The sequence below is a fragment of the Deefgea sp. CFH1-16 genome (assembly GCF_016881365.1).
GTDB lineage: Bacteria > Pseudomonadota > Gammaproteobacteria > Burkholderiales > Chitinibacteraceae > Deefgea.
On record NZ_WLYT01000001.1, the window covers coordinates 3,360,599 to 3,401,602 of the forward strand.

General features: G+C 46.9%; 47 protein-coding genes and 3 pseudogenes (1 of these 50 running past the window's edge). 26 read left to right on the forward strand and 24 right to left on the reverse strand.

Annotation, left to right across the window (positions count from 1 at the left end; genetic code table 11):
* The 12 genes and pseudogenes from mfd to GKO28_RS18295 all read left to right on the forward strand — a co-directional run.
* Positions 1 to 7, forward strand: a pseudogene (gene mfd, locus GKO28_RS18250) (transcription-repair coupling factor) (it extends 3,400 nt beyond the left edge of the window).
* Between the two features lie 70 nt (positions 8 to 77).
* Positions 78 to 932, forward strand: coding sequence for a hypothetical protein (locus tag GKO28_RS18255; protein ID WP_182077329.1), 855 nt, complete (start codon positions 78 to 80; stop codon positions 930 to 932).
* Between the two features lie 43 nt (positions 933 to 975).
* Positions 976 to 1,962, forward strand: coding sequence for a hypothetical protein (locus tag GKO28_RS20725; protein ID WP_247646651.1), 987 nt, complete (start codon positions 976 to 978; stop codon positions 1,960 to 1,962).
* Between the two features lie 469 nt (positions 1,963 to 2,431).
* Complete coding sequence (locus GKO28_RS20730; protein ID WP_374220777.1) at positions 2,432 to 4,168, forward strand: DEAD/DEAH box helicase; 1,737 nt, start codon at positions 2,432 to 2,434, stop codon at positions 4,166 to 4,168.
* A gap of 2 nt (positions 4,169 to 4,170) precedes the next feature.
* Positions 4,171 to 4,629, forward strand: a complete 459-nt coding sequence (locus GKO28_RS18265; RefSeq protein ID WP_182077330.1) for a GNAT family N-acetyltransferase — start codon at positions 4,171 to 4,173, stop codon at positions 4,627 to 4,629.
* A gap of 16 nt (positions 4,630 to 4,645) precedes the next feature.
* Positions 4,646 to 5,377: a UPF0149 family protein gene (locus GKO28_RS18270; RefSeq protein WP_182077331.1), complete on the forward strand. Its 732-nt coding sequence runs from the start codon at positions 4,646 to 4,648 to the stop codon at positions 5,375 to 5,377.
* A 3-nt stretch (positions 5,378 to 5,380) separates the two neighbouring features.
* Positions 5,381 to 6,403, forward strand: coding sequence for an FUSC family protein (locus GKO28_RS18275; protein WP_182077332.1), 1,023 nt, complete (start codon positions 5,381 to 5,383; stop codon positions 6,401 to 6,403).
* A gap of 4 nt (positions 6,404 to 6,407) precedes the next feature.
* Positions 6,408 to 7,247, forward strand: a complete 840-nt coding sequence (serB, locus tag GKO28_RS18280; RefSeq protein WP_182077333.1) for a phosphoserine phosphatase SerB — start codon at positions 6,408 to 6,410, stop codon at positions 7,245 to 7,247.
* A 292-nt stretch (positions 7,248 to 7,539) separates the two neighbouring features.
* Positions 7,540 to 7,668, forward strand: coding sequence for a hypothetical protein (locus GKO28_RS23075; protein ID WP_374220748.1), 129 nt, complete (start codon positions 7,540 to 7,542; stop codon positions 7,666 to 7,668).
* A complete protein-coding gene (locus GKO28_RS23080; RefSeq protein ID WP_374220749.1) occupies positions 7,640 to 7,789 on the forward strand; it encodes a DUF2282 domain-containing protein in 150 nt (49 codons plus the stop codon). Before GKO28_RS23075 ends, GKO28_RS23080 begins: the two co-directional genes overlap by 29 nt.
* 75 nt (positions 7,790 to 7,864) lie before the next feature.
* The gene (locus GKO28_RS18290) at positions 7,865 to 8,698 is read left to right on the forward strand and encodes a DUF692 domain-containing protein (protein ID WP_182077334.1); all 834 of its coding nucleotides are present in this window, start codon (positions 7,865 to 7,867) and stop codon (positions 8,696 to 8,698) included.
* A complete protein-coding gene (locus GKO28_RS18295; protein WP_182077335.1) occupies positions 8,695 to 9,456 on the forward strand; it encodes a DNA-binding domain-containing protein in 762 nt (253 codons plus the stop codon). Before GKO28_RS18290 ends, GKO28_RS18295 begins: the two co-directional genes overlap by 4 nt.
* Positions 9,457 to 9,465: 9 nt before the next feature.
* Here the strand turns inward: GKO28_RS18295 and GKO28_RS18300 are convergent, their stop codons facing one another.
* From GKO28_RS18300 to GKO28_RS18385, 18 genes are all read right to left on the reverse strand, one after another.
* Positions 9,466 to 10,764, reverse strand: coding sequence for a chitinase N-terminal domain-containing protein (locus tag GKO28_RS18300; RefSeq protein ID WP_182077336.1), 1,299 nt, complete (start codon positions 10,762 to 10,764; stop codon positions 9,466 to 9,468).
* Positions 10,761 to 12,476 (reverse strand): single-stranded-DNA-specific exonuclease RecJ, encoded by a 1,716-nt coding sequence (recJ, locus tag GKO28_RS18305; RefSeq protein WP_182077337.1) that lies wholly within the window; start codon positions 12,474 to 12,476, stop codon positions 10,761 to 10,763. Before recJ ends, GKO28_RS18300 begins: the two co-directional genes overlap by 4 nt.
* A 9-nt stretch (positions 12,477 to 12,485) precedes the next feature.
* Positions 12,486 to 13,523 carry a hypothetical protein gene (locus GKO28_RS18310; protein ID WP_182077338.1) on the reverse strand — a complete coding sequence of 346 codons (1,038 nt, stop codon included), beginning with the start codon at positions 13,521 to 13,523 and terminating at the stop codon, positions 12,486 to 12,488.
* A gap of 66 nt (positions 13,524 to 13,589) precedes the next feature.
* Positions 13,590 to 13,958, reverse strand: a complete 369-nt coding sequence (locus tag GKO28_RS18315) for a YnfA family protein (RefSeq protein WP_203564330.1) — start codon at positions 13,956 to 13,958, stop codon at positions 13,590 to 13,592.
* A 163-nt stretch (positions 13,959 to 14,121) separates the two neighbouring features.
* Positions 14,122 to 15,111, reverse strand: coding sequence for a DUF4010 domain-containing protein (locus tag GKO28_RS18320; RefSeq protein WP_203564269.1), 990 nt, complete (start codon positions 15,109 to 15,111; stop codon positions 14,122 to 14,124).
* Entirely contained in the window at positions 15,108 to 15,467 is a 360-nt protein-coding gene (locus GKO28_RS18325) for an MgtC/SapB family protein (protein WP_203564270.1), read from the reverse strand. Before GKO28_RS18325 ends, GKO28_RS18320 begins: the two co-directional genes overlap by 4 nt.
* Before the next feature lie 278 nt (positions 15,468 to 15,745).
* Entirely contained in the window at positions 15,746 to 15,970 is a 225-nt protein-coding gene (locus tag GKO28_RS18330) for a hypothetical protein (RefSeq protein WP_203564271.1), read from the reverse strand.
* 36 nt (positions 15,971 to 16,006) lie between these two features.
* On the reverse strand, positions 16,007 to 17,578 hold the full coding sequence (locus GKO28_RS18335) for an IS66 family transposase (protein ID WP_182076912.1): 1,572 nt from the start codon (positions 17,576 to 17,578) through the stop codon (positions 16,007 to 16,009).
* A 94-nt stretch (positions 17,579 to 17,672) separates the two neighbouring features.
* Positions 17,673 to 18,014: an IS66 family insertion sequence element accessory protein TnpB gene (gene tnpB, locus GKO28_RS18340; RefSeq protein WP_203564199.1), complete on the reverse strand. Its 342-nt coding sequence runs from the start codon at positions 18,012 to 18,014 to the stop codon at positions 17,673 to 17,675.
* The gene (locus GKO28_RS18345) at positions 18,011 to 18,346 is read right to left on the reverse strand and encodes a hypothetical protein (protein WP_182076968.1); all 336 of its coding nucleotides are present in this window, start codon (positions 18,344 to 18,346) and stop codon (positions 18,011 to 18,013) included. Before GKO28_RS18345 ends, tnpB begins: the two co-directional genes overlap by 4 nt.
* A 38-nt stretch (positions 18,347 to 18,384) precedes the next feature.
* Positions 18,385 to 19,350 carry a TPM domain-containing protein gene (locus tag GKO28_RS18350; protein ID WP_182077340.1) on the reverse strand — a complete coding sequence of 322 codons (966 nt, stop codon included), beginning with the start codon at positions 19,348 to 19,350 and terminating at the stop codon, positions 18,385 to 18,387.
* The gene (locus GKO28_RS18355; RefSeq protein ID WP_182077341.1) at positions 19,350 to 19,973 is read right to left on the reverse strand and encodes a tetratricopeptide repeat protein; all 624 of its coding nucleotides are present in this window, start codon (positions 19,971 to 19,973) and stop codon (positions 19,350 to 19,352) included. The genes GKO28_RS18350 and GKO28_RS18355 overlap by 1 nt, the downstream gene beginning before the upstream one ends.
* A 275-nt stretch (positions 19,974 to 20,248) precedes the next feature.
* A complete protein-coding gene (locus GKO28_RS18360; RefSeq protein ID WP_182077342.1) occupies positions 20,249 to 20,467 on the reverse strand; it encodes a hypothetical protein in 219 nt (72 codons plus the stop codon).
* Positions 20,468 to 20,488: 21 nt separating this feature from the next.
* Positions 20,489 to 20,632, reverse strand: coding sequence for a hypothetical protein (locus tag GKO28_RS18365; protein WP_182077343.1), 144 nt, complete (start codon positions 20,630 to 20,632; stop codon positions 20,489 to 20,491).
* A gap of 79 nt (positions 20,633 to 20,711) precedes the next feature.
* Positions 20,712 to 21,218, reverse strand: a complete 507-nt coding sequence (locus GKO28_RS18370) for a 2'-5' RNA ligase family protein (protein ID WP_182077344.1) — start codon at positions 21,216 to 21,218, stop codon at positions 20,712 to 20,714.
* A gap of 86 nt (positions 21,219 to 21,304) precedes the next feature.
* Positions 21,305 to 21,625: a hypothetical protein gene (locus GKO28_RS18375; RefSeq protein ID WP_203564272.1), complete on the reverse strand. Its 321-nt coding sequence runs from the start codon at positions 21,623 to 21,625 to the stop codon at positions 21,305 to 21,307.
* 80 nt (positions 21,626 to 21,705) lie between these two features.
* Entirely contained in the window at positions 21,706 to 21,990 is a 285-nt protein-coding gene (locus tag GKO28_RS18380) for a hypothetical protein (RefSeq protein WP_182077345.1), read from the reverse strand.
* A 340-nt stretch (positions 21,991 to 22,330) separates the two neighbouring features.
* Positions 22,331 to 22,690, reverse strand: a complete 360-nt coding sequence (locus GKO28_RS18385; RefSeq protein WP_203564273.1) for a DUF6404 family protein — start codon at positions 22,688 to 22,690, stop codon at positions 22,331 to 22,333.
* A 550-nt stretch (positions 22,691 to 23,240) separates the two neighbouring features.
* Between GKO28_RS18385 and GKO28_RS18390 the strand changes: the two are divergent.
* From GKO28_RS18390 to GKO28_RS18455, 14 genes and pseudogenes are all read left to right on the forward strand, one after another.
* Positions 23,241 to 24,223, forward strand: a pseudogene (locus tag GKO28_RS18390) (IS481 family transposase).
* A gap of 108 nt (positions 24,224 to 24,331) precedes the next feature.
* Positions 24,332 to 25,303 carry a DUF932 domain-containing protein gene (locus GKO28_RS18395; RefSeq protein WP_203564274.1) on the forward strand — a complete coding sequence of 324 codons (972 nt, stop codon included), beginning with the start codon at positions 24,332 to 24,334 and terminating at the stop codon, positions 25,301 to 25,303.
* A 371-nt stretch (positions 25,304 to 25,674) separates the two neighbouring features.
* Positions 25,675 to 26,318: pseudogene (locus GKO28_RS18400) on the forward strand (recombinase family protein).
* Entirely contained in the window at positions 26,311 to 26,586 is a 276-nt protein-coding gene (locus GKO28_RS18405; protein ID WP_182077347.1) for an HU family DNA-binding protein, read from the forward strand. The pseudogene GKO28_RS18400 and the gene GKO28_RS18405 overlap by 8 nt, the downstream one beginning before the upstream one ends.
* A gap of 505 nt (positions 26,587 to 27,091) precedes the next feature.
* Positions 27,092 to 27,700 (forward strand): hypothetical protein, encoded by a 609-nt coding sequence (locus GKO28_RS18410; protein WP_203564275.1) that lies wholly within the window; start codon positions 27,092 to 27,094, stop codon positions 27,698 to 27,700.
* An 86-nt stretch (positions 27,701 to 27,786) separates the two neighbouring features.
* A complete protein-coding gene (locus tag GKO28_RS18415; RefSeq protein ID WP_203564276.1) occupies positions 27,787 to 29,718 on the forward strand; it encodes a hypothetical protein in 1,932 nt (643 codons plus the stop codon).
* A 214-nt stretch (positions 29,719 to 29,932) separates the two neighbouring features.
* Positions 29,933 to 31,213, forward strand: a complete 1,281-nt coding sequence (locus GKO28_RS18420; protein ID WP_203564277.1) for a hypothetical protein — start codon at positions 29,933 to 29,935, stop codon at positions 31,211 to 31,213.
* Positions 31,214 to 31,229: 16 nt separating this feature from the next.
* On the forward strand, positions 31,230 to 31,883 hold the full coding sequence (locus GKO28_RS18425) for a hypothetical protein (RefSeq protein WP_203564278.1): 654 nt from the start codon (positions 31,230 to 31,232) through the stop codon (positions 31,881 to 31,883).
* Positions 31,884 to 31,943: 60 nt separating this feature from the next.
* Positions 31,944 to 32,423: a hypothetical protein gene (locus GKO28_RS18430; protein WP_203564279.1), complete on the forward strand. Its 480-nt coding sequence runs from the start codon at positions 31,944 to 31,946 to the stop codon at positions 32,421 to 32,423.
* Positions 32,350 to 33,432: a hypothetical protein gene (locus GKO28_RS18435; protein WP_203564280.1), complete on the forward strand. Its 1,083-nt coding sequence runs from the start codon at positions 32,350 to 32,352 to the stop codon at positions 33,430 to 33,432. The genes GKO28_RS18430 and GKO28_RS18435 overlap by 74 nt, the downstream gene beginning before the upstream one ends.
* 407 nt (positions 33,433 to 33,839) lie before the next feature.
* Positions 33,840 to 34,391 (forward strand): Arm DNA-binding domain-containing protein, encoded by a 552-nt coding sequence (locus tag GKO28_RS18440; protein ID WP_203564281.1) that lies wholly within the window; start codon positions 33,840 to 33,842, stop codon positions 34,389 to 34,391.
* Positions 34,292 to 35,095: a tyrosine-type recombinase/integrase gene (locus tag GKO28_RS18445; protein WP_374220750.1), complete on the forward strand. Its 804-nt coding sequence runs from the start codon at positions 34,292 to 34,294 to the stop codon at positions 35,093 to 35,095. The genes GKO28_RS18440 and GKO28_RS18445 overlap by 100 nt, the downstream gene beginning before the upstream one ends.
* The gene (locus GKO28_RS18450; protein WP_182077348.1) at positions 35,070 to 35,420 is read left to right on the forward strand and encodes a hypothetical protein; all 351 of its coding nucleotides are present in this window, start codon (positions 35,070 to 35,072) and stop codon (positions 35,418 to 35,420) included. The genes GKO28_RS18445 and GKO28_RS18450 overlap by 26 nt, the downstream gene beginning before the upstream one ends.
* Before the next feature lie 478 nt (positions 35,421 to 35,898).
* On the forward strand, positions 35,899 to 36,192 hold the full coding sequence (locus tag GKO28_RS18455) for an AlpA family transcriptional regulator (RefSeq protein WP_203564283.1): 294 nt from the start codon (positions 35,899 to 35,901) through the stop codon (positions 36,190 to 36,192).
* Positions 36,193 to 36,342: 150 nt separating this feature from the next.
* On the opposite strand, the gene GKO28_RS23085 is transcribed toward GKO28_RS18455, so the two are convergent.
* From GKO28_RS23085 to GKO28_RS18480, 6 genes are all read right to left on the reverse strand, one after another.
* A complete protein-coding gene (locus GKO28_RS23085) occupies positions 36,343 to 36,525 on the reverse strand; it encodes a hypothetical protein (RefSeq protein WP_374220751.1) in 183 nt (60 codons plus the stop codon).
* Positions 36,477 to 36,980 carry a hypothetical protein gene (locus tag GKO28_RS18460; RefSeq protein ID WP_182077349.1) on the reverse strand — a complete coding sequence of 168 codons (504 nt, stop codon included), beginning with the start codon at positions 36,978 to 36,980 and terminating at the stop codon, positions 36,477 to 36,479. Before GKO28_RS18460 ends, GKO28_RS23085 begins: the two co-directional genes overlap by 49 nt.
* Positions 36,981 to 37,071: 91 nt before the next feature.
* Positions 37,072 to 38,070, reverse strand: a complete 999-nt coding sequence (locus GKO28_RS18465) for a restriction endonuclease (protein WP_203564284.1) — start codon at positions 38,068 to 38,070, stop codon at positions 37,072 to 37,074.
* A gap of 68 nt (positions 38,071 to 38,138) precedes the next feature.
* Positions 38,139 to 38,948, reverse strand: a complete 810-nt coding sequence (locus GKO28_RS18470; protein ID WP_182077350.1) for a hypothetical protein — start codon at positions 38,946 to 38,948, stop codon at positions 38,139 to 38,141.
* Complete coding sequence (locus GKO28_RS18475; protein WP_182077351.1) at positions 38,948 to 40,555, reverse strand: AAA family ATPase; 1,608 nt, start codon at positions 40,553 to 40,555, stop codon at positions 38,948 to 38,950. The genes GKO28_RS18470 and GKO28_RS18475 overlap by 1 nt, the downstream gene beginning before the upstream one ends.
* A 9-nt stretch (positions 40,556 to 40,564) precedes the next feature.
* On the reverse strand, positions 40,565 to 41,004 hold a 440-nt coding region (locus GKO28_RS18480), incomplete at its 5' end, for a hypothetical protein (RefSeq protein WP_203564285.1).

A 41,004-nucleotide genomic window follows, 5' to 3' on the forward strand; every position in this document is an offset into this window, starting at 1 on the left:
GGTGTAACTCACGCGGTATGGCTAAGCCATATCGCAACGCGCTTCACGCCTTACAATCATAATAGATAGGTATTGCCTTGGCTCTTTTGCAAAACAAATCACTCAGCGATATACCCCCACAAGACCTACCATTTTTATATGCCTTTGCCGTCTATGGCAAAGGCCTAGGACAAACACGGGTCATTGAATTACTCAAACGCGTCGCTTTAGTTAACCCGTTTGAGTCGGCCATTGCGCTGGACATTCCTTCGGTCAAAGCCACCTTGGGCCGTTTGTTAATTGCCAAATGGATTAAAAACGACGTAGTGGGGTTTGAGCTCAATGATGGCTTGCAGTGGCCGCTGTTGGCGCAGCTTAACGAGCATGGCACCCTGCTCGACTGGGTGAATGCAGCAGTGCAAACCAAACCCGTGGTGCAATATTGGGAAAGCACGTCCAGACAAAGCTATGCCACGTTGTGCGTGTTTTCTGCGCTATTGGGCGATGAATCACTACTGACTAGCGATTTAGAAGCATTTAGCACCAGCGGCATGTCCTTAGCGGCGCTGGAGCAGCATCCGGTGCATTTTTTCTTTGACCATCCACTCGGCGTGCGGCATTTTTCTACGCTAACGGCCGAAGTTCAAGCATTACTGCTGGTCAATTTCTTGTATTTTGCCAGTAGTTTATTGGCACCAGCGAAAGCACAGTACGATTACGCGCTGAACCACTGCACCACCCTCAAAGGGGTGCTACCCAATTTTGTGTCGATTTTAGCTTGGCAAGCGCATTTACGCGGTGATCAAACTGCATTTGAGCACCTTGCCAAGCTACTTAATCCCAATGCGCTTTCTGAAGCGGATACCGCTAACCGACTCAGCCGTGGGGATTTTGCCAGCGCGATTCATCGTTTTGGCCTGCTGATTGAGCAAATAAAAAAAACACAGCAATAAGCGCAAGGTCGGCATTACTGGTACCAATGGCCTGCTTTACAGCTTGGCCTTAATCGCCGAGCGCAGCGAAGACGACTTAAAGCGCTTGGTGGTGCAGTTTGAAGTCGGCAAAAAAGACAAACTCAATAGCCTGTATGACGAGCATATTGATTGGATTTATTACCTCGCCACGGGCTTAGCCTGCCACACCTCAACAGTACAGCCAGTCACCGCCAGCTATGGCTTTGCCGGACTGATTGAACTGCTGATTTTGTATTGGCGCGACTATCCATTCGATGCCAATTGGCGCACCCAGTGCGAAAAACTGCATCATGCATGGCAAGAATACGAATGGGTAACGCAAGAGCTTGACGTGTTGATGGTGCGCGCTTTTAGCGATGATTTGCTGCAACCGAATTGGCATGCCGATCGCCAACTCACCGCTTGGGTGGATTTATTGCCACGCGAAGCGGCTTGGTCACGGGCGCTGACGGCATTAAGCCAACTCAACACCAAACCCAATGAAGTTGCCACCAGCCATATTCGGCTGGCTTGGCTGGTTAATCTACTGCACGGCGGCGTTACCCTCGAGCCCAGAGAGCAAAAACTCGGAACCAAAGGCGTGTGGAGCAAAGGCCGCGCCGTCGCACTCAAACGCCTAGCGATTGGCAATGACCCCGCCTTGGCTTACTTAAGCGCGCAAGATCAACGCATCGTTAGGTATGCGCACGCAGAGCATAACTACTATGGCGAATCAGGCTATACCCTTGATCACGAATCGGCATTATTCGAGCTAATCGGCCATCCGCAAGTGTATTGGGCCGACGCGCCCGATGTGCGCATTGATATTGTGGAAGGTGAAGTTGCACTGCAACTGAAAGAAAACAAAGGCCAAATTTCACTCAAGCTCAACCCTAAAGTAATTGCGGGTGAAAGATGTTGTTTGGAAAAAAGAAACCCCAACCCGGCTGATGGTCTATCGCATCAAGCCCGACATTCGCCAAATCGCCGGCATTATTGGCAATGGCCTCATGGTTCCGGCCCAAGCTAAGCCACAACTGGTTGGCGCGATCACGGCCATTGCGCCACATATCGCGATTCATTCGGATTTGCCCGAGCTAGCAGCACACATCAGCGCAATACCGGGCAATACGATGCTGTACGCGCATTTATTGCCGCTCAATGAAGGCTTACGCTTGCAGTTTTTGGTGCGCCCTATTCTGGATGGTGGCTGGTTTACCCCCGGCAAAGGCGCGGCCAATATTTTGGGAGAGCAAGACGGCAAAACGGTTCAAGCCGAACGTGATTTAGCCCAAGAAAAAGCCACCCTCAACCATGTGCTCAATGTCTGCACGGCGCTAGCTAATGCCGAATCTGATGGGCAAGAATGGCAAATGGATGCGCCCGACGATTGCCTCGAACTATTAATGCAATTGCGCCGACTGCCTGCCGAGCAAATCGAGCTAGTATGGCCCGAAGGCGAGCGCTTTCGCTTAAAAGCCACCAAATCACTGGCCAATATGAAGCTAGGGCTTAAGCAGCAAGGTGATTGGTTTGTCGTGAACGGCGAGGTCAAACTCGACGATGGCAAGGTCTTGCAATTGCGCCAGCTACTCGAATTACTCGACGCTTCACCCGGTCGCTTTTTAAAGCTCGGCGACAACGACTATCTCGCCCTCACCGATACCTTTAGAAAACGCCTCGAAGAGCTCTACGCCGTCGCGGAGCCCAGCGGTAAAGACGGCTTTAAAGTCAACCTATTGGCCAGTAATGCGCTACTTGAACTGAGCCAAGAAGTAGGGGAACTTGAAGCGGATGCCGCGTGGCGCAATCACATCGCCAAGCTCGATCAACTGGCGCAGCACCAGCCCAAAGTGCCGTCCACTTTGCAAGCAACACTGCGCGATTATCAACTAGACGGTTTTCAATGGCTGTCTCGCTTAGCGCACTGGGGCGTTGGCGCGTGCTTGGCCGACGATATGGGCTTGGGCAAAACCGTGCAAACCTTGGCCTTAATGCTCGAGCGCGCACCACAAGGCCCGTGCTTAGTCGTCGCTCCAACTTCGGTGGCACTCAACTGGGAAGCCGAAAGCTGCAAATTTGCCCCCACACTCAAGATTCAAGCGTATGGGCAACAGCGCAAACTCGATGCTTTAGGCGCGTTTGACGTCATCATCACCAGCTACGGCTTACTGCAACAAGACGCCGAGCAATTTGCCGCCGTGCATTGGCACACGGTGGTGCTCGATGAAGCGCAAGCCATTAAAAACGCCACCACTAAACGCAGCCAAGCGGCCATGGCGCTGCAAGCTGACTTTAGAATGATTGCTACCGGCACACCAATGGAAAACCATTTGGGTGAGCTATGGAATCTATTTCGCTTTATCAATCCAGCGCTACTGGGCTCCAAAGAGAAATTCACCGCCAAATACGCCAACCCGATTGAAGGCGGCGAGAAAGCGGCCAAACACGCACTCAAAAAACTCATCCAGCCGTTTATGCTGCGCCGAACCAAAACCCAAGTACTGGCCGAATTGCCATCACGCACCGAAATCACGCTACGCGTGCCACTCAGTAGCGACGAGCAACATTTATACGAGGCGCTACGCCAACAAGCCGTAGAACGACTCGACAGCATTGATGAAGCGGCTAAAAAACCGATGCAAGTGCTGGCCGAAATCACCAAACTGCGCCGGTTTTGCTGCAACCCCAAACTAGTAATGAAAGACAGCCAACTCATCGGCAGCAAGTTGACTGCATTTGCAGAGATCACCGAAGAGCTACTGGACAATCAGCATAAAGCTTTGGTGTTTAGCCAATTTGTCGACCATTTAGCCATTGTGCGTGAATGGTTAGAACAAAAAGGCATTGCCTACCAATATCTCGATGGCAGCACGCCACCGAAAAAACGTCTTGAAGCGGTGAATGCCTTTCAAGCGGGTGAAGGCGATGTATTTTTGATTAGTCTAAAAGCCGGTGGCTCGGGGCTCAATTTAACGCCCGCCGACTATGTGATTCACCTTGACCCGTGGTGGAATCCGGCCGTAGAAGATCAAGCGTCAGATCGGGCACATCGCATGGGGCAACAACGCCCAGTGACCATTTATCGTCTAGTTGCGGAAGGCACGATTGAAGAGCAAATCGTCGCACTGCATCACAACAAACGCGACTTGGCCGATAGCTTACTCGAAGGTGGCGACAGCAGTGGCAAACTCGGTGCTGACGCCTTATTGCAACTTCTTAAGTCGGCAGTGTAACGATGCAAAACTATGATTTTCGGCCGGCCGAGCCGAGCGATGCCAAAGCCATTCACGCACTCATTGTGCAATCGATCACGCAACTAGGGGTATTAGATCATCAGCATTGCGCGCAAACGCTCAGCGACTTATGCCTTGTTATTAATACTGACGACATTGTCGAATCGATTACTGATGGCGACACCGTGTGGCTTGCAGTGCAGCAGCAAGCCATCTGCGGCGTTGCGGTGATGGATAGGCAAGGCGAAATCTTGCATTTTTATGTCTCGCCACTGCATAGCGGGAAAAATTTGGGCCGCGCTTTACTTGCGGCAGTCCAATTGAGCGCCCGCGAGCAAGGCTTAAGCCATATAATGCTGGCTACAACGCACAGCGCCCGTGGATTTTTCCGTGGGCAGGGTTTTATCCCGACGCGCCCTGACTTTGCTGAGTGGTTAGAAAAACCACTTCAGCAGCACTAAATCAATGGAAATCAGTATGAGCAAACTCCTTAGCGACGCACAACTAGAGCAACTCGATGGCTTTTTAATGTCACCACGCACGCCAGCCGAAACCATGGACATCGAAATGCTCGATGGTTTTTTGGTGGCACTGGCCGTGGGCCCAGAAGAAGTACCGGAAGATGAATGGCTACCGGCGATTTTTGCTGGCACCCCGCCAGAATTTGACGATCACGCAGAAGCCGAACAGATTTTCGGCCTGATTCGCCAACACGCCGCCAGCATTAAAGCCGCGTTTTCAGTTAATCGCCGTGACAATCCGGGTGAAAACCCACTGTATGTGCCAGTAATTTTGTCGGATGAAGATCAAGACGAGCAATGGCAAGAAACTTCTGGCGTGTATTGGGCCTCGGGTTTTTATGCCGGGATTGAAGCGCGCGGCGAAGCGTGGGACGCGCTACTGGAAGCCAATGAAGAACTCGACACCGCCGTTGAAAACATTCTGGCACTGGCGGCCAGCGCCGGCGACGAAGCCGACACCAGCCCAAGCGATGAAGTGGGTGCCGAGCCAATCAAACTACTGACCACCAAAGAGCGTGCTGATCGCGTGGCCGAGCTGCCTTGGCATGTGGAAGACATCATGTACTTCGTACTTGAAGAAAAATTTGGCCATGTTGAGCAAGTCAAACGCGACGAACCTAAAGTGGGCCGCAATGATCCTTGCCCTTGCGGTTCAGGCAAAAAATTCAAAAAGTGCCACGGTGCATAATTAATGCCCAAGTGGCTCACGCTACTTCGCCCTAATCGCGGGCCATTCCCCCCTTCACGCATGTTGTTGGGGGTAATGGCTTTTGCGATTCCCATGGGTTGGCAGGTTTATCATGGTCACAACCAAGCGGCGGGCATGATGGGCTTTGCCATTTTGGCAACGCTGATGCTCGATATTGGCGGCACCCGTAAAAAACGCCTCGAAAGCATGGTCGTTGGTAATGTGCTGATGCTGCTTACCGCCAGCATTAGTTTGAGCATCAATCACAATGTTTTGATTTGGCTGGGCGGCATTTTATTTTTAATGACTTTAATCGGCGCGAGTTTATCCGCTGGTTTTGCTTTGGATTTATTGCTGCGGCTACTGGCCTCAGCTTATTTGATCGGCTACCCCGGCACGTTTGTATCGAGCGCCATTTTGCCCTATTACCTGATTGCGGCGACGATGACGATTGCGCTCAGTGTGAGCTTTGCGCCAAGAATGAATAACCCCATCGGCCTACAAGTCCAACCACACTGGCGTAGCGACTATCAACAGCTGCGCAAAGGCCAGTTTGCTGGTGCCACCTTTGGCATTTTGTTGGCTATTGCCTGTGCCTTAAGCTTTTTTTCTGCCCGCTACTTCAATCTGAGTGCGCCCAATGTGGCCGCCATTTGTACCGTAGTGGTATTTCGCCCTGAACCCGACCGCACTTATCCCACCATCTGGCTACGCTTTGTCGGCGTTTTGCTCGCCTCGTTTGTGGCTTGGTTGTTTGTATTTCAAATTGATTCGAGCTTCGAGCTCATCTTACTAGCGGCCCTATCGGGCGCGCTGATCCCGGTGGCATTTGCCAATGGCTTAATGTATGTCGCAGCGATGATTACTTTTATTGTGTATGTGATTTTGGCGCTGCTGGGGATTCATGGGCATGCGGCCGAGATTTCGGCTGAAAATCGGATTTATGAAACTGTCTTAGGCGCCAGCATCGCGGGGATTTTTGCGATGATTTTCCATAGTTTAAAACCAGCAACAGGGAAGCAATAAGTTTATGTACCGTTTAGTGATACAAGCGCCAGAATTGGCGACGCAAAACTTAAAACAACTGGCACGTCTTTCTGGCGCACACACCATTGAAGCGATTAACCAACAGGCGTTTAAGCTGCTCGGTGCTGAGATCGACAACCTCGAATCGGTTGCTGACTTTTGTGAATCCAACCAACTTGACTTTGCCTTTATTCCTGAAGATCTCAGCGTGCGCGACATTGGCTTGGTGGTGATGGATATGGACTCTACGCTGATCACCATCGAATGCATCGACGAAATTGCCGATATGATCGGCATCAAAGCACAAGTTGCCGCGATTACTGCGGCGGCCATGCGTGGCGAGCTTGATTTTAATGCCAGCCTTACGCAGCGCGTGGCCCTGCTGGCGGGGCTCGATGAGTCGGCGCTAGAGCGTGTTTACACTGAACGTTTGCAATTGATGGCCGGCGCAGAAAAAATGCTTGCTGGTTTTCACGCTGCTGGCGCACAAACCCTGCTCATCTCTGGTGGATTTACTTTTTTCACTGACAAACTCAAAACGCAACTGGGGCTCACTCGCACCATTGCCAATGTACTGGAAATCGAAAACGGCAAACTCACCGGCCGCATTGTTGGCGACATCGTCAACGCCGAAAGAAAACGCGATGAATTGATCGCCATGCGCGATGAGCTCGGTTTACGCCTCGAACAAGTCGTGGCAATGGGCGATGGCGCCAATGATTTACTCATGCTCAATGCCGCTGGTTTTGGCGTAGCTTGCCACGCCAAACCTAAGGTGCAAGCCGAAGCGCCTTACAACATCAATTATGTTGGACTCGATGGCGTCTTAAATTATTTTAAATAATCTTTGCGCCTGAGATGTAGTCCCCAGCGACACCACTAAAACCGTTCACGTGCGAGATAGCATCTGAGCGGTTTTTATTCTCTAGGCCAAAATCATTCCTATGGGTATATCAACATAAGTACCGTTCCAAATAACTTCTGAAGACATACTTCTAATACATCACAACTATAAAAATTATTTTAATTTTTTTTTTCCGATTTGTGTAATAACAAAGGAGTCGCCACGACTACCATTGTGTCGATACAGACAAACGCTGCTTTTCTTACTTGATTAGATACGCTGGAGAATGAAAATGAACAATAAATCAATCTTACTCGCCTCAGCCATGGTTGCCGTCTTAGCTGCCGCCGCACAACCGGCTTTAGCCGCTGATGCCGCCAAAGAAAAATGCTATGGCGTTGCAAAAAGCCGGCGCCAATGATTGCGCCGCCAATGGTCATTCTTGCGCCGGCCAAGCAGGTGCCAGCATGGATCCCAAAGAATGGAAGTACGTTGCCAAAGGCACCTGCACAGAAATGAAAGGCATGCTCAAAGCAATGTGATTACCTCGCTGCGGTAGGTAGAGATAGGCCACTCATCCTGCCGCATTCAATTTTTACCACTCCAAGTTGATTGCGATGCTGACCTCACTCCCCACCTGCGCCGGTTTAGGACTTAGAAGCCCCCATATTCAACAAGTTATTCACCAGCGCCCGCCAGTGTCTTGGTGGGAAGTGCATAGCGAAAATTATTTTGGCGGTGGCGCGCCAATTGCAGCACTCGAAAAAATCCGCGCCGATTATCCAATTAGCTTACATGGCGTCGCCATGGGGCTAGGCAGTCCCGATGCGCTGGATACGCAGCACCTTACGCAATTGCAGCAATTGGTCGAACGCATCCAGCCGCAAGCGATTTCTGAACATTTGGCGTGGAACCGCATCGCGCAACGCGCTTACGCCGACTTATTACCCGTACCCCGCGTCGAAGGCGTTATTGCCCTAATTAGCGAGCGCATCAACACGGTGCAAGAGCGGTTGCAACGTCCGATTTTGCTAGAAAATGTATCGAGCTATATTCAATTTAAAGACGATCAGTATTTAGAAAGTGAAATATTGGCTGAATTAGTCGCGCAAACCGGTTGTGGCTTATTACTCGACGTCAACAACCTCATCGTCAGCCAAATCAATTTAGGCATTGACCCCAAGACGGAAATCTCCCATTTTCCGATTCAATCGATTGCGGAAATTCATATCGCCGGATTTGAGGTTTTCTCTGGTGTCGCCATCGATACCCATGGTGCAGCGCCGCTGCCAGCCACATGGCAATTACTCGATTTGGTTTTGGCACAAACCGGCCCGATTCCAGTCTTGCTTGAGCGCGACCAAAACATTCCCGCTTTGGCCGATTTAATGCAGGATTATCAACAACTCGACGCGCATTGCGCCGCCATCTGGCAAGGGCAAGTCGCATGAACTATCACACGCTTTTGCTTGAATTTGCTCAAGCGATGGACCACCCCGATCGGCCCAAGCAATTTCTTAGCACGGAAACACAAGCCAATATGGCGGTTTACCGTAATAATGTCCGGCTCAATCGCGCCAATGCCTTGCAAATTGCCTATCCCACCATTTTTGCTTTATTGGGGGATGAATTTTTTATGGCGATGGCCGACTGCTATACCGAGCAAACGCCCTGCCATAGCGCCAATTTGCAGCGCGAAGGCGAACAACTTCCCGCGTTTATTGCGCAATTTGCCCCAGCACAAGCCTACCCCTATTTAAGTGACATGGCTCATTTTGATTGGGCGATGCATATTGCCCATACTGCAGACGATTGCACTGCGATTAGCGCACAATCTTTGGCTGAATCCATCAACGAGCTGGGCGAGCTTGTTTTTACCTTGCATCCCGCCGTCAGCATTATCGAGTCACCATGGCCGATTGCCAGCATTTACGCCATGCATCATGGGCAAGCTGCGCCGCAAGACTTACACCAAGCCGAATCAGTCATGATTTGGCGCGATCAATACCAAGTCATCGATGCGGCCAACGCGCAATTTTTACGTCAATTGCAACAAGCGCAGCCCTTAGCTCAAGCCTTAATGGCCGCCGCAGCCATCAGCGCCAGTTTTGACCCCACGGCGAGCTTAGGCCAATTAATTACCCAGCAATTAATTCTAAAAATCACGCCCACTTCGACCGCATCATCGCAAGGCGCTGAGCCGAAATAGATCACCAAGTTATGGCACGACCAAGCGTTGGCTCTCAACGCATTGCTGCGCACGGCAAAGCTGCACCCGCCAATGCGCGGGTCGAGTTGGCGGCACACCTTGCCAACTACCGCACCACACCCCCGCCTGACAGGCGCGTTTAATTTTTTGGCTAACAATCACCTGCCGTGAATTTTCATCTAGCAAACGCCAAGTCTCAGGCGCTACGCTCGCAGCAGCGGTTTGCCAACTAACCAGCACCTGCCCCGCCACCAATCCTGAGCCCAGTTCAGCATCGCTGTCGGTATACACATTGACTTCAGGCGGCGTTGGCGCGAGTGCCGGGCCCAGCATGGCCTCAACTGTCTGCGCTCGGGACTCACTACAGCGATTTTCCTGACATAAACGCACTACTAGCGAATAAATGCCATCCACTAAAGGCAGTTGTACGCTGCCTGCTTGGCTATTTTCAGTGTGCTCAGTAAATTGGCTAGACCGATAAATCACTTTGCCCGCATTGAGTACTTGCCATTGATCACCGGTTTTCCCCCAATACAAATGCCATTGCAGCATAATTTTGCCGTCGGTGACGACAGCAGGAAACCAAGCCAATTCGGGCTGACCGGGCACATGCTGCGACTCAGTGCTTTGCTCTGCCGACTCAACCCACGTTTGCGCATAGGCCGCACTGCATTTAGGCGCGGCTTGCGATCCATTACACAACCGCACTTCCCATTGATGCTCACCGGGCTCGATTTTTTCTATGGTAAAAACGCCGCCTTGCACATCATTGAGCACCACTTCAGATTGCGTTTGGGTAGTAGAACTAGCAGCATCAGTAGCGGATGCAGCAAGCGCGGGTAAAGGGCGCTGAATAAAATCTTTGCCGCGATAACGCAGCTGCTGATTATCCCAAACCTCCCACCATTGCCCCACCTGACCCATACCATTTTGCCAACTCAAACTAAACCGACCCGCTTTGACCCGACGCGGCACCAAATCTAAAAACGGTGCTTGCGGCGTTTCATCCACCTGCGCACCCATCGTTGCTATGGCGCTAGTCGGCGCCGCAAACTCAGCGGGAATAATTTCTGCAGCATTCCCCCGAATCGGCGCAGGTTCGGGCAAAGATTCGCACGACATCAAGCCAAGAATCATCGTCGGCTGGCAGGCCAATTGCATGCGAGAGGCCGCCTCCGCACTGGGCAATAAAAAACTCGCCTGTGCTGCAGGCACTACACCAAAGGTAAGCACCACCAGCCCACTTGCACCTAGCCAGCGGCTGGCTGCCGTGAATAACCAAGACGCCAATCGCCCTCGGCGCATCATAGTGAGCGCTCATCCTGCTGATTAAATGGACGACTCAACTCCAATTGCAATTGCAACATCCGCTCACCTCTAAATTCATTCACATTGATTTTGTATACCGCAGTGATATCTTTAGGTATTGGCTCGCAGTAGTTAAATTGCATAGCCTCTACAGCAATACCTGACTTTGTCGCCAATTTAAGCTTGCTATGTTTTTCGCCAACAATACGCTGCTCTAGTACCCGAAATTGCCCCTGAAATACAGGCGCAGGAAACCCCTGCCCCCAAACTTGGCTTTCTAAACCTTCGGCAGTGGCCAATACAAAAGCATCTGGCGGCAACTCACCATCGGTTTCGATAATGCGGCTTAAATCACCTTCATTGAGTAATTCTCGGCAAACGGCTTCAAATGCGGCTTTAAATTCGGCAAAATTGCGAACATTTAACGACAAACCCGCTGCCATCGCATGACCGCCAAATTTAGCAATCAAATGCGGATGACGTTTGGAGACTAAATCCAGCGCATCGCGTAAATGCAAGCCTGGAATCGAGCGCCCCGAGCCTTTGATTTCATCGCCATTGCCATTGGCAAAAACAATGGTTGGCCGATGAAAACGATCTTTCATTCGCGACGCCACAATCCCCACCACGCCTTGATGCCAATCGGGGTTGTACAGCGCAATACTAAAGCTGTCATCCACCGCCACACTGGCCAATGCCAACTCGGCCTCGGCCCGCATGCCGTGTTCAATATCGCGGCGCGCTCGATTTAATTGGTCTAGTTCACGCGCTAAAGGCAAAGCCGCCTCTTCACTGGCGGCCAGCAAAGTGTGAATACCAAAACTCATATCGTCCAAACGCCCGGCGGCATTCAGGCGCGGCCCCAAGGCAAAACCCAAGTCAAAGCAACTGGCTCGCGCATGAAAACGCCCCGCAGCACTAAACAAAGCCATAATCCCGGGCGCAGCGCGGCCAGCGCGCATTCTTTTTAAGCCTTGCTCAACTAAAATTCGATTATTTGCATCGAGTTTAACCACGTCGGCCACGGTACCCAAGGCGACGATATCAAGCCATTGCGCCAGATTAGGCTCAGTTTTGCCCGCAAATACACCGCGCGAGCGCAGCTCGGCACGCAGTGCCATCAACACATAAAACATCACACCCACACCGGCCAGATTTTTACTGGGGAATCCGCAATCGGGCTGATTGGGGTTCACAATTAACGCATCGGGCAATGTATCGGCCGGTAAATGATGGTCGGTAATTAACACCTCAATACCCAGTGAGCGCGCCGCCTCAACCCCAGCATGGCTGGCGATACCATTGTCCACGGTAATAATAATATTCGGTTGGCGCTCGGCCGCCAAAGCGACAATTTCTGGCGTAAGACCATAACCATATTCAAAGCGATTGGGCACGATAAAATCCACTACCGCGCCAAATGCCGCCAAACCTTTCATACCCAAAGCGGTGGCCGTAGCACCATCACAATCGTAATCGCCAACAATCAACATGCGCTGCCCAGCAGCGATGGCATCGGCCAAACGCGCACCCATTTCGGCCGCGTTTTTGAGTTGGCTAAACGGCAATAGGTGCTTTAACTCATGCTCGAGTTCTTGCGGATCGGCAATGCCACGCGCAGCATAAAGCCGCGCATGCAAGGCTGAAAATCCAGCCGTTAACAATGCGTTTTCTAGCTGGGCCGGAACGGGACGAGGACGAATAGTCAGCACAAGAATCCTTTAATCAATACACCCAAGCCAAGCAGCTTGGGCCGCGCAGATGCGCTTAAAACGGCAGTCGTGGCGCGCGCGCCAAAAACGATACAAATCCAATCGGCTCACCCGCACCTTGGTGCCAGCACTGGGCAGCGTTAAAGTCAGCGATTGCAACTGCCCCGCTTGCAATTGAGCCAATAGCGGGGCAAACCAATGCTGCTCTAACCATTCCCACTGACAGCGCCATTCATAGGCACGGCCATAAATCGCATCCAAGCTCAATTGATCGAGCACCACCGTCACATCATGCGCCGGTAAATCGGCCACCGCTGGTGCACTTTGCCAATGCGCGCCCGCTAAAGCCGCTACGCGATGATCGCCGCCCAAAACCTTAGGCGAAACGGGCGGAGCGACTACAGTCGGAACCTGAGCGCCGCCCCATAGCCAGACACTATTAATCATGGCAATGCCGGCTGCATCGCGTTCATCATTCACGCGATGCCCATACAGCAACATTTGGATTTCATTGAGAACGGCATTAAATTGCAAAGCCTGCTCGCCCTGCGGCAAATAGTCTTGCATATTGCCGCCCAAAGCGTCGGCCAGTGGAGTGAATTGCAATTGCGGGTCGGCCGGCAAGCGTAAATACCAGCGACTCGGTGTGACGGCCACAAACAAAAAACCATCATCGGCAAACTGCTGATTCAGTGCGGCCACTAAAGCATCGGCCTCAGCTTGGCTAATTTGAAATAAAGGCACGCCAAGCATCGTGAGTCGATCACGATCAATGCGTAAATGAATGGGGTCGCAACACAGCCAATATCCCGGTTGCGCCTCGGGAAAGTCTTGCGCCAAAGCCAAGGCCGTGAGCGATGAAGATGGGTAATTGAGCCGCTGCGCTAAAAAATCTGCCGCCGTAGCCATCGGGCCAATCGGACAGTGTTGCTGCTGCCCCTTGCCATACAGCGTTGCCAATGCCGGCAATGTTAAATCGCGGTTGATTAATGGGCGTAACTCTTCATCACGCCAGACCGTATCGGGAATAATCAGTTCATAGTTCATGGCACTGATTTTACACGGAACACGCTCGCGCCGGAAAACAACCAACGCCAAGTTAAAATTACGCCATTATTTAAAACCGGACGCTGAATCGGCGATGGGCTGAAAAGCAATCACCGCCATCCCCAGTAAAGCCAACAAGGCCCCCAAACCATCCCAACGCGTCAAAGCCACCCCATCCACCACGCGCAGCCACACTAAAGCCACAGCGATATACATCCCGCCGTATGCGGCATAAATTCGTCCGGTGGCACTCGGATGCAGCGCTAAGCAATATGCAAACAAAGCCAATGACACCGCCGCCGGAATCAAATACCACGCGCTACCGCCTTGCTTGACGACTCGCCACACCAAATAACAGCCAACAATCTCTGCCACGGCAGTAAAAGCAAACAACAAAAACACTCTAAAAAATTCCAAAACCCAGCCCTCAACCATGCCAAACAACAATTCATAAACGGCTGCGAGATTAGCATTTAAATGCATGGTCGAAATCAAAAACACAGGATCCCGCTTAACCTCAAGCCGGACTCGCTCGGCTAAAAAGTTTGTTCGTGCATTGCAGTCACATTTAAACAGCCCAATCCTGCCAGCTCAACGCTCAACCAAGCCATGCGCCAACCCAAACGGCGAGTATCATCAAAACCAAGCCCGGCACGATACGCTTTGCGTACTGAACGCCGCCAGACTTAAAAGCAACGATCGCTTTCATCAGCGTATTACTGCTCAGGCCAATCAAAATTGGCCCAACCGCTTGCGCGCTCGAGATCTTATTGTCGGCCAGCAATGAGGCGGCGGATGCCGCCGTTGCATGTGCATCGGCTAAGCCGGTTAATGCCGCACCAAGCCACATGCCGCGCGCCCCCAAGTAAGCATTCAAGGCGGCCGACAAAAGCAAGATCAAACTCACTAGCCCAGCAAACACCGCCGCTGACTTTAAATTAAAAGCGCGGCCGATATCGTCACCTGCGTTTTCAGCGGTACTGACGGCGTCTTTTTGCCATACAAACAGCAGACCATATAGGCTGGCGGCAAGTCCACCGAGTGACAAGGGCCAGACCAAGGCGGTTAATAGCGATGTTTGTATCAGGCCAATGACGACCATCATTTGAATAATGGTGGCAATGGACGAAAGCACGGCCCCAGCCACTGCACCACTCATCATCGCGGGTTGGCGCGACACGCGCTCGCCCATGGCATAAATCGTGGCGGTACTTGAAACAAAACCGGCGGCAAACCCCGCCAACGGCAGGCCGTAACGCGCGCCCAAAGCGCGCATCGCCAAATAGCCAAGCGCACTAATCGCCATGACTGCGACGATCAAACGCGCCACCGCACGCGGATTGATCGCATCAAATGGCCCCATAAAACGGTCGGGCGCGAGAGGCAACACAATCAAGGCCATGGCTGAGAACAAAATAATGTCTTTGAGCTCCTGCGCAGTCAGTACGCTACGCACGAAATGATGCAAGCGATCTTTCGCAGCCAATAGCAGCGCCAACACGACCCCGACTGCTGCAGCCAACATCGATTCACGGATGGCCAAGCCACCCAACAGACAAGTTAACAACAACGCAAACTCGGTTGTCATGCCAGGATCCTGATCCTGAATGCGTTGGTAGGCAATAAACACACGCCGACCCCCACAATCAACGTCGTTACGGCCAGTAATAATCCATCGCCCAAGATAACACTCACCGCGCCAAGCAAGGCGCAGACCACAAACGTGCGAATGCCAGCCGCTACTCTTTTGGGGCCACTCCCCTTGCGCCGCTCACGCTCAGCCCCGACCAGCAGCCCGATACCAAGTGCAACACACAGCCCAAACAGGGTGGATTGATCTGCCAAACTTAGCATTTTATTTTCCCCAATATTTGAGCAATCATGACATCGGTCGCATCCGGAGCAAGCCACAAGCAATGCTTTTTTATTTGGCTGGGCGAGCACCTTGCGCTTCTAATACTGGCACGAATATGTTCCGTGGCACGCTACAAAATGGCCATTTACGTATCCAAGATATGTTTGGCAAGCATCAGATACATCGTTTCTATTCATTCAAATGGTGTATGTTTAAATAGGGTAATCTGGAGTTTAGCCTTAGCCATATACCCCCTATTTTATTAAACAGCGCCACGCGTACTTGCGAATTTATTTAATCAATTGGAATGGCTCGCCTCAACGCCAAACAGTCATATCGCAACTCAATAGATATCAGTCGCTGTCAATTAATCCTCCCCTCGAATAACGAGCATTCGATTATCGCCATCTTGTATCCGCCGATAGCCCTTGAGCGTCACGAGTAAATCCCGAAAGGCATACGTGTATTTATCTTGATCGCCGTAATATGCCCATGTGTATTCGCCGCCAGTATGCTCACGTGTATTGCGCACCTCAGCCATCAAGTCTAAACGCCATTCACCATCCACTTTTATAAAAAAGTGTGGCGACACCAATGTAAGCGCTCAGCCGCTCCACCACCTTGACGCTTAAGTTTCTGCTAGCGCTCGTAGCGGTAGTAATTCATCAATTCGGCTGTTCGGCCAAGTGGGTAGCTTTTCTAGGGTGTCGGTGAGCCAGGCCATCGGGTCGAGGTCGTTGAGTTTGGCGGTACCCAGTAGCGTTTGAATCGCGGCAGCGCGTTGGCCGGCACGTTCACTGCCCGCAAATAACCAGTTCTTTTTGCCAATCGCAATCGGCCGAATGCTGTTTTCGACCGGATTGTTATCGATTGGCGCGATGCCGCTTTGGGCGTAGCGTTCAAGCGCCGCCCAGCGCCGTTGGCTGTAAATGATCGCTTTAGCCAAGGCGCTATTGGGCGCCACTTTGCTGCCGGTTTCATCCAACCAAATCTTGAATTCGAGCAATTTAGGTTGCGCTGCTTGCTGACGTAGCGCCAAGCGTTGCTCGAGGTTCAAATCTTTAGCCTGCGCTTCCAGTGCATACAGTTCGCCAATTCGACGCAGTGCCTCTGCGGCAATCGGGCTGCCGTTGGCCTGATGCAATTCGAAGAATTTGCGCCGTGCGTGCGCCCAGCAACCGAGCTCAATCACGCCGGTTTTGAACAGCGCTTTGTAGCCGCCGTAATCGTCGACCATCAGTTGACCTTGCCAATCGGCGAGGAAATCACGGACGTGTTGACCCGAGCGACCGCCTTGGTAGTCGAACAAAATAATCGGCGCACTGCCACTCAAGGGCGTATTGCGATACGCCCATAAATACGCTGTTTTGGTTTTGCCTTTGCCCGGATCAAGCTGTTTGACTGGGGTTTCATCGGCATGCAGCACTGTTTCGCCTTTTAGTCGTTCACGCAATCGATCCGCCAGCGGCTGCAACCACCAACCAACGGTGCCGACCCAACTGGCCAGCGTGCTTTCTGCTAACGGCACTTCGCTGCGTTCGGCGATTTGCCGTAACCGATACAGCGGCAAATGATCGACGTATTTGCTCACCATCACCCACGCCAAAGTGGCCGCAGTGGGCAAACCACCGTGAATGATCGCGGCTGGAATCGGTGCAGCGGTCATCGTTTGGCAGCTGCGGCAGGCGTATTGCGGGCGAATGTGGCGCAACACGCTAAACACCGCCGGTTGCACATGCAGTTGCTCGCTGATGTCTTCGCCGACTTTAACTAAACCCTGACCACATTGGCCGCAGGTGCATGATTCAGGTTCATGAACCATATCAGTACGCGGTAAGTGCGCCGGTAAGGCTTGGCGACCTGCGCGAATGCGCGGCTTTTTATCACTGCCTTCGGGATTGGTTTGGGCTTGCTCGGCGGCGAGTTTGGCTTCCAGCGCCGCCATATCGGCATCGAGCGCTTCTTCAAACAAATCCCGTTGTTCGGTATTCATCACCTCGGTCTTAGCGCCATAACGCATGCGGCGCAGATAGACCAATTCCATCGTTAGCGCTTCGATGGTTTGCGTTTTATTTTGGATGTCGGAGACGTATTGCTTGAGTTGTTGATCTTGCTGAGTGAGCAACTCAGATTGCGCCAAAATCGCCGCGCGGACTGCGGCGGGTAGGTTTGAATTGGCGAGTTCTTGAGCGAGATCCATGTGTTGATTTTACAGGGTATTGCCCTAAGAATTATATATTACATGCTGTATAGCGCAATACTGCGACAACAATTTTATCCATCCTCATCGTGAATTAGTAGACGTATTCTGGCAGCGGTGGCGGCGCTAATCGTTGCCAGTCGACACCGCTCACCAACCATTGCCACTGCGCCGCATCCAGCGTAAACACCGTATCACCTACTTGTGGCCAAACAAATCGACCGTGATGCAAGCGTCGTTGCGCCAACCAGACGCCAGAGCGATCCCACAGCAGTACTTTGAGGCGATTGCTGCGCTGATTGCGAAAGGCATACGCCGCCCCTTCTACGGGTGAACGCTGCAAATTGGCATGAATCTTGGCCGACAAACCCTCGATACCAAGGCGCATATCGACCGGTTCGACAACCAATTGCAGCGAAGCCAATGGCGGCATCATGTCAAAGCGCGCAGCAGATTCGCCAACCAAGTGGCGCAGGTGCTGGTCGGTAAGGTCAAATCGACCCCATTGGCCAAACGCAGCTGCAATGTTTCGGCACTGGGCGTTGGCCATTGCGTCGTCACCAAAGTCAGCGGGGCAATGGACGAATTTGTTATGGGTGCTGCATCAAAAGTCGTGGTGGCGGATAAATGGGTTTGATGGCGTTTCACCCAGCTTGAAAAAGTAGCACGCTTATATCCATGCTGGCGACAAAACGCAGCCTGAGTCAAGCCGCTGGCTCGCCAAATATGCACCGCTTTCAAACTCAGATCCGATCGACGAACGCCCATGCTACCGCTCCAGAGATAAAAAGCGCAGCATGCCAGAGTCAGTGAAGAAGTTGCTGTGGTACGGCTGAACCCTTACACACCAATGGCGTATTGGTGAAGTACAGTAAAGCCAAGTCGCCACGCTCGACGATCTTAAATTGCTTACCGTATTCACTGAGCAATATGAATTCCGCATAAGCAGGACTGCTCGGCAATGAGGCTAAATATTGGCGAGACTCGGGGGTGAAAAATTGCGCATCGGGATCCATCGGCCAATGCGCCAACCATGCCAGATAGGTGTGATATGTACTTGTTGGGGATTGACCAGCAGGAAAGGCGGCTTTACTTTTTGACGTCACAATTGCTTGACTGCCTTGCTTGGAACCAAGAGCAACCGCCGCATTCACACCAGCACCACCAGAAAGATAGGCTAACTCGCGGGCCTTAACGATTGTGCGCGGGTCGAAGTCGTTGCCAATCACCGCCTCGCGCATGCGATGTTGCAATAGACGCAGCAGTAAGCGCAAACCCAGAGAGACATCCCCTGAAGCAAAGAATGTTTTCGCATGCTCTTGCACAAGATAGTTTACAAAAACATCAGGAAAAACGTCCTCTAAGCCATAACCGACCTCAACCTTTAGTCGTTGCCCTTGCAGGTCGTACAACAACAAAAGACCGCGTTGTTGACCGGTTTGCTTACCAATTTGCAATTGCGCCATCCAATCTGCCGCCTGAGCCTCAATGGTTTTATTGCCCATATCGGGCAAAAAAACCATCCGCACATCAATCCCTGATTCTCGCAAAATCCAGCCCATATACTGCTCAAAGCGCGGTATATCCCCAACGGGAATGATGCCAGTTTGATCGATGAGGTGAGCGTCTATAGGCAATGGCTTTGACGCCGAAACGGGGGCAGATGCAGTAACAAGCATGCCTGCATCGGGGGCTTGTCTGTAATGCCAAAAACCCAATGCCGATAGCGAAACCACACACAACGCGATACCACAGATGGTGCTGCGACTCATTATTTGTTATTATTCGCTAGATATTTCAACGCACGCTCTTCGCCTTGCGCTGCCGCTTTTTTAATCCATGCCTCTCCCAAAGCAGAGTTGACTTCAATCCCTTGTCCCGTCAAGTAATGAAACCCCAGCGCACTTTGCGCAGACCGATTCCCTTGCTCAGCGGCTTTGCGGTACAAGCTCAAGGCTTGAGCTAAGTCTTGCGGTACACCTTTACCGCTCTTATACATAGTTCCTAAGTTGTACTGCGCTTTGTCGTAGCCTTGTGCGACCGACTTGCGATACCACGCAGCAGCCTCGGCGTAATTGATTGCTGTGCCAAATCCATTGTAATAACAGAGCCCCATATTGTATTGGGCGTTGGCATAGCCTTGATCTGCTGATTTGCGATACCACGCGATGGCCGCAGCATTATCATAACCTCGAGCTAAATTGCCGATTTTATTTTGCGCAAAGGCATCACCGCTTTGCGCCGCCGCGAGCAGAGTGCCCACTGCATTTTTATCGCCTGTTTGCGCTTTGTTATACAAACTATTGGCTTGCTGCTCGGTTAATTTGGCACTAGCGACGGGCGAAACAAACAATACACTGACAACAAGCAAAGCAAACGCGACGATTTTACTCATAATTTTATGTAAGCTTAAGTTGTAAATCCGTAGCGTATTACAAGCTTACTGTCGACGCATTACTCTACGCAGCATTGTTGTTAAATCAGCGCTTTTCATAGCAAAACTACTCGTTTATACAAAAAGCTTACAAACTCCTGAATAGCCTCTTTTTCGGCTGATTGCAGCCAGTCTCTTAGGCAAGCTCTGTCGCTGCAATTTCAGTTTTTACTTGTGATGCTACTCGATTATTTTTGTGTGTACATCTAGTGTGGAGGGGCTGGAACGATAACTGCTTACTCAATGCCGTGTTGTCTCAACACATAGTAGTTGGCAGGAAACGCCCAATTTCTTGATTTTACCGTTTTGAATTTCAAAATCACGCTGTACCAACGCCGCAATAAGCGTCGATTGAGAGGAATTTCGCGGGAAAGCCAATTGCTCGGTTTTTTGGTAGAAACCACGCCGCCGTCTTTCGCGCTCGACGTCTTATTGCCGCAGTAGCCCCCGAACATTGAATATTTCGCCATCGTGGGTCAAATTTCAATCGGCGCGAACACCAACAATTCATTTTGTTGTTCTGAGCTTGAAATGGCTTTTTTTGCCAATGAGCGTAAAGCGATAACCTCCTCGTGAATGACCTCTAAATAGCCTGTCAATAATGGTTCAGGCGGTAACATTGACTCTCCTCGAATTTAAATTTTTTCTGTTACCGACCCGTTATAGACATTCAGCTAACTTCGTCATGAGTGACAAATATTAAAATCTGTAAAGGCGTTTCCCACCATATTCCTCTGGTTGGTAAAGGCTAAAACACTCAATTGATGTCATTGATGGCAATACTATTGAATCAAATAACTGATCAAGATTTTCCTTTGATTCTGCACCGGATCTAAGTGTGCAGTGCGGCTTATAGGGCCAAGGATTACTATTGAATTCAATGCCCGATCCACTGATTGCGTTATGTAGTTTGTCAAAGCGCTCTCTTTCTGGGGATAAAACATAAATCCCTGTGTTTGGAAAACGATTGATAGATAAGAAGTTTACATTTATATATTTGTATTCTTCTATGATCGGCGTGAGAAGTTCAATCACTTTTTCTAGTTTTTGACCTTCTTTGATTGTTCCAATTCCGGACGAGCCTGCCAACGTTATATCGGTAGGCCATGTCGTGTGCCCTGGGTTAAATCGTTTTCTCATTTCCAATACTAAAGGTTCAACATCCCCTTTAAGTTCTGCAATTAAGTATGTAGGTTTATCAAACATAAATTCCTAAATTGAACGAATTAGTGTTACTTCTGCATCTGACTGACTACCGCCTGTTCTCGACCCACTGCAGACATGAAAATAGTTTAGTTAATTTGCTTTGTCCAATCAGTGAACCACTCTACTGGTATTGAAATTAAATCCAAGTCTAATTTTTTCAACTGCTCTATAGGGTATGTATTTACGAGAAATAAATCCCATTGTGTATCTATGTCAGCAAGAATGGGGAGTAATGTTTCAATCTCCTCAGTGGCATCAATATCAATATATTGGCACCAAAATCTATCACACCACTCGGCTATTTGTTTATGTGGAAATGGCGAACGTGCTGGGTTTTTACCCCACCAAAGCATTTTTAAAACAGACTCTCTAGTGAAGGGCAACTCTGCAGGCGAACTAATATCCATCGGAATTCCAAGTTTAAATATTTCAACCGTTTATGGCTGCTAGCTGACTTGAGTTACGGCACCCGACCCACTGCTGACACTCAGCGGTCAGCACCATGACTGGCGGGTACATCACCCATACCTTGCAATAAACAATTAGCTCCAATCATTTCTTTCTCATTAGTCACTACCTCAAATAGCCGCAATTTTTTATCTTGGTTAAATCCAGAATACTTCACAAGATATTCTTTACATAGTTGTTTGCTACCAAACAACGCACCGGTTAAAACCCAATGCTCTGCTAAAGGTTCAATACCATCTTTTTTGTTCAAATCAATCAAGGCGGATATAGCAACTTCATCGCCTTTTTCTGCATTCTTTATCAAGGCTTCCAGTTGAGAATCAGCCGTCTCATCACTACATTTGTGAGATGGGAGTAAAAAAAATAGACCCAGAAAAAAAAAATAACTAAGATTATGAGAAGAATCAAAATCTGGCGCATCATAAGTGTCTTGGCCAATCCGGTTGAAATGACTTGTTTGACTAAAATTATTGCACCTAAGCGCCTGCTATTGGCCGACTACTCCCCGTGAACCACGTCATACCCGAAACGAGTCTGTAAATGCAATCAATGGCAGCTGCCAACTCACTTCAGAATAACGTCATAATTATCAGAATATGAATACAAAGTAGTTGCATCTTGGACTGTTCTGTTGAATTTGCTTGTTAGTTATTTTTAATTTCACACCAAGGTGTTAATTTATTTTTTTTAAAGCTGTATTTGTAATATGAGGCCATAGATAAACCAAAAAAAGCGCCGGCAAGTGTGGCCGCTGATAGCATTTTAGTCGACGGCATATTTTGTTGACCCCATAAAATGAAATACATAAACAGCCCCCAGAAAACACCAAAATAAATTCCAGCTGAAAGCGCATTATTTAAAAAAGAGTTGTAATGAGGAAATGGAACTTTAAATCCTAGTTTCCGAGCCAACTTTAAAATTGGTGGATTGTAGTTTGACTTCCAAATGCCAGCGTTTTCAAGCTCTTTAATTGCGTAATTACATTTATCTTCAAAGGTCATCATTGATTCATTTTTCCATGTAATAGTTACGACACTATCTTTTCTCAACTATTGATTTACAGTCACTCATTGAAGACGATTGTCTACTCCGCCGACTGACGTCCGTCAAAGCACAAAAATAATGCGCTTGATAAGCGTCTGCATCTATTGGCTCTAGACGAACCTCGGTTTTAATCGAGTTTGCGATAAAACAGGCTTCGTGTGCTTGGTGGTGCATTTTATTAATGTTTAGACTGAGATAATACGTTTATTTTACTAAGCACAAAAGCTTCATGGCAGTAGGTGTTGGTTTTGCAGTTTGACTTCAATTAATACTTAAAATCGATATAGTTATCGTAAATCGAGTCGGCACGCTGATTGCAACTAGTCCAATCACGTAATATTGGTTGGTTTATCTTTGAATCTCATACCCGTTTAATCGTTCCGCGCCCCAGCAAATCTTGAATAACTGTTTAGTTTCGGGTAATCATGTCCCCATGCGTAGCTGGCCCTTGTTTTTGACGAGGGACATCATGCATGATCTGATTAACCAACTTAACTCACGTCGACCAGCATGAGCAAAATCCATCCACAGGCTCGAACAACGCCACGCGTTCGGGCTGAAATTCAAGCTTCGCCATTGTCCATTGATGCACTGGCCAAGCAATATAACCTCACCAAGGCGACGGCTCGGAAGTGGAAATCGCGTACCGATACGCAGGATCGCTCGCATTGCCCGCATACTTTGCACACAACGCTGACACCTGCACAGGAAATCATCGTCGTTGAACTGCGTCGACTGCTATTGCTGCCCTTAGATGACATGCTGGTCATTACCCGAGAATTCATCAATCCTGATGCTTCTCGAGCAGGCTTGTATCGCTGCTTCTCGCGCTATGGGGTGAACAAACTTAAAGATCTGATACCCGTCGATCAAGCCGAAGCGAAGCCCACTAAAACCTTTAAAAGCTACGATCCTGGCTATCTGCACGTCGATATCAAATACCTGCCGCAGATGCCGAATGAAACGCAGCGCAGCTATTTATTTGTCGGCATTGATCGAGCTACCCGCTGGGTTTACTTCACTATCTACCCCAACCAAACCGAAGAGAGTGCGGCGCACTTTCTGCAGGCGCTACATCGTGCTTGTCCAGTTAAAATCAAAACGATTTTGACTGATAATGGCAGCCAATTTACGGATCGTTTTACCTGTAAAGAGAAGGCACCCAGTGGACAGCATCGCTTTGATCGCGAGTGTAGTCGCTTGCAGATTGAACACCGCTTGATTCCGCCACGTCACCCTCAAACTAATGGGTGGTGGAGCGTTTTAATGGCCGTATCAGCGAGGTCGTTCAGCAAACGCGGTTTGCATCAGCAGAGGAGCTCAGGCAAACCTTGGAAAATTATCTCAAGCTCTACAACCATCACATTCCGCAAAAGGCGCTGGGTCACACAACGCCAATTGCAGCGTTAAAGCACTGGTACAAAATTAAACCTGAACTGTTCAATAGACGTGTTTATGAACACTCGAGACTGGACACCTATATACATGGTTGAAAAAATAATGAAAAAATCGGGCCGCATGCTAAATTATATATGTTCAGAAAAAAATATACATCTGCACAGGTATATATTTAACAATTAGGTTTAAATCAGGAGGTGTATGTGGAAGATAAAGTTCAACTAATTGAAGAAGTTTCAGTCTGGCGCACTAGAGATGTGAAATATCTTCGAGGTAAATACGAAAATATTATTAGATATATCCCATCTTTTGAATTGAGAGATTTTATTGGCGAAGAACCTGAAATAGCAAATCCATACTATAAAGCAGTTATGAGATTGCCTTTATCACCTATGGAAAAAGTAATTCCGGTTGGAATTGTGTCGAACACATATACACTAGCACCGCATTTGGAAGTTGCTCGTCTATGTGTAGAAACAATCAAAGATTTTGGTATTGATATTAATAGCTTGCAGTGTGAGCTTGGGTTGTCAACCTTGGGCGAGTGGATGAATTTCCGCATCTACTTTCCAGAGAGTTATGACTTTATTGCGACCGATAAAAATCCAATGCAATTGCGCTTGGAGTGCTTCAACTCTGTTGACGGCAGCAGTAGGTTAGTTTTATTGTTTGGTTGGTATAGGTTTATTTGTTCAAATGGCATGGTAATCGGAGAAACAATTTCAGAATTAAGTGATGTACATAATAAATATATGGACATTGGTAAGATTAAGGTAATTGTTACTAAGGCGATGGATCAGGTTAATAAAGACAAGAAAACAATGACGCAATGGCAAAAATTATCTGTAAGTGAAGACAATATTGCCAATTGGGTTGATTCAACGGTTGCTAATAAGTGGGGAAAGAAAGCAGCTTTTAGGGTTTTTCATATTTGTATGTCTGGGCACGATGCAAAATATGCTGATCCATTCGAGATGGAATGTCCATCTCAAAAGACAGCAATTAAATTGAATGCAGTGCTAGGTTCACCGCTAAAATCAATGAATTTATACGATGTTAGTCAGGCTTTGTCTTGGGTTGCAACTGGTAGAAATAATGCCGAAGAAAAAACACAATGGCAGGCAGAAATTCCTCAATTAATAGGTGAATATTCCAAAATGTCTGTTGCTCAATAGAGAAATTCTGAATCAGATCTGTCATTTTCATAAGACTATTACACTAATTTACTGGGCAAAATGCCTGTTGTGCAGGCCTCTTCTGACAATTTTGTGTCAGCAGAGGCCTGCACCAATCTCAACTAAGCTCAATTCTCGTGCGCACAAAAGATAGGATGGTTTCTTTGCAGAGTAACAGTGCCATATTTGTAAATAAGGAGATCCCAGGCAAATCTGAATATTGGAAACAGGCCAAATTAGCGAATCAAGCACACGTCAAGTACGACACAACTCTGTGCGCAAATTCAGACGTGGCGCTAAGAATGCGAAAAAAATTAGCTCATTAGGAATTTGAATAGCCAAGATACCTATACTCAAATTGGCCGTGCCTCATGAAAGTTGCCAGAATCTATCTGCGCGTCAGCACTGACGAGCAAGACCTGACCCGACAAGCCGAGATCGAACATAGCACTCGAGCGGCTGGTTTTTTACATTGCAGGGGTGTATCGTGAAAAAGCATCCGGCGCGCGTGCCGATCGACCCGAGCTATTACGACTGATTGCGGATCTGCAACCGAATGAAGTTGTCGTGGCTGAAAAAAATGGATCGAATTAGCCGCTTACCTTTGGCTGAGGCGGAACAATTGGTTGCATCGATCCGCGCTAAAGGAGCAAAGCTGGCCGTACCTGGTTTAGTCGATTTATCTGAGTTTGCCGCAGCGGCAGATGGCATGTTTAAGATTGTGTTGGAATCAGTACAAGAGTTATTGCTGAAGCTTGCTCTGCAAATGGCTCGGGATGATTATGAAACTCGTCGAGAACGCCAGCGCCAAGGGGTGCAATTAGCAAAGGTAGCTGGAAAATATACTGGTCGCCGATCAGATCTAGTAACACACCAACGTATCGTCGCATTGCGAACATCGGGGCAAACGATTAAACGCACTTCTGAGTTGGCCGGTTGTAGCGAAAGCCAGGTCAAACGCATCTGGGCACTTCATCAACTTCAAATATCACCATCAGGATCGACCCATGAATAAAGCAGAATTGATAACCGCACTTCAAAATCACTCAGGCCTAGCCAATAAAAAAGATATTGAAGCGGTGCTTGAAGGTTTGTCTGCCGTAATTACTGAAACGCTGAAAGCGGGTGATGACGTGACCTTGATTGGGTTGGGAAAATTTTCTGTCCAAGCGAAGCCTGAGCGCCAAGGTCGTAATCCAAAGACTGGCGAGGCGTTGACGATCGCAGCTTCGAATTCCGCGAAATTCACGGTAGCCAAAGCGCTTAAAGATGCATTGAATTGAAAATGCTTATTGGGTCGGTTCCGTTTAAGTGATTTTTCGGTGCTAGTTCCGTATGTGAAAGTAAGATGTGAAAAACAGGCCAGAGTAGGCCTGTTTTTGTTGGTTCCGTTAAGGCACACCTTATTGAAACTAACGATTTAATGCAGTTGCTTGTCTAAAAACTGGAAAACTCACTCAGCCATAAAATTGCTTAGTCTGAACTGCATTATTGAGACGCAGCCAAAGTACGACTACGTGTAAAGGACTTGAGAGAGCAATTTGGAAGTCTCCAATTTCAATGAGCGACACTGAGGACTTTCTGTAATCATGTGTTGGCTAATAAGTTGTCTCCACACCCAAAACCTTACGTAGAACTTTTACCACATCCTAACTGAAGGTCTACTATGTATTAATTACCCAATTCAATTAATTTAAAAATTATTCAAAAGCAAACACTAGGATTTAACTGTTTTGTATAACTGCCAAAACATTCATTCCTGGCCATTGAACTTAAGGGCGCTGTAGCATGGCAATGAAAGAATCCAGAACTGCAAGTCAAATTTTCAAAAAAGGATTCATGGAGCCCTATCTTCGCTCCCATGATAAGCCTTTTATTAAACTTTTAAATTGGTATACAGGTTTCGGTAAAACTTATACTGCAGCGGTTTTTGCTATTGACCTATACGTAAATTGCGATGTTATCCCCGTATTCATTGCTCCACTGCAATCACTCATCACCGGCTTTTCAAATGACGTTCAGGCTCATAACAACAATCGCGAATATGCCGACGACATTGAGAGCGCAATTTTAAAACGTGGCGCAGCTGTTCCTGTTTATCGCCTATATTCTGTCGATTACCATTTGAATGACAGAACTTTTTTTGAGGCCGCATTAGCCCTTGTTAACTGGTTAGAAACCAAACCAGAAATTACCTCACAAATGGAGCGTGGTGAAAAACAAACTGCCACAAACAAAGGGGTGATAGCTAGACTTACAGAATTACGAAGTAAATGCAAAATTTGCAGTACATCGCAGTTTTTATCGATGCCCCCCTCAGACGATACCTATGAAGATACCAAAGCTGCATATATCTTAAGGCAGCAAGCAGAGCACGTACAATTGCGGACGGCGTAACATGCAAACTGATTGCGTTAGATGTTAGTACACGCGCGGCAAACAACCCAAATGACCGTCACATGAGGGTCTCACAAGTAGCAGAGATGGTTCGTCGCCTACATCCTTTACAGGCGTTCCTTGACTCCCCTGGTATTGTCGTTTGCACAGCATCCAAAGCACAAGTAGCACACAAAGTATTCGACTTCGATGACACCAAGGGGACTTTTCGTTGGCAGAGTTTTGAGAACTTACCACTTTTTTTGGAGGAACTAAACCGAGACGATAGTCAACTAGGTCGCCGCGTCTCTCGTCGACCAGACTCCGCTCGTGTAGTTACGTTTGTAGATGAGGAAGAAGACTCATACTGGTATCTATTCGACCAACGAAAATCTATCGTTAATTCTGAAGGTCGCAATGACCTTAATATAGTAATTACCGAATTTTTTACTCTATTTGACCTTAAATGGCCCCTTGCTTTTGAGGGTAGAGATGGCCAAGGCATATCACTGGCAAAAAAAGTTTACGAACACTTAGAGGAATTTGCCCAAGTTAGTGAAGGGGTCTATCGCGACATTGCTGTTGCACAAAAAAATGGCCCTAAATACGTACCCAACGAACGTCGTATTGCAATTTTTCGAAAAGCCTTAGCGGATAATTTCCCCAAAACGGAAGCCAAGCTAAGCGACGCAGAACTGCTCAAAATACTGCAAGAGCTACTCGATAAGAACGATGTTCAAAATAAATTTAAGAGATTCCAACAAAAAGCACGTGTATTGGCGCTACTGCGTGGATATATAGCTAAGATTACCCCCCAAAACATGAGTAGTTATGAAAAATTTCGTGAGCTGCGTGACCTAGTTTTCGACAAGAAATTTTTCACAATGAATAGGTCAACATACGGGGAAGTACTCGACCAGCCTGGGCAAACATTTTTCAATGAGTCTGCAAGTGTTATTGATACTGAATTTTTAAGTCAGATAGAGCTGCGACGAGATACAGCAGACCAAACAATTCGACTCATATACCATGAGAATGAAACTCCGCAAGGCGTATACACATTATTGTATTACTTAGAACTGGTGCTTTTCATTGCTCGCGTTCTGGCTGTTCGCGGAGGTGATAACGAAGCTGAATTCACTAAATTTGAAATTGAACGATATTCAAATCTTTATAATTTTCGGAATGATATACGCCGTTTGTTTAAAGACTCAATTACTACTGAAGGCATACATCAGGATACGAGTAGTGACGAGCTTCTAGCGGATGATTTCTTCTTCAACAAAACAAAGAGTGTCGTGACGCTTGAGGAGAGTCGTCGTCAAGCAGACGAATACAATCTGCCAGCTGACGTTAGTTTGACCTTAACAATTACAACACTACGTGCAACACCAGAAGAGGATATTGTTCGGGCACTCGGCCGCACCAATGGTGTGTATTTAATGAGTGCAACAGGTGGACTTTCCAGCGCATCTTCAGGGGCCTTCAATACAAAGCAATTACGACGAATTATTCTGGAAAAAAACGGATTTTTTGACGACATGTCTGAAGAAGAATTGAACATCGTCGCAGAAGAAGCACTTAAATTAGTAGGTAATCGAGAACGCCAAGTAACAATACTAAATGATGGAGCCCCTGCAACTGGGTTCGGTGTCTCTTCGGGGTACCGTGGATTAATTGCAGCATTCAAATCAGCGAGTCCAAAAAAAGGTGACTCTGGTTACTCCTTACTAAACCAACATAAGCTCAATGAAATAGAAGGTTTAGTCGCAAGTTTAGACCGCCTTCTTTCCAGCTCAATCCGCTCAGGTCTTGTTCTTTGCCAAACGGTTAGTCATATTCAAAAATGCCTCATTCAATTAAGCAATCAGAACGTTAATTGGATTCAACAGAAGACTCCAAATCACTTCGTAATAAAGACTAACTACTTGCCTGCATATCGGAACATGGGTAACACCGACGATATCACTCTAATACTACTATATAACGCACAGAGTTTCCCGAAAAAAAGACACTACGAAAACTGGAGCCTTAAGTGAGGTCGACGATGAAGGTCAATTCAATCAAGAACTAATAGATGCTCTTGAAATAGCAGACAAAAAAGTTCTCCTATGGACGGCATACGCCTCAGCGTCTCGTGGGGTCAATTTTATAACAACTGAAAATGGTAACGAACGTGACTTTCAACTATTTTGCTTGCTAAATGACCCATTTCACACCCGTCATACGCGGCCAAGCAGTCGAGGGTTCTCAATGGAAATGTTTCAAAGTTTCGCTCAGGTAGTTCGAGACGAAAATGATGACTGGGCGACAATGTCAAAAGGAGATTTACTTTTTCAGTACTCACGAAATCGTTGGAAGCGACTACGTAAAGAGCATTTCATAGACATTACCCGAACCATTTTCCAGGCACTAGGACGTGGCGAACGACGCTCCAAAGAGAAAATGCCTCAGCAGTTAATTTTTGTCAGTTCTGAGGCTGCGCGAACAGTTAATTTAGGCTTAAAACACGTCGGAGAACTCCGACGGAGAGCATCCCCTGCACAACGTGCAGTTTTACTAGCTCTTGAAAAACATAATCAAGAAACTGCAATATTTTTAACAAGTGAAGAACGCAAGCAGCACGAAGCTAAAAGCTTGAAGCTCGCAATAAGATTTAGAAACTATACTAGTGACCTACCTAAACGGTTCCGGTCTGAATCTGTAGCGCGAAGTACATGGTCGAAATTATTCGACCGTACAATGTTCACAGTTCCCGAAACATATTTGTCAAAATTACGAGTTGCGGGAGTCGACCCAGCATTCTTAGATGCATGCTACTTCGATATTCCTCTAGCTGCGGAGGCATACACAAAAGATGTGAGCATGGCTGGAGTGACTGAGGCGATAATTACCGATGCATGCGATGGTTCAGACATCTTTAATTGGGTTGCAAACTTAGTTCCATCAGGGCTTAGCGCCGAACTATCATCAAATACTAAATCACTACTAAAAAAAGTAGATGGATTTGAAATTAACACCCCAGTAGGCAAGCGAAAACTGCTTCCACAACCCTGGTTTGTTGTGGAAATTATGAAAGGGTATATAGCCGAACTTGAATTTGAAGAATACGTGAGAAGACAGTTTGGTATATCACCAGACCAACTGTCGCTTGACACAAGCGCTATCAAATACATTAATTTGTCTGTTCACCATAAAAGTGCGGAACTCTATCAGCTCTACGATTATTACCTTGAAGTCGGTGATGAGCTGGTTATTGCTATTGATATAAAAAACTGGGCACGAAGCACTGACCGATTGAAAAAGGACGAGTTAAAAGCAGAGGCCGACACTAAACACGTGCGAATTCAAAATATTCTACCAAATAAGATTATTCACGCGGTATACATCAACCTATATGGGGCTCATAAATTAAAAATAACACAGCCTTCCCGGGGCAGCATTCGCTTTGTTTCACTATATGTAACAAATACTATAGGTATGGCTACTTGGGCTGTTAACGAGAATATTGCCGAGATTTTGCTCGGAAAATAAAGACTAGGAAACGTCTATGTCAATTCGAAGTCTGAGTGAAACAGCAGCAGTAGCAAAATTGAATTCTTTAGAATTTGTGACTTCAATAGAAGAAGTTGCGCAAAAGCTAGCTGAATGGCAATCCCAAAATGCCAGCCTACTGGTTCCCATCAGCATACCGTTTCCAACAGAAACGCATATCCTAGACTCTTGTGAACAACCTACAAAATTATTTGAGGCTCGTGCTAAATGGGCTCGAATTGAAATTGCAAAAAGACTTGAGATAGATGTAGAGGCTTCGAATAAGCTTTCATTTACCATGACAAACAAAGAAGTTTGGTTCCTTGGTCCGCGACCTAAACTTGATAAAGTCTCAATGTTTGCTGCAGTTCAGTCTACTCCATCTAAATTTATTGAATTGATGCTTAAAAAAGAGTTAATTGAAGCTGCGGCATTTGACCCTCAACAGACATTTGTAATCGGAGGCTTTGGACCGAGCATTTACCTTGGTAGCACCAGTCAAGCAGAGCAAAGGCGTCTTCATTTAGCGGAAGCCGAATTCTTAATTAACTCCAAGTACAAAACATTAATTTGCAATATAACCACAAAAGTGTTCGTAAAAAAATCGAGGAGTACAGACTCTCCATCTTCAGCATCTCTCTTCTTGTTGACGCTGGTGAAGGCTATATGATGTCCGTCACACGGCTTGTCCCTAGCGATTTTTTTTGAACTTGATGCTCGAAAATACCCAATGTTAGGCATTAGCTTAGACACGATAAAAATTCGTCAAACACGCTTCTATTATATAAACGTACTTTTTGAATTTGCGCAGGCTCTGTTTTCCAAAGCAGGTGTCCTCACTAAACAAAATACATTTGTTGCCAGTCACTGTGTAGATAATGGTTACATACAACTGGAATCTTTAGCTAATTTAGAAAGACCATTAATAGTTATTAATACCACAACCGAGAAAATCGATGATGAGACACTTAAACCACTTCGTCGATTCAAAGAATTTTTTCCTAATGGGTTTCATGTCTCAGGCAACAAGAAATCCCACTTTAAACCGATTGTTGTAAATGCACTAGATAGCACATTCAACGAATTAAATTTAGAAATGAATTATCTTTTTCTCAATGGACATGGGGAAAAAGAATATGGAACAGTTAGCATTGCTAAAAAATCTGCGACTCCAGAATTCAAGTCTACAAAAAACAAGTCTTGCCTATGATGCGCTAGCACGAGGTGATTCAATAGCAGATAAATATACTGAAATTAAATACAGCTATTTGATGGCTAAAAACACAGTATCTATATCAATTCAAGGATTAGATTATGCCCCTAGTGATTTAGCGTCACTACAACCTGGAAAAGATAATAGTGATAGTCGGCAGCTACAAGAAGCAGTCAAACGATGTTTAGTTGAAATTTCCTTGAAGGAGTGCTTACTTGGGTTAAAAACGATTACACCATCTCACCCATTACCTGCTGAATTGAAAACACTAGAGGTGGCACTAATTGCAACGCGACAAATACGAAGAAATGGCAAGCCTCCTAAGCAACTTATTTCAGTCGTCGACGCATATATAACATCAGAAGGCATTTCAGTCACGAAGGTACGTAGGTCCCCTTGGGCTGAAGATAATGTTGCTGCAATAGACTTTCTTTTGGACTTCCCATTCCTTCAGCCAGTAGGGAAAAAACTGATTTCAGACAAGCAATTTTGGATTGTGGATAAACACACACAAAAACGCCTTACTGTTTGGGCAGGAGCATTTGTGCCACGAATTATACTTAACAATAATTACTCCAGCGTCGAAGATGCACTAGGCGCTCAAGAGCCATACCTAGCTAATCTACGAAAATCAGGTAAAAAAGGAAAATATTACTCAAAAGGGAAAGACTTTAATCTTCTTCCATATTACATGTCGATGTACTTAAGCGAACACCAAAGGACTCGTGAACTAACAGGAACACGAATCCCGTTACAAGACTGTGGGGAATTCTTAAGAGTATTTATACCACCAGCGGGTGGTATAAACGGACCCGGAGATTCACTTTCAGGTATGCGCGATGTCATGCTGTATGAAGAAGGAGGCAAAAGCGTTAATTCAAGGCTACTAGAGCAACCCCTTGTATTATTGTATTTACACACTATGACAAACGGCATTCTTGTTGGCGGAGATAACTCAAAGATGAGCATTTTGGAGAAACTAGCAAAACTAGCATTGGAAAACTAACAACATTGGATAACTTAGTATCCCTATCAGTTACGGACATTGAATTTCAGTTCATAAGTCGAGTAAGATTTTACACCTCATCTATATATTGCCAGTTAGACCGATAGGAACTAGGCCCACTTCAAGCGCCACCATACTCAGTCATTACAAAGCAACCAAAGTGTGGGTTCAAATGTGGGGCCAGAATCCAACAAAAACAAAAAAAACCCTGATAAATCAGGGTTTTTTAGCTTTAATTAATGGCGGAGAGAGGGGCTGCCAGTATAGTCATTCATAGCAGACCAAGTCAGTTCAAATCCTATTGATTACAAAGGGTTATTGCAACACACCCCACCCAGAAGCAATCACAATAGTTCATACTATGCTAGTATTTATGCATCATAAGATGCACCATAGAGAATTGCGATATGCCCAAGAAAGCAATAGAACTAAAAGACCACGAAGTTAAAAAACTTAAGGCAAATGGGCGGTTTGCCGTGGGCGGTGTAGACGGCCTGTATTTGCAAGTCACCAATGGTTATAGGTCTTGGGTTCTGTGCGTCGCAATTGGTCACCGCACTAACCAAAAAGGAATTACCGTCGTTAAGCGCACGGCCATAGGCTTAGGTGCTTACCCTGAAATTAGTTTAAAGAAGGCGCGGATTGATGCCTTGGATTACCGTCAACAAATCAAACAAGGCATAGACCCGCTAGAAGAGAAGCGAAAAGCTAAGCAACAAGAAGCTCAATCAAAAGCCAAACAAAAAACATTCAAAGATTGTGCCACGATTTATTTGGCTAACAAAGAAGCCGAATTTGAAAACACACAAAGCATTTTGCACAATGGCACTCAACACTTGCTACGTATGTTTATCCAATTATGGGGAATATGCCAGTCTCTGAAATTACATCAGCAACTGTTATGGAAATTATGCAGCAAGTTGTATCTACAAAAGAAGGTGCAACAACTTTTTGGTTAGGAAAAAACGAAACCGCCAGCCGCGTTCGTGGACGTATTGAAGTCATTTTGGATTTTGCAAAGTTTTCCAAATTTTGCGAAGGCGACAACCCCGCAAGCTGGAAAGGCAATTTAGCTATGGCACTCCCAAAACCAAGCAAAGTGCATACAGTAGAACACCATCCAGCTCTGCCCCTCTCAGAACTAGGTCCATTTCTTCATGAATTACGGCAACGACCTGGAACATCAGCCAGGCTACTTGAATTTATCATTCTCACAGCAGCACGGTCAGGCGAGGCACGCGGAGCGTTGTGGTCTGAAATTGACCTAGAGAAGAAAACTTGGGTAGTGCCAGCCAAGCGCATGAAGAATAATAAAATCCACACAGTTCCTTTGAACGAGGCACTGATTGGCATTTTGAACTCAATGCCACGCATCGATGGAAACCCACTTATTTTCCCTGCGCCCAGGGGAAAAGTCGCGTCAGATAGTATTTTTAAAGCATTGTTTCTACGAATGAAACGCAGCGACTTCACCACGCATGGATTTAGGTCCACGTTTAAGGACTGGGCACGAACATGTACAGGTAATAAATATGCCGATGAAGTCACTGAATTGGCGTTATCACACGTAGATAGTGATGCCACACGAGCCGCGTATGCACGTAACGAGCTACTAGAGTACCGTAGAGAATTGATGGATGAATGGACTGAATTTTGCGCATAAAGTTAAACAAGCAGTTCTGAACGTATCATCTGCAACCGTGCTTCGCCACAAACAGGCGATAACCGACCGAGGTATAGCATTGAACAAACATTCTTATGACTCGGAACGCCTACTTGCGATTGCCGCAGCAAAAGTACACCAGCAAGAAGCCGACAAACTACACCGAGGCATCACGGATGGGGTTGAAGGGCTATACGCACAAATTGCAAAAATCATTTGCGCCATTGAAAAAAAGGGCGACATTGACACCTACACAGCCCAAATTATTTCAAACGCTAAATTACTAAGCCTATCTACTAAATCACACAAAACTACCGCCAATTGACTGCGAGTGAGATTTCACATGAAATCAATACAGCGGCAACCTGCCTCGCTAGTGTGCTTATACTCACGCGAATCAATACTCAGACCGAAACAAAGGTAAAAACAAAAATCATTAAAAAGGCACGGTCTGAGCAGGGAAAAAACTTAGTCGACGTAAGACATGACCAAGCTGGTGGCACGCGTGAAATACGGCAAAAGATTAAGGCCGCATGGCTAACTGGCGAATATGTTAGACGGTCCGAATGTGCACGTAAACTGGCTAAAATTCACCCGCTTGCCGAGGGAACCATCCGCAATCAGCTGAGTAAATACGATAATCCCGACCCTTGGCCAGCTAGAATGAAGGCAACTAAATAAACACAGTCAAGAATGCAGCAAAAGTTGCACGCTACTCCGTAGCGTGCTTTTTTTTGCTTAAAAGGGTGCGTAGATTGGGTTCTGCGATATTCATTCATTTACACGCAGGAGCATTCAAAACCATGCAAGCCCAACGTACTAATAATTCTCAAATGCTGCGTTACCCAGCAATTCTTAAATCCAATGGTTTTTCGCACAGCACACTACAGCGCAAAATTGCGCAAGGTGAGTTCACCCGCCCCATTGAAATCAGTGAGCGTGCAGTTGGTATTCCAGAATGGGAGGTAGCGGCAATCAATGCGGCACGTATCTCAGGGCAATCCACTGCGGAAATCAAAAACCTGGTAAAGAATTTGATGGCCGCTCGCGCATGGGCTAAATATTTTTTTAGAGTGGCCTACGCACCAGATTGTTGATTTTTCGGCGGCGATTGTGGGTAAAAGTGAAGCTGAAATAAAGTCACTTATTCATGAATTTGAAAAACGCTCAAAGTAAATCCAGCACCAAACCAACTTGAATTAACTGCAAATGTAAAAAGGGCTTGCGCGATGCTAGCCCTTTTTTTATTACATCGGCGACAACTGCAAGCAATCCCCGTAATCACGATACAAGCCCATCACGCAGCGTTGCAAGCCGACATCGCCCGACAACTCGGCCAGCGCCATCAGCGTCATATTTGCCAAGTTATTCGACTGCTTAATTACGGTAGCAAGAAAATAAATTGGAAACCCCTCAGCATTGCGCCGCACTGCATGAATACCACTATATGCACATAAGAATTCAACGGTCGCCAAGAGTAATCTTTAAATTCATTCAAATGCCGGAACAAGCCACGTGGGCCTTTGGCATCAATGTCTTTGAGCATATCGGCAATAGATGCCTGTGCGTTACTTGCCTTTTGCGCGGACTCGTTGGTTAAAGGTGCAATCAGCTTGGCAACACCCAAGTCACTCGCCGCGTACTGCAACCACAAAGCCCGAACCAGCGCCTCATACTGCAAACGTAACATTGCAACACCCGAAGTTGGCCGCCCAGCTGCCAGCATCTCACGCAAAGCACCACCATGCTCGAAGGCCAAACTACATAAACCAATAACCAACTGACTACGGTCATCATCACGAAATTTGCATGATTCCAAGTGTGAAAAAATGACGTTTTCAAACTCAATAGAACGTTGGAGTAACACCTCTAAATCACGAACCAATTTGCAACCCTTTTTGAAGCTAAATCATTTTATGCAAAATCACTCTTCGGGTAATGCCACAGTCCAAATTCGCTTCAATGGCAGTTCAGCCTTAATTTCGTCGGGAGAGTTTTTCGTAGCTGGCAAACAATTGCTCAAGCAACTCTTTGCGGCTCCATAGGCGCAATCGGAAAAAGCTACTCGCCAATTCTTTTTGCACGTTCTGCTTAAAACCACTCCACGAAACAAACAGCCCTTCACTGGCGTTGAACTTGGTCATCGCACCCAGTAATTTATCAACTGTCGGGCGGTCGATTGGACCAGATTCGGATTTCACTTCTACGCAAATACGTTGCTGACCAAACCCCATCGCGCCATTACCAGCCAAAATATCCGCGCCACCATCAGCACCTTCTGGGCTACGCCAGGTGGTATAGCCTTGCGCTTGCAGAATCGCCTCAACTAAGCGGGTTAGATGATGGCCTTTGAATTTTGCTTCAATCAAACTCGCAATTTGGTCTTGCGCCAATTCTTCCAAATCAGTCGATGCCACGTTAGCATCCATATCGTTTGCGACCACAGAACTCGACTTGATACTACCCACCACAGCCGCAGCTGTTTCTGCAGCCCAGCCCTTTTCAAACATCACCTTCAACCTTGCTTCAGCGTTATTTCGCTGAATTCGGCAAATGGTCATAAATGCGCCAAAGCTATACAACAAATCTTGACTGAAATGCGAACGTGGAATTGCTTCGCCAATCCACTTCAACGTACGAGAATGAAAGTAAGGGTCTGGGCCGGATTTGTGAAATTGGTAATCACCCGTGATTTCACCGATGTAAACCACAGCCTGTGTTTTTAGTGGCAACACAACCCAATCACCTTTTTGCATCACTTGCCCAAAAGGCCAAACTTGGCTCGACCAATTTTGCACCGCCTTCGATTTCTCACTCGGGTAGCGCGTGGCCATTTCGGCTATCAACGCCTCACGATTCGGCAACGCCTGCAAATCAACGTTGAGCCCATCCCAAGTCACATACAATCGATTTTCTTGTAGAAATTTTTGCTCATACTCGCCATGAGAGCCTGCACGAACTAGCCACACCGTCATTAAAAACTCCGCCTATTCATTTCATAATTTTAGCAGCAAGAAGGAAGCCCCCCGCAAAAACAAAAGAACTAGTCTAAACTCAAAATATCTTTAACTTCAGGCAAATCTCTGTGTGCTCGCAAATAAACAATAGCGGAACGTGATAATTTCTCAGTATCTCTCACCATTCGCCGCAATTTTGTTTTTGCCTCATCGACTCCATCATTGCATCTAATCTTTTTTACCTGCTTCTCCACTTCAATCCGTATGCCATTTCGCTCACGAACTATACGAGCCTCATGCAAGTGGAATATACCTATTGAATTATTAACCTTTGTTTTTTGCGCCTCGCTCGCTTCTGGGCTAGGAATAGGACACCCATCGTTATCAAACCATAGCAACTTTTCATCATCACAATTAAATGGGTCGAGTAGATTTGGGCGCTCATTTCGCAGCTTTTCATGGTCATTCGGTGTAAACGCCCGCTCTTCATTATTTGCCAAAGGAAAATGGCATGCTTTCCCTCCTTGAGTCTCATCAAAAACTCTACGACTATTGCAGAACGTACATGCACAGCGATAATTTTCCCAATCAAATGCCAGCCACCAATAACCATCGTGTTGCTGTTCATGCTCAACCCTATTTTTTGGCCTAAAGTGGTCAACAGGCATATCTGAACGAATCTCTTCAGCTTCGCAATACCAGCATTTTTTCTTGAGCTTATCTGGCAACAAATTGAAAAAGTCGCGCCAAATAATAGATGAACTAGCTTTTTTCAGAATAGCTTTTCTTACCTCTTGGTCAGGGGCAGCAATTAAACCATCCTTTGCCTGCTGCGCTATATCCCGCCAAGCCTGCGTCAAACACTCTTCAATATCATCCTTACAAATCCAACGCATTAGTTATTCATCTCCAACATGGAATGATATTTTTCACGCAAAAATTCAAGATAATCAGAATCATCAGTCTGGAGAGAAAAACCTAACCCATTAAGCTCCGCATTAATTCGACCAAGATATCCCTCGTCGTCCTCTGGCAAACGGCCCTCTTCACGAACAAACTTTTCTTTTGACAGGACTTCTTTTGACGCGAGAGTATTTCTAGCAATAAGCTTTTGATTAGTATCATCATCAAGCGTCGCTTGCAAACCAAACATTTCGCTGCGCAAAATTAGATTAATACCCATTCCCCGTGGGTTTTCATCGGGCATTGTTGCGTGAACTTGAAAATCATCGTCCCTCTTCATTACTTGCACTTGCTGTTTTTTGAGTTCTGCAATTGCCAAAGGGTGGTGCGTAACCATCAATAAATGACTTGTTTCATGATTAGGTACAAAGTCACGCAGAAACTTCAGGTATTTAACCGCCCAAGACGGATTTAGGTGCGTATCAGGCTCATCAAGTAAAAACAAAGAATCTTTTCCACCCGTAAATTTGAGCAAGCCCAATACGGTAAGCAATTGCTGCTCACCTTCGCTGAGTTCCCTAAAAGTAAGCGGGTCTTCGCTACTGGAAACTTTTACTCGAATAGTGACCTCAGAAATGATTTCGGAAAGTAGCGTGCTTTCGAGCATTTTGAAAAATTCGTCAGGTCTTATATTTTTTGCAAAATCGTGAAGAGCATTTACATCCGGCAAAAATAAATGAAAAAACTCGTTGCGTATGTTGCTACCAGTTAGTGATGTGTCCTCTGGACGAGTCACTTTCACGGGAGATAAGCTGTATTTGATTAAATCTTCCAGAAATCGACGTACAACGCCTTCTGCCCCCCAAAACAGCTCGCCTTTCTTTTTTGCCCAACCAGGCTTACGCATGACGAAGTGAATGCTATCCAAGCCTTCGATACCCAAATGCTCGCGCAGAAAAGCTCTCTCGGCACTATCATAATCACTTAAAAAAAACGCCAACAAAACAAATTGGCTATGCTGAGGCTTAGCATAAAATAAAGGGCGAATATCACCTTTTAAGTCCAAGTCTTTTGATTTCAGCAACCGGCGATAGAAATCAGTTCGGTGTTTTTTGAAATATTTCTCTAATCGGTCACTTGGGCCGGAATAATAAGCAAAAACGTATTTCGGTAAATAAGGTGCATTACCTTCTTTATCGCGCATCACCTTAGCAACAGGAACGGATGTCACAGCTAATGTTTCGCCAAATAAATCTGATGATTGCGCCCCTAAATCCAATAGGTTTCGAATACTAATTTCATACTGCTTTGCCAAACCACCTCGACAAGGGTCAGCATCTATCGTTATCTCTATCCAATTATCGCTTGGCTGATTTGGCTTGTGCGGCTGCCCTAATTGATAAACTAATTCATAAGAAAATGGTGGTTCTTCGCCCAAATCCAGATTACGGAATATAGCGACTAATGCCTCAAGAACATTGGATTTTCCAGAGCCATTGCGGCCAACAATAACCGTCATCAGGTGATTCTCATCGAAATCAACCTTCACCTCTTCAAGGTTTTTAAATCGAGAGCGAATATAAAGCTTATCTACTTTCATGGTTATTCCTTAGCGAGGCAAGTTGGCATCAGCCAATGAAAACCAATCCTGACCATCATCGTCTCGTTTTTGAAGCACAATCGTTTTGTCGCTAATTAAGGCCTCGCGGATTGCCAGAAAAAAAAGCTCCAACACTTCAGTTCCGCTATTACTTGGGTAACCGGCAGCGGCCAATAGCTGTTGGCCACTTAGCGGCCCTCCTGCTTGCCTTAATGCGTCAACAACGCTGATAATTTGTTTGCTCATATTTGTACCCGACTTTTTTTTTACGGAAATACGCTTAGGTTTAGGCTGATTTTGTATCGCTATACGCTCCGCGTTTATTTTATTTAGTAGCTCCTGGACACTATTTTCCCCACTAATTAAATCAGGGTTTGCTTCACGCCACTTGGCCGTTAATTCACCTCTAAAAGCGGTAGCTAATAGCGACGGAGTTAAGCGGTCGCTAG

What these genes read in the sequence shown, in the direction of transcription:
- GKO28_RS18295 (WP_182077335.1), top strand. Translation starts at nt 8,695, where the DNA reads ATGAACTATCACACGCTTTTGCTTGAATTTGCTCAAGCGATGGACCAC.
- GKO28_RS18355 (WP_182077341.1), bottom strand. Translation starts at nt 19,973, where the DNA reads ATGAGTAAAATCGTCGCGTTTGCTTTGCTTGTTGTCAGTGTATTGTTT.
- GKO28_RS18415 (WP_203564276.1), top strand. Translation starts at nt 27,787, where the DNA reads ATGGTTCGTCGCCTACATCCTTTACAGGCGTTCCTTGACTCCCCTGGT.
- GKO28_RS23080 (WP_374220749.1), top strand. Translation starts at nt 7,640, where the DNA reads ATGGCGTTGCAAAAAGCCGGCGCCAATGATTGCGCCGCCAATGGTCAT.
- GKO28_RS20730 (WP_374220777.1), top strand. Translation starts at nt 2,432, where the DNA reads ATGAAGCTAGGGCTTAAGCAGCAAGGTGATTGGTTTGTCGTGAACGGC.
- GKO28_RS18320 (WP_203564269.1), bottom strand. Translation starts at nt 15,111, where the DNA reads ATGACAACCGAGTTTGCGTTGTTGTTAACTTGTCTGTTGGGTGGCTTG.
- GKO28_RS18335 (WP_182076912.1), bottom strand. Translation starts at nt 17,578, where the DNA reads ATGGATCTCGCTCAAGAACTCGCCAATTCAAACCTACCCGCCGCAGTC.
- GKO28_RS18270 (WP_182077331.1), top strand. Translation starts at nt 4,646, where the DNA reads ATGAGCAAACTCCTTAGCGACGCACAACTAGAGCAACTCGATGGCTTT.
- GKO28_RS18345 (WP_182076968.1), bottom strand. Translation starts at nt 18,346, where the DNA reads ATGGGCGTTCGTCGATCGGATCTGAGTTTGAAAGCGGTGCATATTTGG.
- serB (WP_182077333.1), top strand. Translation starts at nt 6,408, where the DNA reads ATGTACCGTTTAGTGATACAAGCGCCAGAATTGGCGACGCAAAACTTA.
- GKO28_RS18465 (WP_203564284.1), bottom strand. Translation starts at nt 38,070, where the DNA reads ATGACGGTGTGGCTAGTTCGTGCAGGCTCTCATGGCGAGTATGAGCAA.
- GKO28_RS18470 (WP_182077350.1), bottom strand. Translation starts at nt 38,948, where the DNA reads ATGCGTTGGATTTGTAAGGATGATATTGAAGAGTGTTTGACGCAGGCT.
- GKO28_RS18265 (WP_182077330.1), top strand. Translation starts at nt 4,171, where the DNA reads ATGCAAAACTATGATTTTCGGCCGGCCGAGCCGAGCGATGCCAAAGCC.
- GKO28_RS18440 (WP_203564281.1), top strand. Translation starts at nt 33,840, where the DNA reads ATGCCCAAGAAAGCAATAGAACTAAAAGACCACGAAGTTAAAAAACTT.
- GKO28_RS18420 (WP_203564277.1), top strand. Translation starts at nt 29,933, where the DNA reads ATGGAAATGTTTCAAAGTTTCGCTCAGGTAGTTCGAGACGAAAATGAT.
- GKO28_RS18385 (WP_203564273.1), bottom strand. Translation starts at nt 22,690, where the DNA reads ATGATGACCTTTGAAGATAAATGTAATTACGCAATTAAAGAGCTTGAA.
- GKO28_RS23075 (WP_374220748.1), top strand. Translation starts at nt 7,540, where the DNA reads ATGAACAATAAATCAATCTTACTCGCCTCAGCCATGGTTGCCGTCTTA.
- tnpB (WP_203564199.1), bottom strand. Translation starts at nt 18,014, where the DNA reads ATGATGCCGCCATTGGCTTCGCTGCAATTGGTTGTCGAACCGGTCGAT.
- GKO28_RS18425 (WP_203564278.1), top strand. Translation starts at nt 31,230, where the DNA reads ATGTCAATTCGAAGTCTGAGTGAAACAGCAGCAGTAGCAAAATTGAAT.
- GKO28_RS18475 (WP_182077351.1), bottom strand. Translation starts at nt 40,555, where the DNA reads ATGAAAGTAGATAAGCTTTATATTCGCTCTCGATTTAAAAACCTTGAA.
- GKO28_RS18410 (WP_203564275.1), top strand. Translation starts at nt 27,092, where the DNA reads ATGGCAATGAAAGAATCCAGAACTGCAAGTCAAATTTTCAAAAAAGGA.
- GKO28_RS18290 (WP_182077334.1), top strand. Translation starts at nt 7,865, where the DNA reads ATGCTGACCTCACTCCCCACCTGCGCCGGTTTAGGACTTAGAAGCCCC.
- GKO28_RS18275 (WP_182077332.1), top strand. Translation starts at nt 5,381, where the DNA reads ATGCCCAAGTGGCTCACGCTACTTCGCCCTAATCGCGGGCCATTCCCC.
- GKO28_RS18435 (WP_203564280.1), top strand. Translation starts at nt 32,350, where the DNA reads ATGGAACAGTTAGCATTGCTAAAAAATCTGCGACTCCAGAATTCAAGT.
- GKO28_RS18405 (WP_182077347.1), top strand. Translation starts at nt 26,311, where the DNA reads ATGAATAAAGCAGAATTGATAACCGCACTTCAAAATCACTCAGGCCTA.
- GKO28_RS18430 (WP_203564279.1), top strand. Translation starts at nt 31,944, where the DNA reads ATGTTAGGCATTAGCTTAGACACGATAAAAATTCGTCAAACACGCTTC.
- GKO28_RS18300 (WP_182077336.1), bottom strand. Translation starts at nt 10,764, where the DNA reads ATGATGCGCCGAGGGCGATTGGCGTCTTGGTTATTCACGGCAGCCAGC.
- GKO28_RS18370 (WP_182077344.1), bottom strand. Translation starts at nt 21,218, where the DNA reads ATGTTTGATAAACCTACATACTTAATTGCAGAACTTAAAGGGGATGTT.
- GKO28_RS18350 (WP_182077340.1), bottom strand. Translation starts at nt 19,350, where the DNA reads ATGAGTCGCAGCACCATCTGTGGTATCGCGTTGTGTGTGGTTTCGCTA.
- GKO28_RS18450 (WP_182077348.1), top strand. Translation starts at nt 35,070, where the DNA reads ATGAATGGACTGAATTTTGCGCATAAAGTTAAACAAGCAGTTCTGAAC.
- GKO28_RS18360 (WP_182077342.1), bottom strand. Translation starts at nt 20,467, where the DNA reads ATGTTCGGGGGCTACTGCGGCAATAAGACGTCGAGCGCGAAAGACGGC.
- GKO28_RS18375 (WP_203564272.1), bottom strand. Translation starts at nt 21,625, where the DNA reads ATGGATATTAGTTCGCCTGCAGAGTTGCCCTTCACTAGAGAGTCTGTT.
- GKO28_RS18445 (WP_374220750.1), top strand. Translation starts at nt 34,292, where the DNA reads ATGGGGAATATGCCAGTCTCTGAAATTACATCAGCAACTGTTATGGAA.
- GKO28_RS18365 (WP_182077343.1), bottom strand. Translation starts at nt 20,632, where the DNA reads ATGTTACCGCCTGAACCATTATTGACAGGCTATTTAGAGGTCATTCAC.
- GKO28_RS18455 (WP_203564283.1), top strand. Translation starts at nt 35,899, where the DNA reads ATGCAAGCCCAACGTACTAATAATTCTCAAATGCTGCGTTACCCAGCA.
- GKO28_RS18310 (WP_182077338.1), bottom strand. Translation starts at nt 13,523, where the DNA reads ATGAACTATGAACTGATTATTCCCGATACGGTCTGGCGTGATGAAGAG.
- GKO28_RS18315 (WP_203564330.1), bottom strand. Translation starts at nt 13,958, where the DNA reads ATGGTTGAGGGCTGGGTTTTGGAATTTTTTAGAGTGTTTTTGTTGTTT.